The following is a 57,671-nucleotide window of genomic DNA, read 5'->3' as shown; positions in this document are numbered from 1 at the left end:
GGAGGCCGAGAAGGCGATCCTGCTGCTCGACGAGGCCGACAGCTTCCTGCAGGATCGCCGCGGCGCGCAGCGCACCTACGAGGTGACCGAAGTCAACGAGATGCTGCAGGGCATGGAGCGCTTCGACGGCATCTTCGTGTGCACCACCAACCTGCTCGACCGCATCGACCAGGCGGCGTTGCGGCGCTTCACCTTCAAGATCAAGTTCATGGCCCTGACTGGCGAGCAGCGCGAGCGCATGTTCGTCACCGAGGCGCTCGACGGCGACGCGATGCTGCTCACGAGCGAGATCAGGTATCGGTTGGCCAAGCTCCCGCAGCTCTGCCCGGGTGACTTCGCGGCCGTGAAACGGCAAACGGATATCCTTGCGGTTTCGTTCTCGGCCAGCGAGTTTCTCGACCAGCTGGACGCCGAGCATCGGATCAAGCCCGAGGTGCGCGAATCGCGCGGCATCGGCTTCGTCCAATAACACCGACATGACGGCAGCGCCGGATCCGGCGCGCGCAGGGGATTCACAGATGAGGGGTTTCCGGACCATGGGCCGGGCGCGCAGCGCGGCGGCCGTTGCCATGCTGGCGATCGTTGCCGTGCTCGCCGGATGCGGCGGAGGTGGAGGAGGCGGTGCCGCCGTGCCCTTGGGCGTGGCGCTGGTGGCGCCCGCGACGGCGAACGATGAGCCGGCCGTTGCGTCGTCCAGCGTTGCCGGCCAATGTGCCGCGCCGCGCTTCGGCGTCGATCCCGACACGGGTGCCGCCTTCCCCGACCAGCCCGGGTCGGTCGCCACCGAGAAGAGCTGGGTCCGCGCGTGGATCGATGAAACCTACCTGTGGTTCGACGAGGTGCCGTCCGTTCGGGCCGCCGACTTCGCGACGCCCATCGATTACTTCGGCGCACTGAAAACGCCCAAGCTCACGGCGAGCGGCAACGCCAAGGACCGCTTTCACTTCACTGCGGACACCGCGGACTACCGCGCGCTGTCGCGAAACGGCATTGAGGTTGGCTATGGGTTCGAGCTTGCCTTCCTGAGCGCCGCGCCGCCGCGCGACCTTCGCGTCGCGTACACCGAACCCGGTACGCCGGCGTCTCAGGCGGCGATCGGCCGTGGCGCGAAGGTGATTGCCGTCGACGGCATCGACGTCGCCGAAGGCGCGGATGTCGCCGGGCTCAACGCGGGACTCAGGCCGGCGCGCGAAGGCGAGGCGCACAGCTTCACGCTGCGTGCGCCGGACGGCATCGATCGCACCGTCACGCTCACCGCCACCCGCATCACACGCACGCCGGTCCAGAACGTGGAGACGATCCCGACGCCCAGCGGGCGCGTCGGCTACCTGCTTTTCAACGACCACATGGCCACCGCGGAAGTGCAGCTCATCGCAGCCGTCAACCAGCTCAAGGGCGACGGCATCGTCGACCTGGTGATCGACATGCGCTACAACGGTGGCGGCCTGCTCGACATCGCGAGCGAGCTGGCCTACATGGTGAGCTCCCCCGCTGCGACGACTGGCACGGTGTTCGAGCGACTGCAGTTCAACAGCAAGAACCCGTTCCGTCTCACGGCCGCGCAGATGATCGTGCCCTTCCGGTCGACTTCGCGCGGTTTCTCGACCCCGGCGGGGCAGCCCCTGCCGCAACTCGGGCTGTCGCGCGTCACGGTGCTGACGGGTCCGGACACCTGCTCCGCCAGCGAGTCGGTCGTCAACAGCCTGCGAGGCGTGGGCGTGGCGGTCAACCTGATCGGCGACACCACCTGCGGCAAACCGTACGGGTTCTACCCGGAAGACAACTGCGGCACCACCTACTTCGCGATCCAGTTCCAGGGCGTCAACCAACAGGGCTTCGGCGACTACGGCGACGGCTTCGCACCCACCTGCACCGTGGCCGACGACTTCGGCCACGCGCTGGGCGAACCCGCCGAAGGCCTTCTTGCTGCGGCGCTCGGCTTCCGCGCCACCGGCGCCTGCCCGGTGCAGGGGCCAAGCAAGGCCGACGTCGGCCGCAGCAAGGCCGAGACGGGCAACGTGCCCTATCTGATCCGGCCGCCGGCACGTGAGAACCGCATCGTCACACGCCCGTAGCGCCCAACCAAAGCGGGCCCCTTCCAGAAACACCGCGGATCCGGCTCTGCCGGGCCGCTGGTATTGCCCCCGGCAGGGGGTGGGCGTCTACACGAAGTGAGTAAGCCTGGGGGCGAGTCAAAAACTCGCGCAGACTCGCAGAACGTCCGCGCCGTAGGCCTCGAGCTTTTTGCCGCCGATGCCGCTGATGCCCTGCAGATCCTCGAGCGTGGCCGGCGCGCGCTCGGCGATGGCGGCGAGCGTCGCGTCATGGAAGATCACGTAGGCCGGCAGGTTGTGCTCGCGCGCCACCTCTCCACGCCAGGCCTTGAGGGCGGCGAACCGAGCCTGGCCCGAAGCATCGAGTGACGCCGCAGCGGGCGAGGGCGCGCCGCGCGACGTCTTTTCGCGCCGGGGCTTGCGCTCGGCCGGCGACGACACCGATTCGCGCAGCATTACCGGCGTCTCGCCCTTGAGCACCTCGCGCGAGCCTTCGGTCAGCTGCAGCGTATTGAAGGCCTGCGCATCGACCGACAGCGCGCCCGTCGCGATCAATTGGCGCAGCACGCCGCGCAACTGCGGCTCGCTGAACTCGCTGCCGATGCCGAAGGTGCTCACCCGTTCGTGCCCGAACTGCTTGACCTTCTCGGTCTCCTTGCCGCGCAGGATGTCCATGATGTGACCGGCACCGAAGCTGATGCCGCTTTGCTGCTGCACGCGGTAGATTGTCGAGAGCAGCTTGCGCGCCGCATCTGTCCCGTCCCACACCTGGGGCGGGTTCAGGCAGTTGTCGCAATTCCCGCAAGGGGTGCTCTTTTCGCCGAAGTAGCCGAGCAGCCGAACTCGCCGGCAATCGCTGGCTTCTGCAAGAGACAGCAATGCGTCGAGCTTGCCGCGCATCACCTGCTTGAATTCCTCGCCGGCGGGACTCTCGTCGATCATGCGGCGTTGGTTCACCACGTCCTGCAGGCCGTAGGCCATCCAGGCGTCGGCCGGTGCGCCGTCGCGGCCGGCGCGGCCTGTTTCCTGGTAATAGCCCTCGATGTTCTTCGGCATGTCCAGGTGCGCGACGAAGCGCACGTCGGGCTTGTCGATGCCCATGCCGAAGGCGATGGTTGCAACCATCACGATGCCCTCGTCGCGCAGGAAGCGGTCCTGGTGCTTCTGGCGCAGCGAGGCGTCCAGCCCCGCGTGATAAGGCAAGGCGTTGATACCCGCATCGCACAGCGTCTGCGCCACGTCCTCCACCCGCTTGCGCGACTGGCAATAGACGACGCCCGCGTCGCCTTCATGCTCGCGTTCGATGAAGCGCAGCAGTTGCGTCGTGGCTTCCTTCTTCTCGACGATCGAATACCGGATGTTGGGCCGATCGAAGCTGGAGACGAACTGGCGCGCTTCTTCGAGCTGGAGCCGCTCGACGATGTCCGCACGCGTCAGCGCGTCGGCCGTGGCGGTGAGCGCGATGCGCGGCACACCGGCATAGCGCTCGTGCAGCACCGTCAGCGCGCGGTACTCGGGCCGGAAATCGTGGCCCCACTGGCTCACGCAATGCGCTTCGTCGATGGCGAAGAGCGCGAGCTTGCCGCGCTCCTTGAGCGAGTCGAGCTGCGAGAGAAAGCGAGGCGTCGTCACGCGTTCGGGCGCGGCGTAAAGCAGCGTGATCTCGCCGCGCAGCATCCGGCGCTCGACGTCTTGCGTCTGCTCCCAGTCGAGCGTGGAGTTGAGGAAGGCCGCGCTCACGCCGGCTTCGTGCAGCGCGCCGACTTGGTCGTGCATCAGCGCGATCAGTGGCGACACCACCACCGTCACCCCCTGACCCGCGCGCTGGCGAGCGATGGCGGGGATCTGATAGCACAGCGACTTGCCGCCCCCCGTGGGCATCAGCACCAGCGCATCGCCGCCGGCGGTGACGTGGTCGACGATCGGCGCCTGCGGACCGCGGAAGGCCGCATAGCCGAATACCTCCTGGAGTATCTGCAGGGGCTCGGGCGAGGAAGCTGTGAGTGGCAAGGCGGACAAGATGCTATGGTTTTGATAGCTGCTCGCGCCCGCGCGGAGCGGGGATTGAAGCCCGGGTGGGCTCCGAACAGCACGCGACCTCCCGGACCGCGTGGCCCCGATTGTCTCAGCCTTGTCCGCAGCCTCGCCTGGCGCCGTGCCGGATCAGCGGATCGCCACTGGATTGATCATCGATTGCACCGCGCCCTGGTACTTGTTTTGGCCCAGCACGAACATGAACTCGTAGGCCTTGTCCTTGGCCAGCTCGGCGGTGTTGATGTTCTCCAGGATGTAGGTGCCGCTCATCGGCAGCAGGATCTGGTGAACGCCGAAGATGCCGCCCTCCTTGTCGCCGTCCTTCTCGAAAGGAATGACCTCCACCGCCCAATTGTCCGCGCCGACCGCGACGACGCCCTTGGACACGAGGTAGCGTGCGCCTTCGCGACCGAGGCCCGGTTCCACCGAGCCGAAGCGCTTGGGGTCCTTGTCGATCAGGCTGAGCCAGCCGGTGTGGAAGATCACCACGTCGCCCTGCCGGATATCGACACCCTGCTTCTTCGCGACGGCATCGATCTCCGCCTGATTGAACGCCGTGCCTTCCTTGACAACCTCGACGCCGTAGTGCGCCGCCATGTCGAGCATCACGCCGCGCGCGACCATGGGCGGGATTTTCTCGATACCGAGCTTCTTCAGGCCGCCGATGGTCGCGAACTCGCCCCACTTCGCGCCGTTGTAGTAGCGGTCGCCCACGCCGATGTGGCCCAGTCCGTCCAGCTGTGTGCCGATGCCGGTCCAGCAATTGAGGATGTCGTCGTTGTAGGTGGTGTGCGTGGGGCCGAGGCCGTCCGCCGTGCCGGTCTGGCCCGGCTGCACGATGTAGATGGAGCAGGTGCGCGGCGGAAAGGCCGGCGTCGTCGTGCTCACCGTGATGCCGAGCGAGTAGACCTTGCCCGTCTTGACCAGTTTCGCGGCCTGCAAGGCCGTGGCCGCCGTCATGTAGTTGGCCGCCCCGATCTCGTCGTTCGGCCCCCATTTGCTGGGATACCAACTCGTCTGCGCCGTGGCAGCAAGACCCAAGCCCAGCGCCGCCGCGCTGATCAATCCCATCCGTATCCGCTTCATGCTCTTCTCCTGGTAGGTGTGAAAACCACTCCCTGATCAAGCAAAGCCGTGAAATTCAGATCCTCGCGCGCAGCAAGCGCTTCAGCAGTTTGCCGTTGGGGTTGCGCGGCAGTGGCTCGGGGCTCCATGTGAAGCTCTCGGGCACCTTGTAGTCGGCCAACCGTTGCGCGCAGTGCTGCCGCAGCGCAGCCTCGTCGATGGTGATGCCGGGCGCATGGACGAATGCGTGAACCCGCTCGCCGAGCACCGGGCAGGGCTTGCCGATGACCGCGGCCTCGACCACGCCGGGCCAGGCCATGAGCACGTTTTCCACCTCGACCGAATAGACCTTGTAGCCGCCCCGATTGAGCATGTCCTTCTTGCGATCGAAGATGCGCACGAAGCCTTCCGCATCCACCGATCCGAGGTCGCCCGAATGCCAGAAGCCGGCGGTGAACGAATCGGCCGTGGCCTGCGGATTGGCCCAGTAGCCAGGCACCACCATCGGGCCGCCGATCCAGAGTTCGCCGGTTTCGCCGGGCGCGACTTCGTGGCCCTCTTCGTCCATCACGCGGATCTCCGCCGCTGGCAGCGCCACGCCCACCGAATCGATGTGCGCGCGGGTCAGGCCGGCCGGCATCATCGTCACCGGCGAGGTGGTTTCGGTGGCGCCGTAGGCATTGAGCAGCGTGAGGCCGGGCAAGCGCGCGGCGAGCGCGTCGATCGTCGCCACCGGCATCGGCGCGCCGCCGAACCCTCCGATGCGCCAGCTCGACAGATCCTCGCGGTCGAAGCCTTCGCTCAGCAGGCACAGCTTGTACATGGCCGGCACCATCAGCGTGTGGCTGACACGCTCGCGCGCCACCAGTTGCACGAAGGCATCGGCCTTGAACTCGGGCACGACGATCACCGCCCCGCCGACTTGCCACATCGACGCGATGATCGCGATCAGCCCCGTCACGTGGCTGGCCGGCACCGCCAGCGCCGAGCGGTCGTCGGGCCGCAGGTCCATGCACGACTGGAAATGCAGCGCGGAGTGCGCGATCGACAAGTGCGTGAGGAGGGCGCCCTTGGGATGGCCCGTGGTGCCTGAGGTGTAGAGGATTACCGCGACGTCGGTTTCGCGCGTTGCCGCCGCGGGTGGTGGCGTTGGCGCGGATGCGGCCAGCGCCGCCAGGCCCGATGCAGCAAGGCGCAAGGTCAGTGCCGGCGCCTCGACAGCATCGGGTAGCCGTTCGCCGAGTTCGTCATCGAAGGCAACGGCCTTTGCACCGCACTGCACGGCGATGTAGGCCAGGCCGGGCCGCTGTTCGCGAATACCCACCGGCACCGTGATGGCGCCCAGCCGCTGCAGGGCCAGCAGCACCAGCAGGAATTCCGGGCGGTTGCCCATGAGCATCAGCACCCGCTCGCCGGCTTCGATGCCTTGTGCCGCGAAGGCTGCCGCCAGGCGGTCGGCTGCGTCGCCTGTCTCGGCATAGCTCCATCGGCGGCCCTCGAAGACCATCGCGTCGTGCTGCGGTCGCATGGCGCGTGCGCGCTCGAACGTCGCATGCAGGCTGGTCGGCCGCTCCGCGAAGCAACGCACGATGCGGTCGCCGTACAACGCCTCATGCCGCATTGCCGGCACAGGAAAGTCGCGCCAGTGGTTCATGCGGTTGACTTCACCAGGTTGGCGCCGCGCTCGATGACGACTTCGCTGTCGACGATGCGCCGCGAGTGGTTGAGGTCGCTCTGGGCCATCAGCACGGAAATCTCGCTGCCCTTCAGCCCGGCGATCACTTCGCCCAGCCGCCTGGAAAGCACGGGCGCCACGCCCTCGAAAGGCTCGTCGAGCAACAGCAGGCGTGTGCCCACCGCGAGCGCGCGTGCCAGGGCCACCAGCTTCTGCTGGCCGCCGGACAGCAGCAGCGCGCGGCGCGTCCGCATTTCGAGCAATTCCGGCAACACGCGGTAGACGAGGGCCAGCCGCTCGGATTCAACCAGGGACTTGTTCACCCACACCGGCACCAGGATGTTTTCTTCCACCGTCAATTCCGGCACCAGGCCGCGGTCCTCCGGCATGTAGCCGATGCCGAGCGCGGCGCGCGCGTGAGGCGGGAGTTCCGTCAGGTCGCGGCCGTGAAAGAGGATGCGGCCGCGCGACGGCTTGAGATGGCCCATCACGGCGCGCATCAGCGTCGTCTTGCCCGCGCCGTTGCGCCCGACCAGCCCGACCATGCGGCCGCTGCCGACGGCAAGCGACAGTCCGCGCAAGGCCTCGACCGCCTGGATCGAGACATGCAGGGATTCGATCTGCAGCATCGCTTGCCTACTCCTGCAACAGTTCGCCGGTGACATAGCGGCGCACGTCGTCGGTGGCCAGCGCCGCCAGCGGCGTGTCGTCCGCAATGATGCGGCCGCTGTAGAAGGCCACCACGCGGCTCGCGTAGCGCTCGACGATGTCCATGTCGTGCTCGACGAAAAGCACCGTCATCGCTTCCTGGCCGAGCGCCGCCATGATGGTTTCCATCATCGGGAACTTCTCTTCGGCCGACACGCCGCTCGTGGGCTCGTCGAGCAGCAGCAGCTTCGGCGCAGCCGTCAGCGCCATCGCGATGTCCAGCAGCTTGCGCACGCCGCCCGGCAACTCCGCGACACGGCGCTGCCGGTGCTCCGTGAGCCGGAAGCGCTCCAGCAGCGCATCCGCGCGGTCGAGTGCTTCGCTGCGCCGTGCCGGCTGCCAGAAGCTCAGCCGCTGGTCGTGGCAGGCGTTGGCGACAAGCATGTTGTCCAGCGTCGTGAGATCGCCGTAGAGCTGCGGAATCTGAAAGGAGCGCGCCACGCCCAGCCGGGTGATCGCGCGCGGCGCCAGCGCCGTGACGTCCTGGCCGTCGAGCGTGATGCGTCCCTCGTCGGGCTTCAGGTAGCCGGTGATCATGTTGACGAAGGTGGTCTTGCCGGCCCCATTGCTGCCGATCAGGCTCACGCGCTCGCCCGCGGCGATCGCGATGCGGATGTCCGCCGCGGCCACCACGGCGCCGAAGCGCTTGCTGACGCCGTGTGCCTCCAGCATCGCGCTCATCGGCCGCCACCCTTCGTCCACAGCGAACCGAGGCCCCTCGGCAGGAAGCGGATCACGAACAGCAGGAACAGGCCCAGCGCGAGCTGCCAGGTGTTGGGGAAGTAGGCGCTGGAGAAGGAGCGCACCACTTCGAGCACCGTGCTCGCCAGGAACACTGCGGCCACGCTCTGCCAGCCGGCCAGGATGGCGACGAAGACGAATTCGCCCGAGGTGGTCCAGTAGCTGAAGTTCGGCTCGACGTGGCCCAGCGACATCACCGCTAGCGCACCGCCCAGCCCGCCGCAGAAGGCCGCGAGGATGAAGTTGATGGTCATCGCCTGGCGCACCGAGCCGCCCAGGTACTCGACGCGCAACTCGTTCTCGCGCACGGCGAGCGTCACCAGTCCGCGCGTGCTGTCGAAGAACACCCGCGCCAGCAGCGCCATCGCGGTGGCGATGCCGATGGTCACCACATAGAGGATGTAGCCCACGCGCGCATCGGGCAGCTTCCGGCCCAGCAGCGTAGGGCGGCCCATGTTGAAACCGTCGGAGCCGCCCAGCGCGTCGAGTTTCATCAGCAGGCCGTAGGTCACCATCGACAGGGCCAGCGTCAGCATCGCGAAGAAGATGCCGCGATAGCGCGACAGCAGCGGCGCGAAGGGCGCAGCGATGACCACTGCCGCGACCCCTCCGGCCAGCGCCAGACCGAGCGCATCGGTGAACCCGAGCTTGTTATAGGCCAGCGCCGCCGTGTAGCCGCCGGCCGCGAAGAGCATGCCTTGGCCGAAGGGCACCACGCCGCCGCGCATCAGGCAGACGATGCCCAGCGAGACCAGCCCGTTGGCGGCCGACATGGTGACGAGGAAGGTCAGCCAGCGCGGGCTGAACCATCCCGCGACGGCCAGCAGTGCGAAAGCGCCGAGGCCGAGCGCGGCGCCACGCCAGGCGCTTGCCGGGGCGCGGCGCATCGGGGCGGTGGCGGACGGTTTCAGGATCGCTGCCATCCGCTCAGATCCTGCGCGCTTGCGTGCGCTGGAACAAGCCTTCGGGCCGGAACATCAGCACCACGGCCATGACGATGTAGATGGAGAACAGCTCGGCCACCGGCACCACGTGCACCGCGAAGGACCGGGCCAGCCCGACGATCAGCGCGCCGATCGCTGCGCCCTCGATGCTGCCCAGGCCGCCGATGATGACCACCGCGAAGGACACGATGATCACTCCCACCGACACGCCCGGCTGCACCGAGATCATCGGCGCGGTGAAGGCGCCGCCGAGCGCCGCGAGGAAGATCCCGACCGTGAAGGCGAGCATGTACACGCGCGACACGTTCACGCCCATGCTCGATGCCACCTCGGCGCTGTGGATCACCGCCAGCATGATCTTGCCCTGCCGGGTGCGGTTCAGCCCCCACCACACCGCCACGCCCACCACGACCGCCAGCGCCACCAGCGCGAAGTCATAGCCGACCCAGCTCTGTACGCCCAGGTCGAGATTGCCGAACAGGCCGTAGGGCTCCGAGACGTAGTACGGATTCGCGCCCCAGATCAGCTTGGTCAGGTCCTCCATGATCAGGAACATCGCGTAGGTCACCAGCACCAGCAGCACCTCGTCGCGGCCGTAGAAGAAGCGCAGCAGCCCGCGCTCGGTGAGCGGCGCCAGCACCACGGCCACCGCCACTGCGGCCAGCAGCATCGCCACCAGCGACAGTGCTGGCGCCCACTTCAGGCTGGCACCCCAGCCGACGAAACTGGCCGCCGCATAGGCGCCCACCGCGTAGAAGCTCCCGTGCGCGATGTTGAGGATCTTGAGCACGCCGAACACCAGCGTGAGCCCGAGCGCGACGATGAACAGCCATGACGCGTAGGTCAGGCCGTCGATCAGGATCGTGGCGGCGGTGTGCACGTCAGGCGCCGCGTGTCAGGGGCAGCCCTTGGCGCCGGGGAAGCCGGCCTTGATCCATTCCTCCGCCTTCATGTTCGCCGGCGGATTCACGCACTCGGCCGGGAAGCGTTGGATGTCCTCGAGCACCACCATCTTCTTGGCCGCGTCGTAGCGTGTCTTGCCGATCGCGGTCTCCTGCACGGCCTGGTGCCCGTCGCCCAGCGCCATGCGGATGCGGCCCGCGGGCGAATCCCACTCCAGCCCCTTGAGCGCGGCGGCGAGTTGCTCGGGGGAGGGCTTCTTGCCGCCGTTCGCCGCGATCGCCTTCTCGGCCGCGAGCTTCAGGCCCAGCAGCGACTGCGCCATGCGGTACGGAGCCTGCACCGGGTAGGTGTTGTAGGCCTTGGAATACAGATCCCACCACCAGTCATTGAGCGCCGACTTCGGCGACATCAGGCCGTAGGCGCCGCGCGCGCCGAGGATGGTGCCGTCGGGCACCTTCTCGCCCAGGCCCGGCAGCACGTGGTCGGCCGCAGACAGCACCACCTGCGTGCGTTTGAAGAGGCCACGCGGACCGGCCTGCAGGATGAAGGCCTGCAGATCGCCGCCCCACAGGCTGGAGTGCGTGACGTCGGCCGGCTTGGCCATCAGCGCCGAGATCTCGGTGCCGTACTGGCCCGCGCCGAACTTCGGCAACTGGTCTTCACCCACCTTGGCGTTGGGGTAGAGCTTTTCCATCGACAAGGTGAAATCCTTCTTCGAGTCCTGGCCCCAGGCGTAGTCCTGGTTGATCAGGTTGAAGGAGTCGGCCTTCACGTTGCGCGCCTTCAGGTAGCGCGCCAGCGCGACGTTGTCCATGGCCCCGTGCGAGGCGGTGCGGAACACGTACTCGAACTTGTTGTCCTCGAAGATGCGCGGCGTGCCGCAGTCGTAGAGCACGAGGAACTTCTTCATCTCCTCCGCTGCCGGCGCCACTGCGAGGCAGTCGCCGGAGCCCACGTAGCCCACCACCGCATCGACCTTCTCGCGGTCATACAGATTGCGCAGTTCCTGCACCTGCTTGGTGGCGCCGCCGTTCTCGTCGACGTACACCGCCTCGATCTTCATGCCGCCGAAGCCGGTCTTGTTGTAGGGCGCCGGTGCCGCGCCCTTGTTGAAGGCATCCACCAGCACCTTCGCGCCATTGACCGCCGGAATGCCGAAACTCTCGGCCGCCTGGCCGGACAGGAAGCTGACGATGCCGATCTTGAAGGTCTCCTGTGCCTGCGCGCCCGAGGCACAAAGAATGCCGGCCATGCCCACTGCGGACAACGCCGCCGCACGATGCAGATACCGCTTCACTCGGATGGCCTGGGTCATGTCGTGTCTCCTGTTGAAGGAACGCGATCTTTGACCGGGCAGCGGGCCGACGAATCCTCGATAACCCGCAGGGCGAGGCGAGATCGCCTGGACGCTGCATGGCGCCCGCCACGGCGTCGTCTTCAATCTGGCACGTCGCTTGCAAACTTCCCTGCCATTCGCTGCTTTGAATCCTGTCTAGACAGCTTTTGGTGCATGAAACCGCTTCCACGCACTGAGCAAGTGCAGAGCGGCACTTGATTCCGGCAGCGGTTTCGGGTTAACCTGTATATACAGGTGCATCGCAGCGAATGAAACTCGGCGTCCCTGCTGGCATCCGCCCCTTTGCGGGCCCAGCGAGCCGAACTTTTTGAAACGCAACAGGAGAACCTTGATGGTCATGACGGTCGGAAAAATCGCCTCGCTGGTGGCGGCAGGTGCGTGCATCGCGGGCATGGCGGCGAGCGCCCATGCCGAGGAAACCAAGATCACCCTCGGCATGTCCGGCTGGACCGGCTTCGCGCCGCTCACGCTGGCCGACAAGGCCGGCATCTTCAAGAAGAACGGACTGGACGTCGAACTGCGCATGATCCCGCAGAAGGACCGTCACCTCGCGCTGGCATCGGGCGCCATCCAGTGCGCGGCTACCACCGTCGAGACGCACGTGGCCTGGAACGCCAACGGCGTGCCGATCGTGCAGATCTTCCAGATGGACAAGTCCTACGGCGCCGACGGCCTGGCCGTGCGCAACGACGTCAAGAGCTTCGCCGACCTCAAGGGCAAGGCGATCGGCGTGAGCGCACCGGGCACCGCGCCTTACTTCGGCCTCGCCTGGATGCTCAACAAGAACGGCATGACCATGAAAGACGTGAAGCTGGTCTCTCTCGAGCCGCAGCCCGCCGCCCAAGCCTTCGTCTCCGGCCAGAACGACGCCGCGATGACCTACGAGCCCTACCTCTCGACCGTGCGCGCCAACCCGGCCGCCGGCAAGATCCTCGCGACCACGCTCGACTACCCGATGGTGATGGACACGGTCGGTTGCGCGCCGACCTGGCTCAAGTCCAACGCCAAGGCCGCGCAGGCGCTGGCCAATTCGTACTTCGAAGCCATCGAGATGATCAAGGCCGACCCGGCCAAGTCCAACGAGATCATGGGCACGGCCGTCAAGCAGACCGGCGAGCAGTTCGCCAAGTCCTCGGCCTACCTGCGCTGGTCGGACAAGGCGGCCAACCAGAAGTTCTTCGCCACCGACATCGTGCCCTTCATGAAGGACGCGCAAGCCATCCTGCTGGAGGCCGGCGTGATCCGCAAGGTGCCTGACGACCTCGCGGCCACCTTCGATACCAGCTACATCAAGTAAGAGACCGCCATGGACGCGACGCCTGTCATGAACTCTCCCAAGCCGGTGATCTCCGCCGGGCCGGTCGCGTCGTCATCGGCGCCGCGCCGGCGCCGTGCGCTGGCCCCGCTCGAACCCGTCAGCGCGCGTGCGCGCTGGTTGCTCGGGCTGGGCTTCTTCGTGCTCTTCGTGGTCATCTGGGCCTTCTTCACGCTCGGCGGCTTCGTGTCGCCGACCTTCCTGGCCAGCCCGATCACGATGGTGAAGGAGGGCGTGCTCCTCTTCACCCAATACAACTTCATCCACGACATCGGCATGACGGTGTGGCGCGTGTTCGGCGGCTTCGTGCTGGCGACAGTGATCGCCGTGCCGCTGGGCATTGCGATGGGTACATGGAAGAGCGTCGAAGCCTTCTTCGAGCCCTTCGTCTCCTTCTGCCGCTACCTGCCGGCCTCGGCCTTCATTCCGCTGCTGATCCTGTGGGCCGGCATCGGCGAGGCGCAGAAGCTGCTGGTGATCTTCATCGGCTCGGTGTTCCAGATCACGTTGATGGTGGCCGTCACCGTCGGCAGCGCGCGCCGCGACCTGGTCGAGGCCGCCTACACGCTGGGCGCGAACAGCCGCGGCATCGTCATGCGGGTGCTGATTCCGGGCGCCGCCCCGGGCATCGCCGAGACGCTGCGCCTCGTGCTGGGCTGGGCGTGGACCTACGTCATCGTGGCCGAGCTGATCGGCTCGTCCTCCGGCATCGGCCACATGATCACGGACAGCCAGGCGCTGCTGAACACCGGGCAGATCATCTTCGGGATCATCGTCATCGGCGTGATCGGGCTCATCTCCGACTTCGCCTTCAAGGCGTTCAATCGCCGCCTGTTCGCCTGGAGCACCCTCTGATGAACCAGCTTTCCGTACGCGGCGTGTCCCGCACCTTCACCGGCACGCGCGGCCAGACCACGCAGGCGCTGCTGCCGATCGACTTCGAAGTGCGCGAGAACGACTTCGTCACCATCCTCGGCCCCTCGGGCTGCGGCAAGTCCACCTTGCTGCGCATCGTCGCCGGCCTCGACTATCCGACCGAAGGCCGCGTGCTGCTCGACGGCCAGACCATCGAAGGTCCCGGCGCCGACCGCGGCGTGGTGTTCCAGAGCTACACGCTCTTCCCCTGGCTGACGATTGCGCAGAACATCCGCTTCGGCCTGCGCGAGCGCGGCATGAGCGAGGTCGAGCAGAAGGAGCGCAGCGATTTCTTCATCGCCAAGGTGGGGCTGCGCGGCTTCGAGAACCACTTTCCCAAGCAGCTTTCGGGCGGCATGCAGCAGCGCACCGCGATCGCACGTGCGCTGGCCAACGACCCCAAGATCCTCCTGCTCGACGAGCCCTTCGGCGCGCTCGACAACCAGACCCGCGTGCTGATGCAGGAACTGCTGCTCGGCATCTGGGAGTCGGCCCGCAAGACGGTGCTCTTCGTCACGCACGACATCGACGAGGCGATCTTCATGGCGAACCGGGTCGCGGTGTTCAGCGCGCGGCCCGGCCGCATCAAGACGGAGATCGCGGTGGACTTCCCGCATCCGCGCCACTACACGATCAAGACCTCGCCCGAGTTCATGGAAATCAAGGCCCGCCTCACCGAAGAAATCCGCGCCGAATCCATGGCCGCGGCCGAACACTGAACCGCCTCGCCAGAAAGACCGCATGACCGCAGCCAGCCTTCGCAAAGCCAACGACGGACGCCAGCCCGCGCGCAAATCCGCAGGTGCGGAATCGCGCGAGGCGGCCAATTCGGCGTTGCCAGCGCTGGCGCTGTACGAGCAGGTCAAGGCTTTCATCACGCACAAGATCCAGGACGGCTCCTGGCAGGCCGGCCATCGCCTCCCGTCGGAGAGCGAGCTGGTCGCGCAGTTCGGCGTCGCGCGCATGACGGTCAACCGCGCGCTGCGCGAGCTGGTGGAGCAGGGTCGCATCGTGCGGGTTGCGGGCGTGGGCAGCTTCGTGGCCGAAGACAAGCCGCAATCGACGCTGCTGCAGATCGCCAACATCGCGAGCGAGATTCGCGCACGCGGCCACGACTACCGCTGCGAATTCCTCGTGGCCGAGCGCATCGCCGCGTCGCCCGACGTCGCGGTGTGGCTCGACCTGCGGCCCGGCGAGTCGGTGTTCCATACCGTGTGCCTGCATCTGGAGAACGACATCCCGGTGCAACTCGAAGACCGCCATGTCAATCCGCGCGTGGTGCCGAACTTCCTCGAACAGGATTTCTCGGTCATTCCGCCGAGCGAATACCTGGTCCGCAACGTGCCCTTCGACCAGATCGAGCACGTGGTCGATGCCGTGCTGCCGACGCCCGAACAAGCGGAGCGCCTCGACATGCCAGTGACGGACCCGTGCCTGCTGCTCACGCGCCGCACCTGGACGCGCACCACGCCGGTGACGATGGTGCGCTGCCTGCATCCCGCGTCGCGCTACCGGCTCGGCAGCCGGTTTCGCGCCGACGGCAATCCTTCCTTCGGCTGACCGGGGACGAACACACTTTCTTGGCCTCGTGCCGCAACCACTTGTATAGACAGGGAGCCCTTCATGAACAACAACGCATCTCGCACCGCGCCCGTGTCGATCGTCCTCACGCCCGGCGACGTCGACCTGGCCACGCTGCGCCGAGTGCATGCCGGTGGCGTGCAGCTCGCGCTCGACCCGTCCGCGCGTACGGGCCTGTTGGCCGCGCAAGCCACGGTGCGCAAGATCGTCGAGTCCGGTGACGTGGTCTACGGCATCAACACCGGCTTCGGAAAACTCGCGCAGACCATCATCCCGGCCGAGCGCCTCGCCGAACTGCAGCGCAACCTCGTGCTCTCGCACAGCGCCGGCACCGGCGAGCCGCTGGCGGCGGGCGTGGTTCGGTTGGTGCTTGCGACCAAGGCCGTGAGCCTCGCGCGCGGCCACTCCGGCGTGCGGCCCGAGATCGTCGACGCGCTGATCGGCCTGTGCAATGCGGGACTGCTGCCTCGCATCCCGTCCAAAGGATCGGTGGGCGCATCGGGCGACCTCGCCCCGCTCGCACACTTGGCTTGCGTGCTGATCGGCGAGGGTGAAGTCACGACGCCGCAAGGCGAGGTGATCGGCGGTGCCGAGGCCCTGCGCCTCATCGGCATGACGCCCTTTGTGCTCGGCCCCAAGGAAGGTCTCGCACTGCTCAACGGCACGCAGGTGTCGACGGCGCTCGCACTGGCCGGACTCTTCGGCGCCGAAGACGTGTTCGCAGCAGGCCTGATGGCCGGCGCGCTGTCGCTCGAAGCCATCCAGGGTTCGATCAAGCCCTTCGACGCCCGCATCCACGCCGCGCGCGGACAGCCGGGGCAGATCGCCGTGGCCGGCGCGGTGCGCGCGCTGCTCGACGGCAGCGAGATCGTGCCGTCGCATGCCGACTGCGGCCGCGTGCAGGACCCGTATTCGATCCGCTGCGTGCCCCAGGTGATGGGCGCCTGCCTCGACAACCTCGCCCATGCAGCGCGCGTGCTGCGCACCGAAGCCAATGCGGCATCGGACAATCCGCTGGTCTTCGACAACGGCGACGTGATCTCCGGCGGCAACTTCCACGCCGAGCCCGTGGCCTTCGCGGCCGACATCATCGCGCTGTCGATCAGCGAGATCGGTGCGATCTCCGAACGCCGCATGGCGCTGCTGCTCGACAGCGGCCTCTCGGGCCTGCCGCCTTTCCTGGTGCGCGACGGTGGCGTCAACTCCGGCTTCATGATCGCGCAGGTCACGGCCGCAGCGCTGGCATCGGAGAACAAGTCGCTCGCGCATCCGGCCAGCGTCGATAGCCTGCCGACTTCCGCCAATCAGGAAGACCACGTCTCGATGGCGACCTTCGCGGGTCGTCGTCTGGCCGACATGGTCGAGAACACGGCCGTCGTAGTGGGCATCGAAGCGATGGCCGCAGCGCAGGGCATCGAACTCAAGCGCGGCCCCAAGAGCTCGCCGCTCGTCGAAGCCGAATTCGCCGCCATCCGCGAGCGCGTTCCCTTCATCGACCAGGACATCTTCTTCGCCCCGACCATCGAAGCCATGCGCACATGGGCGCGCCAGGACAGCTGGCCCGAAGCCGTGCGCTCCATCCTCCCCAGCCACGCCTGAATCAACGATCACGTTCCGTCATCGAAAGGACACTCCGCCATGAACGCACCCGACAAATTTCTCGCCGCCAAGGCCGCCGATCCCCGCCATGACGCGAGCCGCGTGATCCGTTCGCCGCGCGGCAGCACGCTCACCTGCAAGAGCTGGCTGACCGAGGCGCCGTTCCGCATGCTGCAGAACAACCTCGACCCCGAGGTGGCGGAGCGTCCGCAGGATCTCGTGGTCTACGGCGGCATCGGCCGTGCGGCGCGCGACTGGGCCTGCTTCGACCAGATCCTCGCCTCGCTCAAGGAACTGAACGACGACGAGACGCTGCTCATCCAGTCGGGCAAGCCGGTGGGCGTGTTCAAGACGCACGAGAACGCACCGCGCGTCCTGCTCGCCAATTCGAACCTCGTGCCCAAGTGGGCGACCTGGGAACACTTCAGCGAACTGGACCGCAAGGGCCTGATGATGTACGGCCAAATGACTGCTGGCAGCTGGATCTACATCGGCAGCCAGGGCATCGTGCAGGGCACCTTCGAGACCTTCGTCGAAGCGGGGCGCCAGCACTACAACGACGACCTCTCGGGCAAGTGGATCCTGACTGCCGGCCTCGGCGGCATGGGCGGCGCGCAGCCGCTGGCCGCGACGCTTGCCGGCGCGGTGTCGCTCAACATCGAATGCCAGCAGGCCAGCATCGACTTCCGCCTGCGCACGCGCTACCTCGACAAGCAGGCGAAGGACATCGACGACGCGATCGCGCTCATCCAGCAGCACACGGCCGCGAAGGAAGCGGTGTCGATCGGCCTGCTCGGCAACGCGGCCGAGATCCTGCCGGAGCTGGTGAAGCGCGCGAAGGCCGGCGGCATCAAGCCCGATCTCGTGACCGACCAGACCTCCGCGCATGACCTCGCGAGCGGCTACCTGCCGATCGGTTGGACGCTCGCGCAATGGGAAGCCGCCAAGGCTGACACGACGCAGCACCCGACCCTGCGCAAGGCGGCCGCAAAGTCCTGTGCGGTGCACGTGCAGGCCATGCTGGACTTCCAGGCCATGGGCATTCCGACCGTCGACTACGGCAACAACATCCGCCAGGTCGCGTTCGACGAAGGCGTGACGAACGCCTTCGACTTCCCCGGCTTCGTGCCGGCCTACATCCGCCCGCTGTTCTGCGAAGGCAAGGGTCCGTTCCGCTGGGTGGCGCTCTCCGGCGATCCGGAAGACATCTACAAGACCGACGCCAAGATCAAGGAGCTGTTCCCAGAGAACAAGCACACGCATCGCTGGCTCGACATGGCGCGCGAGCGCATCGCCTTCCAGGGCCTGCCGGCGCGCATCTGCTGGCTGGGCTTGGGCGAGCGGCACAAGGCCGGACTCGCGTTCAACGAGATGGTGAAGAACGGCGAGCTGAAGGGCCCGATCGTGATCGGTCGCGACCACCTGGACACCGGCTCGGTCGCCAGCCCCAACCGCGAGACCGAATCGATGAAGGATGGCACCGACGCCGTCTCCGACTGGCCGTTGCTCAACGCGCTGCTCAATACGGCAGGTGGCGCGACCTGGGTCAGCCTGCACCACGGAGGCGGCGTGGGCATGGGCTACTCGCAGCACTCCGGCGTGGTGATCGTCTGCGACGGCACCGAGGCGGCGGCCAAGCGCGTCGAGCGCGTGCTGTGGAACGACCCGGCCACGGGCGTGATGCGCCACGCCGATGCCGGCTACGACATCGCGATCGCGACGGCGAAGAAGCAGGGCCTGAACCTGCCGATGGTCAAGTAGGCATCACGAGGCGCCGAAAAGAGTGGCTGTCCATCGCTTCGACATCGCCTCGCTGTCCGCGGCCCGGTGGAAGAACGGTGGCGGCGTGACGCGCGAGATCGTCTGCTCGCCGGCGGGCACGGGCATGGAGGGCTTCGACTGGCGCGTGAGTATCGCGACCATCGACAAGCCCGGGCCGTTCTCGGCTTTTGCCGGGGTGGATCGCGTGATCATGCTGCTGGACGGCGCGGGCGTTCGGCTTCGCTCGCAGGATGGCCGTGTCGACCATCGACTGGAAGTGCCCCATGCGTCCTTCGCCTTCGTTGGTGACGTGGCGCTGGATTGCGAACTCTTGGGCGGTGCGTCGACGGACTTCAACGTGATGTCGCGTCAAGGCCGCCTGAAAGCGGATGTCCGCGTGCTGCGCGAGAGCGGGGACGTGGAACCCGTCGAACGTGGTCTCCTGCTGGCGCTGGCCGGGCGGTGGCGATTCAACGATATCGATTGCGAGTCGGGCTCGGGCGTCTGGTGGGACGGCGAGATCCGGCAATGGCAAGCAACAACAAGCGACGCCGCCGCCGCCATGGTCGCGGTACGGCTCGAACCCACGGCAACACCATGACCCATTCCGAATTGCCTTCCGCCGACGGCGTCTGGGACCACATCCGGATCGCTCCCGGTGCGCTGGCAGAAGAGCAGGAGATCGATGCCGATGCGGCCATGGTCGTGCTCGGCGGAAAGATCGCCTGGATCGGCGCCAGCGCCGCCGTGCCTGGAGAGTTCGCCAAACTGCCGCGTTTCGACGGCCACGATGCGCTGGTGACACCCGGTCTCATCGATTGCCACACGCATCTGGTCTACGGCGGTCAACGCGCGAACGAGTTCGCGATGCGCCTGGCCGGGGCGACGTATGAAGAAGTCGCGAAGGCCGGCGGCGGCATCGTCTCCTCGGTGCGCGCGACGCGCGAAGCCGACGAGGACACGCTGTACGCGCAGGCGGCGAAGCGGCTGGAACAGTTGCTCGCCGATGGCGTGTGCGCCATCGAGATCAAGTCGGGCTATGGACTCGCGCTGGAACACGAGCGCAAGCAACTGCGCGTGGCGCGGCGGCTGGGTGAAGCCCATGGCGTCACCGTGCGAACGACCTTCCTCGGCGCGCACGCGCTGCCGCCCGAATACGCGGGCCGTAGCGGCGACTACATCGATCTCGTCTGCAACGAGATGTTGCCCGCGCTGGCCGCCGAAGGGCTGGTCGATGCGGTGGACGTGTTCTGCGAGCGCATCGCCTTTTCGCTGGCGGAGACGGAACGTGTGTTCCAGGCAGCCAAGGTATTGGGCCTGCCGGTCAAGCTGCACGCCGAGCAACTTTCCGACATGGGCGGCGCCGCGCTGGCGGCACGCTACGGCGCGCTCTCCTGTGACCACATCGAGCACCTCTCGGCCGAAGGCATCGCCGCGATGCGCGCGGCTGGCACAGTGGCTGTGCTGCTGCCCGGCGCCTACTACACGCTGCGCGACACGCACCTGCCGCCCATCGAGGCGCTGCGCGCAGCGGGCGTGCCGATGGCCGTTTCCACCGACCACAACCCCGGCACCTCGCCGGCGCTGAGCCTGCTGCTGATGGTCAACATGGCCTGCACCCTGTTCCGCCTGACCGTGCCCGAGGCGCTGGCCGGCGTGACGCGCCATGCCGCACGCGCGCTGGGCTTGCAGGACACGCACGGCGCGCTGGCCGTCGGCCGGCCTGCGAACTTCGTGCTCTGGCAGCTTCGCGAGAGTGCCGAACTGGCCTACTGGTTCGGCCAGCGGCCGGCGCGCACCATCGTGCGGCAAGGACGCGTCGCGTCCGTGCCTCAAGTGACCCAACGTTGAGCCGCGACCGCCATGCCCTTGCCTGAAGCCCATCGCTCCCTCTTCGCTGCCGATGCCTTGCTACCCACTGGCTGGGCCCGCAACGTGCTGCTCGAATGGAATGCGAGCGGCCAACTGTTGGCCGTCACACCCGACAGCACCCCGGCAGCAAACGCGTCGCGCGCGGCCGGGCCGGTGCTGCCCGGCATGCCCAACCTGCATTCGCACGCCTTCCAGCGCGCCTTCGGCGGACTGACGGAATTCCGTGGCGCGGCACAGGACAGCTTCTGGAGCTGGCGCACGCTGATGTACCGCTTCGCCGCGAAGATCTCTCCCGAGCAGGTCGAAGCGATTGCGACCTGGCTCTATGTCGAGATGCTCGAAGCGGGCTACACGTCGGTGTGCGAGTTCCACTACCTGCACCACGACGCCGACGGCAAGGCGTATGCAGATGACGCGGAACTCGCGTTGGCGCTGCTGCGCGCGGCACGTCGGGCGGGCATCGGGATGACGCTGCTGCCGGTGCTCTACCAGGCGAGCGGCTTCGGCGCGTTGCCGCCCAGTGAAGGCCAGCGGCGCTTCATTCGTTCGACCGATTCGATGCTCCGCCTGCTGGAGCGACTGCGTCCCTTGTGCGAGGCACAGGGCGCGCGGCTCGGCCTCGCGCCGCATTCGCTGCGCGCAGTGCCACCGGATGGGCTTCGCGATGCACTCGCGGGCCTGGACGCCATCGACGCGACCGCGCCGATCCACATCCACATCGCGGAGCAGACGGGCGAGGTCGAAGCGTGCCTCGCATGGAGCGGCCAGCGGCCGGTCGCATGGCTGCTCGACCACGCGGCGGTCGATGCGCGCTGGTGCCTTGTTCATGCCACCCACATGGATGCGGACGAATACCGGCGCGCAGCGGTCAGCGGGGCCATTGCCGGCCTGTGCCCGACGACCGAGGCCAACCTGGGCGACGGCATCTTCGATTTCAGCGCCTGGCGCGCGGCCGGCGGGCGCTGGGGCATCGGCTCCGACAGCCACGCCTGCGTCAATGCCGCAGAGGAACTGCTGATGCTGGAGTACGGCCAGCGTCTCGCCACGCGGCAGCGCAACGTGGGCGCCGACACCGCGCACCGCGAGGTCGCGACCGCGCTCACGCTGGGCGCCGCGGAAGGCGGTGCACAGGCCGCAGGTCGCGCCATCGCCGGTCTCGCCGCGGGCCAGCAGGCCGACTTCGTCGTGCTCGACTCCGCGCACGTCGCGCTGCAAGGCCTTGCAGCGCCGGAGATGCTCTCGTCGCACGTGTTCGCGAGCCACCGCACCTCCGCCATCGATGGCGTGTGGGTCGCGGGCCGGGCGCGAGTCTCCTGCACCCGCCACGATCTGCACGACGAGGCCGCAGCCGCCTTCGTTGCCGCGCGCAGCCAACTTCTATCCAAGGATTGAGCCCCATGCCTTTCACGACCACCGAGCCTCCTTTTCGTTTCCGTCGCGGTACGCGTCCGTTGCTGATCTCGATGCCGCACGTCGGCACCCACGTGCCGCCGCAGTTGGCAGCACGCCTGAGCGACGAGGCACGCCACGTGCCCGACACCGACTGGCATCTGGAACGCCTGTACGACTTCGCCGATGAACTCGGCGCCTCGGTGCTGGTGGCGACGCACTCGCGCTATGTTGTCGACCTCAACCGTCCGCCCGATGGCGCCAGCCTCTATCCGGGGCAGAGCGTCACCGGCCTGTGCCCGGTCGACACCTTCGACGACACGCCGCTCTATCCGGCCGGCGACGTGCCCGACGATGCCGAGATCGCCGAGCGCCGCGAGGCCATCTGGCAGCCCTACCACCAGCAACTCGCCGAAGAGCTCGCGCGCATCAAGGCGCAGCATGGCATTGCCGCGCTGTGGGACGCGCACTCGATCCGCTCGGTGCTGCCGCGCTTCTTCGAGGGCAGGCTGACCGACCTCAACCTGGGCACGGCCCAGGGCGCGAGTTGCGATCCGGCGCTCGCGCAGACCCTGCTGGGCATCGCCAAGGAAGCGACCGGCTTCACCAGCGTGCTCAACGGCCGCTTCACCGGCGGCTACATCACGCGCCACCATGGGCAGCCCGCGCAGGGCGTGCATGCCGTGCAGCTCGAAATGACGCAGTGCAGCTACATGCAGGAAGCGTTGCCCTTCGATTACCTGCCCGAGGTCGCTGCGCGCGTGCAGCCGCACGTGCGGCGCATGCTCACTTCGGTACTGGACTTCGTCGAATCCCGCCGCGGCTGAGCCGCATCAACACTGAACCGAAGGTCTTCGATCCATGAACGCAGCCGCCATTCGCGAACTCGTGCGCCCCGAGGTGCCAGGTCTGCCGCCCTACAACGCGGGCCTGTCATCGGACGCAGTCCGCTCGCGCTACGGTGTCGACCGGATCGCGCGCCTAGCGAGCAATGAGAACCCCTTCGGCGCGAGCCCGGCCGTTGCGCGCTCGCTGGCGGGCCTGGCCATGCGCGTCGGGACATACCCCGATGCGAACTGCACCGCGCTGCGGGCCGCCATTGCCGAACGCACCGGCGCCAGCGCCGAGCAGGTCGTGATCGGCAACGGCTCCGAGTCCATCCTCCAGATGCTGTGCCAGGCCTTTCTGTCGCCCGGCGACCGCGTGCTGACGCAACGTCCCGCTTTCGGTCTGCACGAGATCTATCCGCGCATGATGGGCGCCCGGGTCGAACTGCTGGCGCTGACGCCCGCGCTGGAATTCGATGTCGATGCGTGGTGCGAAGCTCTGGCGCGCGGGCCGAAGATCGCAATGCTCGCCAATCCGTCCAACCCGGTCGGTTGCATGTTCGATGCGCAAGCCTTCGGGCGACTGCTCGACGCTACGCCGGCCGGAACGCTGCTGGTGATCGACGAGGCCTACTACGAGTACGCGCAGCGCGCGCGCGGCTTCCCCGATGCGCTGGCAGCGTTGCGTGCGCAACGGCGTCCCTGGATCGTGCTGCGCACCTTCTCGAAGGCCTGGGGACTGGCGGGACTGCGCGTCGGCTACGGCATTGCGTCGGATGCCTCGCTGATCCAGTGGCTGGACCGGGTGCGTACGCCGTTCAATGTCAACGAGGCCGCGCAGGCCGCTGCGCTGGCCGCGTGGGGTGACGAGGTCTTCATGACACAGACGGTCGCAGAGACCGTGAAGCTGCGCGACGCGCTCGCGCGGCAGTTGCGCGCCATGGCGCTGCCGGGCCTGCGCATCGCGCCATCGGCAGCCAACTTCCTGTTCATCGACCTGGGCCGGCCGAACGGCCCGGTCAGCGAGGCGCTGCTGGCGCGCGGCATCATCGTCAAGCCGTGGAAGGAGCCGGGCTTCGAGAACTTCATCCGCGTGTCGATCGGCACGGCCGAAGACAACGCGCGCTTCCTGCGCGCGCTGGGCGAGATCGTCGGCCAGGCAGGGCAGGGGTAAGGGCGCCGACAAGACCCGCCATCGCGGCGGGACGGGAGGCGCTTTCTACAATCGGCGCCATGAAGCCCATCGCCTATACCCGCGCGCAGCAGCTGCCCGCCATCCTCGCCCAACGCATCGCCATCCTCGACGGCGCGATGGGCACGATGATCCAGCGCTTCAAGCTCACCGAAGCGCAGTACCGAGGCGAGCGGTTCAAGGACTTCCCGCGCGACGTCAAGGGCAACAACGAACTGCTCTCGCTGACCCGGCCCGACGTGATTCGCGACATCCATGAAGGCTATCTCGCCGCCGGCGCCGACCTGATCGAGACCAACACCTTCGGCGCGACCCGCATCGCGCAGGAGGACTACAAGATGGCCGATCTCGCGCGCGAGATGAACCTCGAATCCGCCAAGCTCGCCCGCGCGGCCTGCGACAAGTTCAGCACGCCGGACAAGCCTCGCTTCGTCGCAGGCGCCCTCGGCCCGACGCCCAAGACCGCGAGCATCAGCCCGGACGTGAACGATCCCGGCGCGCGCAACGTGAACTTCGAGGAACTGCGCGCTTCCTATTACGAGCAGGTCGAGGCGCTGGTCGAAGGCGGGGCCGACGTGATCCTGGTCGAGACCATCTTCGACACGCTGAACGCGAAGGCCGCGCTGTTCGCGGTCGACGAATACTTCGAAGCCAGCGGCGAGCGCCTGCCGCTGATCATCAGCGGCACCGTGACCGACGCTTCGGGCCGTATCCTCAGCGGCCAGACCGTCACGGCCTTCTGGCACAGCGTGCGGCATGCACAACCGCTGGCCATCGGCCTCAACTGCGCGCTCGGCGCCGCACTGATGCGGCCCTACATCCAGGAACTGGCGCGCGTGGCGGACGACACCTTCATCAGCTGCTACCCCAACGCCGGCCTGCCCAACCCCATGAGCGAGACCGGCTTCGACGAAACGCCCGACGTCACCTCGCGGCTGCTGCACGAATTCGCGGCCGAGGGGCTGGTCAACATCGTGGGCGGCTGCTGCGGCACCACGCCGGAGCACATCGCGGCCATCGGCCAGGCGGTCGCGCCGATCGCGGGCCGCAGCGTGCATCGCGCCGCCTTCTACAGCGAAGCGGCCTGAGCGCCGAGCATCCCCGGGCGCGCACGTGAAGCCGGGGTGAAGAAGCTCTCCAAACGTTGGACCGGTCCTCGCGGCGGTGCGCTTTGCCGTTATCAGGGAAGGCCGTGGCTGATTGACAACGGCTCAGCAGCCCTCCTACCCTGATCCGCAAAGGAATCCCACATGCACACAATGACTCGGCGATGGATCGGCATCGGCACCATCGCCCTGGCGCTTCCGTTGGCTGCAATGGCCCAGCAGGCTTTCACCCGGGGGGGCGTCAACCTGCGCGCCGGCCCCGGCGACAACTATCCGCTGGTCGCCTCGCTGCCACCCGGACAGCCGCTGCAGGTGATGGGCTGCACTTCGGGCTACGGCTGGTGCGACGTGGTGCTGCCGGACGGTCTTCGCGGCTGGTCCTACGCGTCGAGCCTCGACTACGCCTACCAGGATCAGCGGGTGCCGCTGGCGACCTACGGGGCGGTGATCGGCGTGCCCCTCGTGACCTTCGCGATCGGCAGCTATTGGGGCAACTATTACCGCGACCGCCCCTGGTACAACCAGCCGCGCTGGTGGGGCGGACGTCCGCCGCCGCCCCCGGGGCCCGGTTGGCGCCCGCCGCCACCGCCGGTCCCGGGCTGGCGTCCCAATCCGTGGCCGGGCTATTCGCCGCATCCGCCTGGGTTCAGGCCGCCGCCCGCGCCGGGGTTCCGCCCGCCCCCGAACAATGGCATCCGCCCGCCGCCGCCTTCAGGTGTTCGTCCTCCGCACGGCGGCGGTCCCCGGCCTCCCGGTCCACCGCCAGGTGTGCGGCCGCCGGGGCAGGGCTTCCAGACCGACGGAAGGCCGCCGGGGCAGGGGGGCGGTGGTGGAGGACGCGGCGGTGGGCACGGTGGGGGACACGGCGGCGGCCAGGGCGGTGGGAACCACGGAGGGGGTCATGGCGGGGGGCATGGAGGTGGCCATGGGGGTGGTCAGGGCGGTGGCCGCGGGGGCTAGTCAGTCCTTCTTGCGGGCGATCAGCGCGACGAAGCGCTGCGCGCCCAGGCCCAGCGGCCGTTCGCGCGACCACACCACGTCGACCCACAGGTCCAGCCCGTTCGAGAGGTTCTCGAACGGGATCTCGACCAGCGCGCCCGCCGCCACGTGCGGCCGCGCGAAGTTGCGCGGCAGCCAGCCCCAGCCGAGACCGGCGGTGATCAGGCTCAGCGCGGCGAGCGCGTTGTCGGTGCGCCAGACGTGCCGCGCGAAGACGAAACGCGGATCGCTGGTCGCGAGATCGCGCCCCGCGACCACGATCTGCCGCGTGGTCGTGAGGTGCTCTTCGCGCAGGCGGCCGCCTGCCGCGGCCAGCACGGGATGGTCGGGCGCCATCACGGCCACCATGGTGTCGCTCGCTACTTCCTGAAAGCCTTCGCGTCCGTCGAGGCTGGGCCGTTCGAACACCAGCGCCAGTTGGGCCCGCCCGCTGTGCAGCAGCGTCAGCGCATCGGCCTGCGGCGCGGCGAGTACTTCCACCTCCAACAACGGGTATTCCTGCGCCAGCGCGGCCAGCGGACCGCTCCAGGGCGCTGCGAGAAGCTCGGGCGCAATGGCGAGGGTGAGCCGGTTTTCCAGTCCTTGGGTGAGCGCGAGCGCCTGCACCTGAAGCTGCTTGAGCTGCGCCGCTAGTAAGCGCGCCTGCGGTTCCAGCGAGCGCGCAGCGGCTGTCGGCTGTGGCTCGCGACCGCTGCGGTCGAAGAGTTGCAAGGCGAGTTCGGCCTCGAGGTTGGCGATCGCCATGCTCACGGCCGAGGGCACCCGGCCCAAGGCGCGTGCGGCCGCTGAAAAAGAGCCATGGTCGATCACGGCAAGCAAAACCTCCACGTTGTCGCTGGAAAGGCTCATGGCGGCACCAACCTGTCAATTGAATTGATAGAAGATGACTTTATATATCAGCATGACAAACATAAAGTACGGCCCTCAGCAACCTCTCCGGGATTGATTTCATGCAAGGGCTCAAGCGCCGCGTCGTCTACATCACGCTCTACGAAGGCATCGCCATCGTCGCGGCAAGCGCAGGCCTGGCGGTGATGTCGGGCCAAGGGCTCGGTCACTCGGGTGTGCTGGCCGTCATCGCATCTGTCATCGCGGTGCTCTGGAACCTGAGCTTCAACGCCCTGTTCGAGCGCTGGGAATCCCGTCAGCCGGTGCGTGGCCGCAGCGTGAAGCGCCGGATCGCCCATGCCATCGGCTTCGAGGGCGGCCTCGTCGCCTTCCTCGTGCCGGTCTTCGCCTGGTGGCTGGACGTGAGCCTGTGGGAAGCGCTCGTGATGGATCTGGGGCTGGTCGTGTTCTTCCTGATCTACACCTTCGTCTTCAACTGGGCTTTCGACATGCTGTTCGGCCTGCCTCCATCGGCCACGGGCGCGGCGCAGCCGGCGTAAAATCCGCGGCTCCCAAGGAGCGTTGCAGCGCCGCCGTTCTCACCCGAGACGGCCGCGTCAGGCTTGGGCTTCCAGCCATTGGATTGCAACGACGCTCGCCTGATCCGACATTCCGCAGGTGAGCCCATGTCCTCCGATTCCTCTCCAGTCCTCGTTCCCCCGATGAAGCTGTCCGGCCTCGAGCCGGTGCGGATCGGCGAGGGCGCCCTGTTCGTCAACATCGGCGAGCGCACCAACGTCACCGGCTCCAAGGCCTTCGCGCGGATGATCCTCAACGGGCAGTTCGAGGAAGCGCTCGCGGTCGCGCGCCAGCAGGTCGAGAACGGCGCGCAGGTCATCGACATCAACATGGACGAGGCCATGCTCGACAGCAAGGCCGCGATGGTGCGCTTCCTGAACCTGATAGCGAGCGAGCCCGACATCGCGCGCGTGCCGATCATGGTCGACAGCTCCAAGTGGGAAGTGATCGAGGCCGGCCTGCGCTGCATCCAGGGCAAGGGCATCGTCAACTCGATCAGCATGAAGGAAGGCGAGGACCAGTTCCGCCACCATGCCCGGCTGCTGCGCCGCTACGGCGCGGCGGCGGTCGTCATGGCCTTCGACGAAAAGGGCCAGGCCGACACCTACGAACGCAAGATCGAGATCTGCGAACGGGCCTATCGCATCCTGGTCGACGAGATCGACTTTCCGCCCGAGGACATCATCTTCGATCCGAACATCTTCGCGATCGCCACCGGCATCGAGGAGCACAACAACTACGCGGTCGACTTCATCAACGCCACGCGCTGGATCAAGGAGAACCTGCCGGGCGCGAAGGTGTCGGGTGGCGTCTCGAACGTGAGCTTCAGCTTCCGCGGCAACGACCCGGTGCGCGAGGCGATCCACACCGTGTTCCTATACCACGCGATCAAGGCCGGCATGGACATGGGCATCGTCAACGCCGGGATGGTGGGCGTCTACGACGACCTCGAACCCGAGCTGCGCGAACGCGTCGAAGACGTGGTGCTGAACCGTCGCCCCGATGCCGGCGAGCGCTTGGTCGAAGTGGCAGAGACCGCGAAGAGCGGCGCCAAGGACGAGAGCAAGAAGCTCGAATGGCGCGGCACGCCGGAGCAGCCGGTGACGGTCGAGCAGCGGCTGTCGCACGCCATGGTGCACGGCATCACCGACTTCATCGTCGATGACACCGAGGAGGCCTACCAGGCCATCTTGGCCAAGGGCGGCCGGCCGTTGCACGTGATCGAGGGCCCGCTGATGGACGGCATGAACATCGTGGGTGACCTGTTCGGCCAGGGCAAGATGTTCCTGCCGCAGGTGGTGAAGTCGGCGCGCGTGATGAAGTCGGCCGTGGCCCACCTCATCCCCTACATCGAGGAAGAAAAGCGCCAGGACGAGGCCGCGGGCCGCGACGTGCGGACCAAGGGCAAGATCGTCATCGCCACCGTCAAGGGCGACGTGCACGACATCGGCAAGAACATCGTCACCGTCGTGCTCCAGTGCAACAACTTCGAAGTCGTGAACATGGGCGTGATGGTCCCGTGCCACGAGATCCTGGCGCGTGCCAAGGTCGAAGGGGCTGACATCGTGGGGCTCTCTGGCCTGATCACGCCGAGCCTGGAAGAGATGCAGTACGTCGCTGGCGAGATGCAGAAGGACGAGCACTTCCGCATCAAGAAGATTCCGTTGCTGATCGGCGGCGCCACCACCAGCCGCGTGCACACGGCCGTCAAGATTGCACCGCACTACGAAGGCCCGGTGGTCTACGTGCCCGATGCCTCGCGCAGCGTGAGCGTGGCGCAGTCGCTGCTGTCGGAGCAGGCGACCAACTACATCAACGAGATCAACGCCGACTACGACAAGGTGCGCCACCAGCACGCCAACAAGAAGCAGGTGCCGCTGTGGCCGCTCGCCAAGGCACGCGCCAACAAGACCCCGGTCGACTGGTCGAACTACCTGCCGCCGGTGCCGAAGTTCATCGGCCGCCGCGTGTTCCGCAACTTCGACCTGACCGAACTCGCGAAGTACATCGACTGGGGCCCGTTCTTCCAGACCTGGGACCTGGCGGGGCCGTTCCCTGCGATCCTGAAGGACGAGGTCGTGGGCACCGAGGCCGTGCGCGTGTATGCCGATGGCCAGCGCATGCTCAAGCGGCTGATCGAAGGCCGCTGGCTCTCGGCCAGCGGCGTCATCGGCTTCTGGCCGGCCAATACGGTGAACGACGACGACATCGTGCTGTACACCGACGAGTCGCGCACCCAAGCCGCGCTCACCTGGTTCGGCATGCGCCAGCAGACCGAGAAGCAGATGATCGAAGGCGTGATGCGGCCCAGCCGCTGCCTCGCCGACTTCGTCGCGCCGCGCGAGACGGGGCTGAAGGACTACGTCGGCATGTTCGCCGTCACCGCGGGACTCGGCGTCGAGAAGAAGGAGAAGTACTTCATCGACGACCTCGACGACTACTCGGCCATCATGCTCAAGGCGCTGGCCGACCGGCTGGCCGAGGCCTTCGCCGAGGCGTTGCACCACCGAGTGCGCACCGACCTCTGGGGCTACGCGCATGAGGAGACGCTGAGCAACGAAGACATGATCGGCGAGAAGTACCGCGGCATCCGTCCGGCGCCCGGCTACCCGGCCTGCCCGGACCACAGCGTCAAGCGGCCGATGTTCGACCTCTTGAATTGCACGGACATTGGCATGACCCTGACGGAAAGCCTCGCTATGATGCCCGCCGCCAGTGTGAGTGGCTTCTATCTGAGCCATCCCGACTCGACCTACTTCAACGTCGGCAAGATCGGGCACGACCAGTTGCAGGATCAGGCCGCGCGCCGCCATGAGAGAGAAGCGGATCTCGAGCGGCTGCTGGCGCCGAATCTTTGACACGACCGGCCGGCGCAACCATGACCGGCGCAGGGGACCTTTTATTCAGAAATTGATGTTTGCTGCCGCGCACTACGCGGCGCTGGCGGTGTTTGTCGTCAGCTGTTGGGGCATCGGACGGATGCTGCTGACGCGCATCGGCGTGCCGATGCGACGCGATGTCTGGCTCGAGACGGCCATGGCCATCGCGACCGGCATCGGGCTCGTCATTTGCGTCTTCCAGGCCTTCGCGATCGCCGGCAGGTTCGCCGTGGTCGTCGTGTGGGCGGTGTTCGCCATCGGCATCGCAGCGGCGCTGCTGCAAGCGCCTGCGTGGTTGCGGGAGGTGCGCATGCGCGAAGTGCCGGCGGCACTCTCCTGGCTCGAGAAGCTGGGGATGGTCGTGCTCGCGGTGCTCGCCGTGCCGACGCTGGTGGCGCCGATGGGTCCGCCCGTCGCGTTCGACGAGCTGATGTATCACCTGCCCTATGCGCGCGAGGTGGCGCTCACCGGCTCGCTCGGCATCTACGACTGGCTTCGCTACCCCTGGTTCCCGTACAACTACAACCTGCTCTACGCCGCGGCGCTGATGGTTGGCGACGACGTGCTGCCGCACTTCGCGAATGCTCTCGCAGGATGGCTGTCCGTCTGGATCGTCTATCGCCTGGGCGTGGTGCATGTGAACCGCGTGGTGGCCTGCATCGGGGCCGCGATCTGGCTCGGGCTGGGCGACTACTCCGGCGCGCTGATCGATACCAGCGTCGCACTGTTCGTGCTCGCCGCATGCACGGCCTTGCGGTGGTGGCGCGAATCGCCGCGAACCGGCGTGCGCTGGCTGGCGCTCGCGGCCTTCTTTCTCGGCGTCGCGGTCGGCTCGAAGTACCAGGCCCTGACCGTCACGCCGCTGGTGGCCGTCTTCGTGCTCCTGCACGAGCGCCGTCCGCGCGTGCTGGGCGTGGCGCTGGCCTGCTTCCTGGTCCCGTGCGTGTACTGGTACGCACGCAACGCCATCATGACCGGCGACCCGTTCAATCCGATCGGCGCGCGGGTATTCGGCTTCACCAACTGGAACATGCAGGACTACCGCATGCAGTTCCAGGATGTGCAGGACCACGCGGGCCTGCCGAACCCGCTCATCTGGGCCGTGCTGGCCGTGCCCTTCAGCGCCTACTGGAAGCGTTCCAGCGCGTTGCGCGCCGCCTTCGTGTTCTGCGTCTATTCGCTGTTCGTCTGGAGCCTCACCTCGCGCTATCCGCGCTACCTGACGGCGTCCCTTCCGATCCTGGCGCTGACCGCCGCCGTGGGATGGCAGACCATCTTCGGCGCCATCGCACTCAGGCTGCGCAGGGCGATGCCGGAACGCGATCTCATCGGCGCGCTCGACCGGGCAGGGCGCTGGCTCGGCGTGGCGCTGCTGGTGGTCGTGGCGACTTTCTCCGTCCACCAGGCGCGAAGGAAGGTGGCGCTGTTCGCCACCACTCCTGTGGAACGCGAAGCCGTCTTGCGCAAGCGCGTGCCCGGCTACGCGGTCATGGACTACCTGCGCCAGCACGCGACCGGCCGCGTCTACCAGATCGCACTGATCGAGGCGACTTACTACGGACCCAATCCGGTCTGGGGCGACGCGCTCGGGCCCTGGCGGTACTCGGACTTCATCGTCCTGCCGCCCCTCGAATTCGCGCGCAAACTCGCCGGACTGGGATTCGAGGCGATCGCCGTCGACGTGGCCAATGCGCCATTGCTCGAGGCGCAACCCGGCTTCCTTGACCAATTCGCCTTGATGTACGAAAAAGACGGCGCCAAGGCCTATCGCAACCTCCAATATAAGAATGACCGGAAGCCCTGACCCACGCGCCCTGCGCGTAGCCGCCGTGATTCCGTGCTTCAACGAGGCACTGTCGATTGCCCAGGTGGTGGACGAATTCCGCGCGGCGCTGCCCGAGGCGGAGATCCACGTTTTCGACAACAACTCGACCGACGGCACCGCCGAGGTCGCCAGGGCGACCGGCGCCACAGTCACGCACGTGGCATTGCGCGGCAAGGGCAACGTGGCGCGCCGCATGTTTGCGGACGTCGAGGCCGACGTCTACGTGATGGTCGACGGCGATGCCACCTACGACGTGCGCGACATCCGCCAGCACATCGACCTGCTGGTGCTGGACAACCTCGACATGATCGTCGGCTCGCGCATCGACGATGGCGCGGATGCGCAGACCTACCGGCGCGGGCATCGCTTCGGCAATCGGCTGCTCACCGGCGCGGTGGCGAGCCTCTTCGGCGGACGGCTGACCGATATGCTGTCGGGCTATCGCGTGTTCTCCAGGCGCTATGCGAAGTCCTTTCCGGCCGTGTCGGAGGGTTTCGAGATCGAGACCGAGCTGACGGTCCATGCGCTGGAGTTGCGCATGCCCTTCGCCGAAGTGCCGGTGCTCTACCGTTCGCGGCCCGAAGGCTCGGAGAGCAAGCTGTCGACCTACCGCGACGGCTGGCGCATCCTGAAGACCATCTGCAAGCTCTTCGTCAGTGAGCGGCCCTTGCTGTTCTTCAGCAGCGTCGCCGGCGTGCTGGCACTGCTGTCGGTGATCCTGGCCGAGCCGCTGCTCACCACCTACCTGCGCACCGGACTGGTTCCCCGACTGCCGACCGCCGTGTTCGTGACCGGCACCATGCTGGTCGCGATGCTGGCTTTCGTCTGCGGCGTGGTGCTGCACACGGTGACGATCGGCCGGCAGGAAGCCAAGCGGCTGCGCTACCTGGCCATTCCGGGCGTGCGGCATCGCGGCTCGCCATGAAGGCGGGGCGAGAGTTCCTGTACTTCGCGGCCGTCGGGGTGGTCGGCTTCGGGGTCGATCTCGGCGTGCTCTACCTCGTCGCACCGTTTCTGGGGTGGTACGGCGCGCGCGTGGTGTCCTTCATCGCGGCGGCCACCGCGACCTGGGCGCTGAACCGGCGCTACACCTTCACCGCCCGGCGCTCGGACTCGTCCCTTGTGCGCGAGTACGCGCACTACCTGCTGACCATGCTGGCCGGCGCGATGGTGAACTACACGGTCTACGTGCTGACGCTGCATTGGGTCGGCGGCCCGCTGGCGCCAGCGCTCGGCGTGGCGCTCGGAAGCTGCGCGGGGCTGGCGGTCAACTTCCTGTCGGCGCGGCACCTGGTCTTCAAGTCCGCGCGCAAGAGATGAGATCTCTCCCCCAGGCTTGCCCACTTCGTGTGGCCGCCTCCCCCTTCCGGGGGCAACCCCTGCGGGCCGGCAAAGCCGGTTCCGCGGGGTTCTTGGTCTCGGCCGCGCCGGTTTCATGAGTCACGTGTCACGCGACAGCGTGGTGAAACGCTGATGTGCGCGGCATGACTCCCTCTCCGAGAGGGAGGGGGCTGTCAGTGGGCGCCTGAAACAACCACGGGGATCTCGGTCGCCGGCGGCGTATTGCGGCTGCGGCCGCAGCGCACGATGCCGTCGATCATCACCATCCCGACGCCGGGAATGTCGCCGAGCTGCACGCTCTCGAGCAGGGTCTTGCCAGCGGTGTGCTGTGCACGGTCCATGAACACGAAGTCCGCCGCGCGGCCGATCTCGATCAACCCGCAGTTGAGCTTGCGGATGCGCGCCGTGTTGCCCGTCGCGAAGCAGAACACCAGCTCGGCCGGAATGCCCGCGATCGACGACAGCATCGCCACCATGCGCAGGATGCCCAGCGGCTGCACGCCCGAGCCGGCCGGCCCGTCGGTGCCCAGGATCACGCGGTGCGGGCATTTGAGATCGAGCGCCGCCTTCGCCGCCGCGATCGCGACGCGCTCGTTGCCGTTGTGCACGATCTCGATCGCGCGCGAGGACTTCTCGCACAGCTCGCACACATGCGCCTCGGGCAGCGAGGTATGGCCGCCGTTGATGTGGCCGATGATGTCGGCGTCGGCTTCGAGCACCACGTCCTTGTCGATCAGGCCCGAGCCCGGGATCGAGGGGCCGCCCGTGTGGATCGTGCTCTGGATGCCGTACTTGCGCGCCCAGGCCACCATCTCCTTGGCCTCGTAGCCGGCCTTGACCGAGCCCAGGCCCACTTCGCCGAGCAGGCCCACGCCGGCTTCGGCCAGTTCCTTGAAGTCGCTCTCGACCATGCCCTTCTCGATGACCGGCGCACCGGCCAGCACCTTCACGCCACCGGGGCGGAAGTTGTCGAAGGCGCGTTGCGCGGTGATGGCCAGCGCCTTCAGGCCCACGATGTCCTTGGGGCGGCCGGGCAGGTGCACCTCGCCGGCGGAGATCATGGTGGTCACGCCCCCGTTCATCGTCGAGTCGATCCAGCCGATCTGGCCCTGGCGCGGAGTCCAGTCGCCGAAGACGGGGTGCACGTGGCTGTCGATCAGGCCGGGCGCGACGCAGGTCTTCTTGCAGTCGATGACGGTCTGCGCGCCTTCGAGGTCGCAGTCCTTTTCCTTGGCGACCGCGACGATGAGTCCATCATTCACCACGATGGTGTCGGCGTCGAGGATGGGCTTGTCGATGTCGCCCGAGAGCAGCAGACCTATGTTCCGGATGACGACCTTGCCCGACTTTGCGCCGGTTGCGACTTCTGCCATGTCTTAGCCTCTTCGTGGAGTGGAGTTGTTGCCTCGTCGGAAGCCCCCGCGTCGACCGTGCGCAGCACCGTCTCGATCACGAAGTCTTCCCAGTGCGCGACGGCCTCCGGCGTTTCCAGCGGCTCGCCGAGGAATGCGGTCAGCGTGTGGCGGTTCGACGTGTAGAAATAGCCGGTCGACGCGATCAGCAGGTACAGGTCGCGCGCCGCCACGTCGTTGCGGAACAGGCCTTGCGCGACGCCGCTCGCCACGATCTCCCGGATGATCGAGATCGCCCGCGACGAATACTCGCGCGCCCGCAGCGACTTCGCGATGTGCCGGCCCTTGTGCAGGTTCTCGGTGTTGAGCAGCGTGACGAACTCGGGGTTCTTGCGGTAGTAGCCGAGCACGAAGCGGATCAACGCCGTGAGCGATTCGACCGGGCGCGTCGCGTCGAGATCGATCGCGGCTTCCGCGTCGTCCATGCGCCGGTAGATGCCTTCGAGCACCGCGATGAAGAGGCCTTCCTTGCTGCCGAAGTAGTAATAGATCATGCGGTCGTACGACTTCGCGGCCTTCGAGATCTTCTCGACGCTGCCGCCGTCGTAGCCGTACTTCGCGAACACCTTGGTCGCCGCGCGCAGGATGCTCTCGCGCGTGGCTTGCGCGGCAGCTTCACGCACGCCGGTGCGGCGCGTCGCGGCCTTGGGTGCGCCCATGCGGGCGGCTGCCTTCGCTTCGGCCATCGCAGACTTCGCTTCTACTTTTCCGCGAAGGCGCGTTCGACGACAAAGTCGCCAGGGGTGGAAGTGTTGCCTTCCTTGAACCCGCGCGCTTCGAGGATGTGCTTGAGGTCGACCAGCAGACCGGGGCTGCCGCACAGCATCACGCGGTCTTCGGCGGCGTTGAGCGGCGGGAGGCCGAGGTCGTCGGTGAGCTTGTTGGCTTCGATCAGCTCGGTGATGCGGCCCATGTTGCGGAACTCCTCGCGCGTCACGGTCGGGTAGTAGAGCAGTTGCTTCTCGATCATCTCGCCCAGGATTTCGTGCTTGGGCAGGTGATCGGTCACGAGGTCGTGATAGGCCAGCTCGTCGATCTGGCGCACGCCGTGCACCAGGATGACCTGCTCGAACTTCTCATAGGTGTCGGGGTCGCGGATGATGCTCATGAACGGTGCCAGGCCGGTGCCGGTGCCGAACAGATAGAGCCGCTTGCCTGGGAGCGTGTAGTCGATCAGCAGCGTGCCCGTGGGCTTGCGGCCCACGATGATGGTGTCGCCCACCTGGATGTGCTGGAGCTTCGAGGTCAGGGGGCCTTCTTCCACCTTGATGCTCAGGAACTCCAGGTGTTCCTCGTAATTGGGGCTGACGATGCTGTAGGCACGCAGGAGCGGCTTGTTGTTGACCTTCAGGCCGATCATCGTGAAGTGGCCGTTCGAGAAACGAAGGGCCGGATCGCGCGTGGTGGTAAAGGTGAACAGGCGGTCGGTCCAGTGGTGGACGCTCAACACACGTTCTTCGCTGAATGCACTCATAAGGGTCAGGAATGGTTATGAACGAAAAAGGGAACCCCCGATTGTCGGCGACTCGGTTGTGCCCGCGAAAACACCATTGCAAGCATCGGACCTGTTTGCTACATTGATCTTCAATGTAGTGATTGCCACATGAAAGTGTAGGGAATGCTACACAAACGTCACTTCCAGCACAAGCGCCAGCGCAAGAGGGTCTTCGGCACAGATGTTGCACGGCCCGCTGCCTGATTCCCACGAGACGCCCGCGATGACCGAACACACGAAGACAGACGGATTGCCCGGCATGGACATGCCGGTAATGCCCGAGGCCACAGGCCGCGCGCCGTTGCGCAACGAGAAAATGAGCGCCAGCAAGGTGGAATGCAACGCCTGCCCGGTGCTGTGCCAGATCTCCGACGGGCGCACCGGCGCCTGCGACCGCTATGCCAACCGCGACGGCGTGCTGGTGCGCGTCGATCCGGTGGTGCTGCTGCGTCGCGAACTGTCGAGCGAATCGCCTGCCCTCGTGCCCTTCGCCCGGGTGAACGCCGAGCTCGATGAGGTCGAACGCACCGTCGAGCCGGTCGCCGACCCCGACTGGAACGGCGATCTCCTTCGTGCCGACGAGGTTTTTGTGACGGGCGTGGGCTCGTCCACCACCTACCCCGACTACAAGCCCGCGCCCTTCATCGTGGCCTCGAAAGCGCAGGGCGTCGACATGGTGACGGTGGTGACCGAAGGCATCTTCAGCTACTGCAGCTTCAAGGTGAAGATCGACACCGACCGCTTCCTGGGCGCCGAGCAGGCCAATGTGCGCTACCGCGGTGAGGTGGTGGGCCACGTCACCACCGCCGAATACGGCTCTCAGATGCTGTCGCTCGGCGGTGTGCACCACCTCACCGGCGGCAGCAAGAAGGAAGGGCGCATGACGGTCGAACTGATGCAGCTGCTCGGCAACAAGAAGCCGGTCGAATGCGTGATCGATGGCGGCGCCAGCATGGTGATCCAGGCAGGCAAGGCGCCGATCGTCAATGGCGTGGAGGAGCATCGCATGCGCGTGGGCTGCGGCTCCGCAGCCGTAGGCATCTTCGCGCGCCAGCTGTTCGGCCATGCCGACGAGGTGGTGGTGGTCGACGACCACATCACCGGCGTGTTGACCGAGCACCAGGCGGGGCGCTGCCTCGACATGCCGGCCTCGGGCATCCAGATGCGCGGCCGCAAGTCGACGCCGGGGCGGTACTTCCAGGTCGCGAACCCGGGCAACGGCTGGGGCGGCACGGACATCGACGATCCGCTTTCCATCATCGAGGGATGGGAAGAGGGTGTGGCCCGTCCCGGATTGCGCCTGCTGATGACTTCGACCACCGGCGAGCATGCGCAGTGGTACGTACTCGACGATCAATTGCGCCCCGTCGAGCAGGAGATGCCTGCCGAGGTGCGCCGCATCGTGGAGCGCATCGGCGAGAACTGCGAACCCTCGCTGTGCACGGTGCTGTTCCTCGGTGGTGCGGGTGGCAGCCTGCGCGCCGGGGTGACGGAGAACCCGGTGCTGCTCACCCGCGCAATCAAGCGCGCGCTGGTCAACGTGACCTGCGGTGGCGCACCGGCCTACGTGTGGCCCGGTGGCGGGATCACGGTGATGGCCGATGTGCTGCGCATGCCGGACAACAGCTTCGGCACGGTGCCCACCCCGGCGATCGTTGCGCCCATCGAATTCAGCATGCGGCGCGAGGACTACGCCGCACTGGGCGGCCACATGGAGCATGTGTTCTCGCTCGAACAGGCGCTTGCTCGGGGCGCCTGGCAGGACGACGGTGCGCCGCTGGCACGCCAATGGCTGCGCATGGATGCAGCCAACCCCTGGCCCTTGGGCCAGCCGCCGATGCTCGGCTGACCGGACAGCATTGCCATGACTGCTCAACGCACAGCGCTCGGTGACGGCCGCTGGCATCTCAACCACGGGCCCATCGACATCGTTGCCGAAGCGCATGGCGAGGCGGTGGAGGTCGCGGTGGCGCATGAGCACGTGTGGCGACGCTTCAGTACCTTGCTCGACGAGCTGGTGGCGGAGCTGCCTTTGCTGCGTCGGCCGGTGGGCGATGACTGCGTCTTGCGCGGCCCCATCGCGCAGCGCATGTGGAACGCGTGCGTGCCGTTCCGTGCGGGCTTCATCACGCCAATGGCCGCCGTCGCCGGTGCCGTGGCGCAGGAACTCATCGCCTGCTACCACCGGCCCGGCATCGAGCGCGCGTGGATCAACAACGGCGGCGACATCGCGCTGCACCTCGCGCCCGGCCACTCCGCGCGGGTCGGGCTCTTCGCGGATCTCGCCCGCTTCGATCTGCGCGACACGGGACCACTCGCGACCGATGGCCAATTCGAGGTTACCGCGGACCTTCCGGTACGAGGCGTCGCCACCAGCGGCTGGCGCGGCCGCAGTTTTTCGCTCGGTATTGCGGACAGTGTCACCGTGCTCGCGGCGACAGCGGCCGAAGCGGATGCCGCAGCCACCGTGATCGCCAATGCAGTCGACGTCGATGACCCCGGAATTCATCGCCTTCCCGCGAGCGAGTGCAAGGACGACAGCGACCTCGGCGACATCCCCGTGACGAGGAGCGTCGAGCAACTCGCGCCTGCACAGGTGCGTCGCGCACTGGATGCGGGCGTCGCGCGCGCCGAAGAACTCCAGCCTATGGGACTCGTATGGTCGGCGGTGCTCGTTTGCCAGGGGCAATGGCGGGTGGTTCAACCCTTAAGCTTGCAGGCCTCGACGGCATCGCAGCAGATCGCTGGCAGTGGCGTTCCGAGTGCAGTTGGTTCAGTATTTGCTTAACGAAAAGCAGGACTTCTTTTCATGATCGATATACGCCGTGTCTTCACCCAGGTCGAGCACATTCACCACGAGTTCGGACCGCGCGCCGCAACGCCGCTGGTGCGCGGCGCCATCGGCGCGGTGCTGACCAATCCCTTCGCGGGCCGCTACGAGCCCGACATCCTGCCGATGATGAAGCTGCTCGATCCTGTCGGCGTCGACATGGCGCACCGGCTGCGCGCCGCGATGGATGTGCCCGTCGAGCGCATCGCCACCTACGGCAAGGGCGCCATCGTCGGCGCAGCTGGCGAACTGGAGCATGGCGCGCTGTGGCACGTGCCCGGCGGCTACGCGATGCGCGAGCTGCTGGGATGGAAGGGCGACCGCGACGCCTACCGGCAAGGCAAGGCCGAGGAGAAGACGGGCCAGCCCGGCAATGCGTTGTCGATCGTGCCGTCGACCAAGAAAGTCGGGCCACCCGGCGCGACGCTCGACGTGCCGCTCACCAACATCAATGCGAGCTATGTGCGCGGCCAGTTCGACGCGATCGAGGTTCGAGTGCCCGGTGCGCCGGCGGCCGACGAGATCGTTTTCATCCTCGCAATGACCACGGGCTATCGAATCCACGATCGCGTCGGCGGCCTGCGTGCCGAAGACATCAGCAAATGGGATGGCTTGAGATGACTACCCCCCAGTCTTCGCGCACTTCGTGTCGCTTCGCCAACCCCCCTGCAGGGGGGCAACACCAGCGGCACGGCCAAGCCGGTTCCGCGGTGTTTCCCGAAAGACGGCCGGACCTCGCCAACACAAAGGACAAGCAATGACAGCAAATATCCGCAAGCTCGTGATCCAGGTCGACGAAACCCGCAAGGAAATGGGAAAGACCATCGAGCCGCCCACGCGCCGTGCCGTTGCCATCGCCGTCATCGAGAACCCCTACGCGGGCCGCTACAGCGAATCGCTCGATGACCTGATCGCCATCGGCGAAGAACTCGGCGCGCTGCTCGGGCAGAAGGCCGTGGCTGCTCTCGGCATCGAGCCGGGGCAGGCTCAGAGCTACGGCAAGGCCGCGATCGTCGGCGAGGCCGGCGAGCTCGAACACGCTGCTGCCATCCTGCATCCCAAGCTCGGCGCGCCGCTGCGTGTGGCGGTCGAGAAGGGCGCGGCACTGGTGCCCTCCGCCAAGAAGCGCGGCACGCTCGGCACTGCCATCGACGTGCCGCTCGGCCACAAGGATGCCGCCTTCGTGCGCAGCCACTTCGACGCCGTCGAGGCCCGCGTGTCGGACGCGCCCCGTGCGAACGAGATCGTCGTCGCCGTCGCCGTGACCGACAGTGGCCGCCCGCTGCCGCGCATCGGCGGCCTGAAGGTCTCCGAAATCAAGGGCGAAGACGGCCTTCGCTGAGCCACGCCGCATCATTTTTGTGTTCGAACCCAAGGAGCTCTCGATGAATCCCCTGCGTCTTGCTTTCAGCGCGGCCGCCGTCGCCACGCTGGTCACTGCACTCGTCCCCGCGCACGCCCAAGGCGTGATCAAGATCGGCGAGATCAACAGCTACAAGGCGCAGCCCGCCTTCCTCGAGCCCTACAAGAAGGGCATGGAACTCGCTGTCGATGAGATCAACGCCGCCGGCGGCGTCAACGGCAAGAAGATCGAACTCATCAGCCGCGACGACAACGCCAACCCCGGCGACGCCGTGCGCGTGGCCGAGGAACTGGTCTCGCGCGAAAAGGTCGACATGCTCGCGGGCACCTTCCTGTCCAACACCGGCCTCGCCGTCACCGATTTCGCCAAGCAGAAGAAGTTTTTCTTCCTTGCCGGCGAACCGCTGACCGACAAGATCACCTGGCAGGGCGGCAACCAGTACACCTTCCGCCTGCGCCCAGGCACCTACATGCAAGCCGCCATGCTGGTGCCCGAAGCGGCCAAGCTCAAGAAGAAGCGTTGGGCGGTGGTCTACCCCAACTACGAATACGGCCAGTCGGCGGTCGCTGCGTTCAAGCAGTTGCTGAAGGCGGCGCAGCCCGACGTGGAGTTCGTCGCCGAGCAGGCCACGCCGCTGGGCAAGGTCGACGCCGGCAGCGTGGTGCAGGCCCTGGCCGATGCCAAGCCCGATGCGATCTTCAACGTGCTCTTCGGCGCGGACCTCTCGAAGTTCGTGCGTGAAGGCAACACGCGCGGCCTGTTCAAGGACCGCGAAGTGGTGAGCGTGCTGACCGGCGAGCCCGAGTACATGGACCCATTGAAGGACGAAGCACCCACCGGCTGGATCGTGACCGGCTATCCGTGGTACGGCATCACCACGCCCGAGCACAAGAAGTTCGAACAGGCCTACCAGGCCAAGTTCAAGGACTACCCGCGTCTCGGATCGGTGGTGGGCTACAGCATGATCAAGTCGGCCGCGGCTGGCATCGCCAAGGCGAAGAGCACCGATCCCGAGAAACTGGTCGCCGCCTTCAAGGGGCTGCAGGTCGACACCCCCTTCGGCAAGATCACCTACCGCCCCGAGGACAACCAGTCCACCATGGGCGCCTTCGTGGGCCGCACCAAGAACGACGGCGGCAAGGGCGTGATGGTCGACTACGTGTACCTCGACGGCGCCGATTCGAAGTACCAGCCTTCGGCTGCCGAAGTGAAGAAGTCGCGCGCTGCTGATTGAGTGGAGTCGAACGGGCCATGAGCTTCTCCGGTTTCATCGTCCAGCTCCTCAACGGGCTGGCGAGCGCGTCGTCGCTGTTTCTCGTGGCGGCAGGTCTGTCGCTGATCTTCGGCGTCACGCGGATCGTGAATTTCGCGCATGGCTCGTTCTTCATGGTGGGCATCTACGTTGCCTACACCCTGGTCGAACGACTGGGCACCGGCATGGGCTTCTGGCCCGCGCTGGTGATGGCGGCACTGGCGGTGGGCGTGCTCGGCGCGCTGATCGAGGTCGTGCTGCTGCGGCGCATTTACAAGGCGCCCGAACTCTTCCAGCTCCTCGCGACCTTCGCGTTGGTGCTGGTCATCAAGGATGCGGTGCTGTGGCTGTGGGGGCCCGACGAATTGCTGGGACCGCGCGCGCCGGGGCTCTCTGGTTCGGTCACCATCCTCGGACGACAGTTTCCTTCGTATGACCTTTTCCTGATCGTCGTCGGCCCCCTGGTGCTCGGCCTGGTCTGGATGCTGCTCACCCGCACGCGCTTCGGCACGCTGGTGCGCGCAGCCACGCAGGACCGCGAGATGGTGAGCGCGCTCGGCGTCAACCAGGCGTGGCTCTTCACGGCGGTGTTCGCGCTCGGTGCGCTGCTGGCGGGGCTGGGCGGCGCATTGCAGTTGCCGCGTGAGCCCGCGACGCTGGAGATGGACCTCAACACGATTGGCGCCGCCTTCGTGGTCGTGGTGGTGGGCGGCATGGGCTCGATTCCCGGTGCCTACGCCGCTGCATTGCTGATCGCCGAGATCAAGGCCATCTGCATCTGGCTCGGCGTGGTCGACATCTTCGGCATCAGCGTCTCGTTTTCCAAGCTCACGCTGGTGGTCGACTTCCTGGTGATGGCCGTCGTGCTCGTGTGGCGGCCGTGGGGCCTGTTCGGCCGGCCGCAGGCGCCGAGCCGCTATGTGGGGATGCAGGAAGAGCCGTTGCGCCGTCCCAGCAAGGTCTACCTGATTGCGGCGGCGGTGTTCGGCCTGGTGCTGGCGGCCATGCCATTCCTCACCGCCGGCTCGCCCTATACGACGGTGCTGATGATCGACCTCATGATCGCCGCGCTGTTCGCGACCAGCCTGCACTTCATCATGGGGCCGGCGGGGATGCACTCCTTCGGCCATGCCGCTTACTTCGGGCTCGGGGCCTACGGCGCCGCACTGCTGGTGCGTGCGAGCGGCATGCCGATGGAACTTGCATTGATCGTCGCGCCGCTGGTCGCCGCGGCCGGTGCCTTCGTGTACGGATGGTTCGCGGTGCGGCTGTCGGGCGTGTACCTCGCGATGCTCACACTGGCCTTCGCTCAGATCACCTGGGCCATCACTTATCAGTGGGACAGCTTCACCGGCGGCAGCAACGGTCTCACCGGCGTCTGGCCTTCCGCATGGCTGTCCGACAAGCGCGCCTATTACTGGCTCACGCTCGTGCTCGTTGCCTTCGGCGTGCTGTGGCTGCGCCGCGTGCTGTTCTCGCCCTTCGGCTATGCGCTGCGCGCGGGCCGCGATTCGGCGCTGCGCGCGGACGCCATCGGGATCGACGTCAAGCGCATGCAATGGGCTGCCTTCGTGATCGCGGGCACCGCGGCGGGTCTGGCCGGTGCGCTCTATGCGTTCTCGAAGGGCAGCATCTCGCCGGAATCGCTGAGCGTCGGCAAGTCGGTCGACGGGCTGGTGATGGTGCTGCTCGGCGGCATCCAGACGCTCGCCGGGCCGGTGGTCGGTGCCGTCACTTTCACCTGGCTCCACGACACAGTGGCGCGCAATACCGACTACTGGAGAGCCATGCTCGGCGGAATCATCCTGTTGCTCGTGCTGCTGTTTCCGCAGGGGATTGCTGGCTTCGCCAAGCAGCTCTTCGATCGCAGGCGGCATGCCGCCGGAGCCAATGCGGACCTTCAGGAGGCGAAGGCATGAGCCTTCTCAAAGTCAACGAACTCGGCAAATCGTTCGGCGGCGTGAAGGCCGTCGACGGCATCAGCTTCGAGCTGGCGCCAGGCGAACTGCTGGCGCTGATCGGCCCCAACGGTGCCGGCAAGTCCACCACCTTCAACATGGTGAACGGCCAGTTGAAGGCCGACCGCGGTTCGATCCTGCTCGACGGCGAGGAACTCGTCGGCCGCAAGCCGCGCGAGATCTGGCGCATGGGCGTCGGCCGGACCTTCCAGATCGCCGAGACCTTCGCATCGCTCACGGTGGTCGAGAACGTGCAGATGGCTCTGCTGTCGCACGACCACAAGCTGTTCTCGACGTGGCGGCGCGCGGCGGACCACAAGCGCGACGAGGCGCTGACCCTTCTGGACCAGGTCGGCATGAAGGCTCAGGCCGACCGCCCCTGCAGCGTGCTGGCCTATGGCGACGTGAAGCGTGTGGAACTCGCGATCGCGATGGCCAATAGTCCCAAGCTGTTGCTGATGGACGAGCCCACCGCCGGCATGGCGCCGAAGGAACGCAATTCGCTCATGGCATTGACCAAGCAGCTCGTCATCGAGCGCGGCATGGCGGTGCTCTTCACCGAGCACAGCATGGACGTGGTGTTCGCCTATGCAGACCGCATGATCGTGCTCGCCCGCGGGCGGCTGATCGCGCAGGGCAAGCCGCTGGAGATTCGCGACCATCCCAAAGTGCAGGAGGTCTATTTCGGCAGTGGCAAGACCTTCGAGAAGATCGCGGAGAAAGCAGCCGCTGTGAATGCGGCGGTGGGAGAGCATGCATGAGTTCACACGAAGTGTTGCTCGAAGCCAAGGCCCTGTGCGCCTGGTACGGCGCCGCGCAGATCCTCTATGACGTCGATCTCGACGTGCGTCGCGGCGAGGTCGTCGCGCTCATGGGGCGCAACGGCGCTGGCAAGTCGACCACGCTCAAGGCGCTGATCGGCATGCTCGGCAAGCGCCGCGGCGCGGTGCGTTTTCTGGGCCACGACATCTCGAAGAGCGAGCCGCATCACGCCGCGCGCATGGGCCTGGGGTTCGTCCCCGAGGACCGCCGCGTCTTCACTGATCTCAGCGTGATGGAGAACCTCGAAGTCGGCAAGCAGCCCGCACGCCGCTGGAGCGACGGCACCGATGCGCCGCTGTGGACGCCCGAGCGCCTGTTCAAGCTGTTTCCCAATCTCGGCGAGATGCCGAACCGGCCCGGTGGCCGCATGAGCGGCGGCGAGCAGCAGATGCTGACCGTGGCGCGCACGCTGATGGGCAATCCGTACCTGGTGCTGCTGGACGAGCCCTCCGAAGGCGTCGCGCCGGTGATCGTCGAGCAGATGGCGAACATGATCCTGGAACTCAAGGCGCAGGGCGTGAGCATCCTGCTGTCGGAGCAGAACATGCACTTTGCAGAGCTGGTGTCCGACCGCGCGTACGTGCTCGAGAAGGGCCAGATCCGCTATCAGGCGTCGATGGCTGAACTGGCCGCGAACGACGAGGTGCGCCGCGCGTACTTGAGTGTGTGAGCCGTAAAACAGTTTCCTAAACCGAGGAGTGACCACCATGCACGACACGCAACGCAGATCCCTCTTGAAAGCGGCCGCAGCCTTCGGGCTCGTCGGCGGGCTCGGCGCCACGGCGCCGCTCTTCGCTGCCTCGAAGATCAAACCGGCCGCCAACTCGGCGCTCATCGTGGTCGACGTGCAGAACTGCTTCATCGATGGGGGCACGCTGCCGGTGAAGGGCGGTGCGGAGGTGGTGCCCGTCATCAACAAGCTTGCGGGCGCGTTCGAGAACATCGTCGTCACGCAGGACTGGCACACGGCCGGCCACGCGTCGTTCGCGAGCACGCATTCCGGCAAGAAGCCCTTCGAGAGCACCAAGCTGAGCTACGGCACGCAGGTGCTGTGGCCCGATCACTGCGTGCAGGGCACGGAGGACGCGGCGCTCAACAAGGACCTGAAGCTGCCAACGGCGCAGCTCATCATCCGCAAGGGCCACCACAAGGACATGGACAGCTACTCCGCATTCGAGGAGGCCGATCACAAGACGGTGACCGGGCTGGGCGGCTACCTGAAGGCGCGGGGCATCAAGACGGTGTTCGTCACCGGCCTCGCCACCGACTTCTGCGTGGCATGGACCGCGATGGACGCGCGCAAGGCCGGCTTCGAGGTCTACGTGATCGAGGACGCGACGCGCGCCATCGATCTCAACGGATCGCTCGCGGCGGCGTGGAAGCAGATGGCTGGCAAGGGCGTCAAGCGTATCCAGTCTTCCGACATCGTGTGATGCGCCCCGCTGGGTTCGAACTGAAGGTCAACGGACGCAGTGTCGAACTCGCAGCGTCGCACGAAGCGACGCTGCTTCACGTCTTGCGCAACGACCTGGGCCTGAACGGGCCCAAGTTCGGCTGCGGACTGGGGCAGTGCGGCGCCTGCACGGTGTGGGTCGATGGCGCGGCGGCGCGAGCGTGCGTGATTCCGGCGCACGGAGTGGCAGGCCGTGAGATCACGACGCTCGAAGGCTTGCCGGATGTGGCCCCCAGGCTCGGCACTCTCGTGTCCTCGCCGCCCCCCGAGGGGGCTGCCGCACCTTGGGGCGGCCCGGCGGTGCGGCGCGCAAGCTGGCATCCGGTGCAACAGGGCTTCGAAGACGCACAGGCCGCGCAATGCGGCTACTGCCTCAACGGCATGGTGATGCAGGCGGCGGCCTTGCTCGCGCGCGAGCCGAATCCAAGCGAAGCCCGCATCCGCAGCGAACTCTCCGGCAATCTCTGTCGTTGCGGCACGCACGTGGAGATCGTGGCGGCCGTGCAGCGCGCCGCGATGCGGATGGCGAAGGGCGCCGACACGTGACACGGCGCGCCGACCTGCCTCGCACGCGCAGCGAATTCCTCCATGCCGACGGTGTGCTCGTCATCGTGCGCGAGACGCCGCCCGCGCCGCCGCCGGCCAAGGGGCAGCCAGCGCTGGTGGCGGGCAATCCGGCGGAAGGGCCGGAGGTGCTGCTCGCGATCTGGGACGACGGCAGCGCAACGGCGCTGAACGGCCACGTCGATCTCGGCACGGGCATCCAGACGGCGCTGTCGCAGATCGTGGCGGAAGAGCTGGACCTGCCGATGGCGCAAGTCCGCATGATGCTGGGCGACACGGCGCGTGTGCCGAACCAGGGCGCGACGATCGCGAGTGCGTCGATCCAGATTCACGCCGGTCCGTTGCGCCATGCCGCCGCACAGGCGCGGGCCTGGCTGGTGGCTCAAGCCTCCGAGCACTTCGGCGTGCAGGCCGAGCTGCTCCAGGTGCGCGATGGGCGCATCCATGCCGGCGAAGATCCCGCCTTCAGTGTCGGATTCGGCGAACTGGTAGCGGGTGGGCGCACGGTGCTGCAGCTCGACACGGTCTCGCGCGTGAAGAATCCGTCGGACTACCGCATCGTCGGCAGCTCGATGCCGCGCGTCGACATCCCGGCCAAGCTCTCGGGCGAGCTGGTCTTCGTGCACGACATGCGCGTGCCCGGCATGCTGCATGGCCGCATGGTGCGGCCGCCATACGCAGGCGCGGACCACGGCGACTACATCGGCAACACGCTGGAGTCGGTCGACGAATCCTCCGTTGCGCACATTCCCGGCATTCGCGCCGTGGTCGTGATCCGTGATTTCGTCGGCGTCGTGGCGGAACGCGAGGAGCATGCCGAGCAGGCGTTGCGCGAACTGCGCGTGAGGTGGAAAGCGTGGCCCGGCCTGGCGTCGCTCGACGACCTCGAGGGTGCATTGCGCGCCAATCCCGCCACGCAGCGGCTGCTGGTGGATGAAGGCGATGTGGACGGCGCGCTTGCGGCGGCTGCCGAGCCGATGCCGCGCACCTATGTGTGGCCATACCAGATGCATGCGTCCATCGGGCCTTCGTGCGCGCTCGCGCATTGGGAGCCCGGTGGCGACGATGGATTCAGGTTGCGCGTGTGGGCCGGATCGCAGAACCCGCATGTACTGCGCGCCGATCTTGCGAAGCTGATGAGCCTCGACGACCTGGAGGTCGATGTCGTGCGGATGGAAGCGGCCGGCTGCTACGGGCGCAACGGCGCGGATGACGTCGCGGCCGATGCGGCGCTGCTCGCACGCGCAGTCGGCGCGCCGGTGCGCGTGCAGCTCACGCGCGAGCAGGAGCATGCGTGGGAGCCCAAGGGCGCCGCCCAGCTCATGCAGATCCGCGGCGGACTCGACGCGGACGGCAGCGTCGCGGCCTACGACTTCGAGACCTCGTATCCGTCGAACGGCGCGCCCACGCTCGCGTTGCTGCTCACGCGCACCATCGAACCCGTGGCGCAGGCTTTCGAGATGGGTGACCGCACGGCGCGGCCGCCCTATGCCTACGGGAACCTGCGCGTGAAGGTCAACGACATGGCGCCGATCGTCCGCGCCTCGTGGCTGCGCGGCGTGTCGGCGCTGCCGAGTTCGTTCGCCCACGAGTCCTATGTCGATGAACTCGCGACGGCGGCGGGTGTCGATCCGGTGGCGTTCCGGCTGCGGCATCTCCACGATCCGCGCGCGGCCGAGCTGGTGCGCGAGACGGCGCAGAAGGCCGGCTGGCGCAAGCGCGCCGGGCCGCAGGAAAACTCGGAGGGTGGCCTCGGGCCGGGTGGCGACATCCTGTTCGGCCAGGGCTTTGCCTATGCGCGCTACGTGCACAGCAAGTGGCCGGGCTTCGGCGCCGCGTGGTCGGCGTGGGTGGCGGATGTCGAGGTCCATCGCAAGACGGGCGAGGTGCACGTTCGCCGCGTGGTCGTGGGGCACGATGCGGGCCTGATGGTCAACCCGACAGGGGTCGAGCATCAGATCCACGGCAACGTGATCCAGACGACCAGTCGCGCTCTGAAGGAGCGCGTGCAGTTCGCGCCGCAGTCGGTGTCAGGCGACGAGTTGCTTCCGGGCGTGCGGCCGTCCGGGGTTGTCGCGAGCCGCGAGTGGGGCAGCTATCCGATCATCAACTTCCGCGAAGTGCCGGTGATCGAGGTGATGCACATGCAGCGGCCCGGCGAGCCGCCGCTCGGCGCGGGGGAGTCGTCGTCGGTGCCGGGGACGGCGGCGATTGCGAATGCGATCTTCGATGCGACGGGGGTGCGCTTCCGGGCGCCGCCGTTCACGCCCGAAGTCGTCCGTGCGGCGTTGAATCCTCTCCCTGCCGCCGTCCCGCCCCCATCCCAGCCTTCCCCCAGAGAGGGAAGGAGCGAGCCGCCCGCCTCCGCACCCTGGCCGCGTCGCAAGGCGCTTTGGGTCAGCGCAGGCGCACTGGTCGTCGGCGCCGTAGGCGTGATCGCAGGCCTGCTCGGCTGGCGCTCCACGATCGCGCCTGTCTCCCTCAGCGCCCCCGTCTACAGCGAAGCCACCATCGAACGCGGCCGCACGCTCGCGGCTCTCGGCGACTGCGCCGTCTGCCACACCGCATCCGGCGGTACGTCCAACGCCGGCGGCCGTCCGATGGAAACTCCCTTCGGCACCATCTACACGACCAACCTCACGCCCGATGCCGACACCGGCCTCGGCCGCTGGTCCTTCAGCGCCTTCCAGCGCGCGATGCGTGAGGGCATCTCGCGCGACGGCCATCACCTCTACCCCGCCTTCCCCTACACCGCCTTCGCGAAGACCAGCGACGACGACCTGCAGGCGCTCTACGCGTACTTCATGTCGCTGCCGGCCGTGAGCGCCGAAACGCCGAAGGCGCAACTGAAGTTCCCTTTCGGCCTGCGTCCGCTCATGGCGGGATGGAACGCTCTCTTCCATGACCCGTCGCCGCTTCAACCCGTGGCCGCGCAGAGCGCCGAATGGAACCGCGGCGCCTATCTGGTCAACGGTCTCGGCCATTGCGGCGCCTGCCACACGCCGCGCAACGCGCTGGGCGCGGAGCAGAGCGGCAAGGCCTTCCTGTCGGGCGCGATGGTCGATGGCTGGGAGGCGCCGGCGCTGACTTCGCTGTCGACGGCGGCGGTGCCCTGGAACGCGGAGGCACTCTACGGCTACCTGCGCAACGGCCATGCCCAGGACCACGGCGTCGCCGGTGGCCCGATGGCGGAGGTGGTGCGCGAACTCGCCGCCGTGCCGGACGCGGACATCCGCGCCATGGCGACCTACCTGGCTTCCTTCCAGCCGAACGTCGCCGAAGAAGCGGCGGCCGCAGAGGCCCGGCGCGTCGTCGCCACCGCGGCCGGCAACGCGGGCCAACTGCTGGGCCCCGCCCAGCGCATGTTCGACGGCGCCTGCGCAGCCTGCCATCACGACGGCGACGGCCCCACGCTGCTCGGCGTGAACACGCCGCTCGCACTCAACAGCAACCTGACGAGCGCACTGCCGGACAACCTGCTGCGCACGATCCTCGATGGCGTGCGCGAGCCGGCTTCGCGCGACATCGGCTTCATGCCCGCTTTCCGTGAGGCGCTGGACGATGCGCAGATCGCCGAGCTCGCCGGCTACATGCGTGCGCGTTTCGCGCCTCATGAACCGCCGTGGGCCGATCTGCCGCAAAGCGTCGCCCGCGTACGCGCGACCGCCGCCGCTGCGCGTTGACAAGTACGATCCGCGATGCAGAGGCCGAATCAGCGGCCCGTTCACCTGGAGACCCTCGCATGACATCGATGCTTTCGCCCGCCCAGTCCCTGCCTCGCGATGCAGATCGCGCCACCCTGATCGGCCGGCTCTGGCTGCCGGATGTCGGTCCGGTGCTGGTCGCGGTGCACGAGGGCGGCCTGCACGATCTCTCGCACATCGCCGCGACGGCCAGCCAGCTGCTCGAACTCGATGACCCCGTGGGCGCGGTTCGGCAGGGCCTGCGCGACGACAGGACCGCGCGCGTCGCCTCGCTCGAAGCGGCGCTCGCCAACAGCGACGAATCCCGCCGCGACGCGCAGCACCCGTGGCTGCTCGCGCCCTGCGATCTCCAGGCCGTCAAGGCCAGTGGCGTGACCTTCATCTCCAGCCTGCTCGAAAGAGTGATCGAGGAGCAGGCTCGCGGCGACGCCTCCAAGGCCGAATCCATCCGTGCCGCGCTCGGCGGCGTGCTGGGCGACAACCTGGCCGGCATCGTGCCCGGTTCGCCGCAGGCCCAGAAGGTGAAGGAAGTGCTGATCGCGCAGGGTGCGTGGTCGCAGTACCTGGAGGTGGGCATCGGCCCCGACGCCGAGATCTTCACCAAGGCGCCCGTGCTGTCCGCGGTCGGTGCCGGCGCCGACGTGGGCATCCATTCAGGGTCGGTCTGGAACAACCCCGAGCCCGAGGTCGTGCTCGCCATCAACAGCCGCGGCCAGACGCTCGGCGCGGCGCTGGGAAATGACGTCAATCTGCGCGACTTCGAAGGCCGCAGTGCGCTGCTGCTCGGCAAGGCGAAAGACAACAACGCGTCCTGTGCGATCGGGCCTTTCATCCGCCTCTTCGACGAGCATTTCGGCATCGACGACGTGCGCCGCATCACCGTGGCGCTGCGCGTGGTCGGGCCGGAAGGCTTCACGCTCGAAGGATCGAGCTCGCTGTCGAAGATCAGCCGCGACCCGCTCGATATCGTGTCTCAGGCGATCGGTCCGCACCACGCCTATCCCGACGGCCTGATGCTGTTCCTCGGCACCATGTTCGCTCCCACGCAGGACCGTCACGGCCCGGGCCAGGGCTTCACGCACGTGGTGGGCGACAGGGTGACCATCTCGGCGCCCGAACTCGGCGCGCTCGAAAACAGGGTCGTGCACTCCGACCAGGCGGCACGGTGGTCCTTCGGCATCGGCGCGCTGATGCGCAATCTCGCCGGACGCGGAGTCATTTGATCTCCCCCAGGCTCGCGCACTTCGTGTCGCTCTCCACCCCCCTCTCCGGGGGCAAACCCGGTGGCCCGGCGGAGCCGGTTCCACGGGTTTTCTCGCATCAGGTCTGGGCCAGCCGCGCGTGCTGGGCACCGAGCAGGGCGAAGACGGCCACGACGCTCGCCGCCAGCAGGATCCACAGCCCGGTCGTGTAGCCACCCGTTGGCGTCCACAGCAGGCCGAGCAGCAGCGGGGCGACGGCGCGCGCGATGGCGCTCGGCAGGCCGAGCGCGCCATTGAGCGTGGCGACGTGCTCGCGATCGACGTACTGCGCGATGGCCGTGCCCTTGACGATGGTCAGCATCCCGTTGCCCATGCCGTAGAACAGTACGAACCACAGGGCAGCCACCGGGTGGCCGGCGCCCGCCAGCAGCATGACGAGGCCGAGCGGAATCAGGCAGGGGATCAGCCGGTTCGCCAGGTGCAGGTCGAAGTGGTGTTCGAAGAAGTAGAGCAGGGCGCGCCCGAACACCTGCATGATGCCGATGCTCGCTGGCACCGCGATGGCCCAGGCTTCCGGCAACCCCGCGCCGCGCAGCAGGCTGACCATGTGGGGTGGCAGGGCGGCGGTCACCGCCATGAGCAGTACGGTGAACACGCCGATCAACAGGAAGGGCGCGCTGCGCAGGTGGTGCGCGACGGAAGGACGATCGGACGGGCGTCCGCCTGCCGCCAACTCGGTGCGACGCCCCGGCGCGTTTCGCAGGATGCGGAAGTGCAGCGGCACGCACACGCAAAGGTGGACGGCCGCGAGCACCCACAGCGCATGCCGCCAGCCGAGCTGCGCGATCAACCATGCATCCAGCGGAATGAAGACGGTGCTCGCCAGGCCGCCCAGAAAAGTCAAGGTAATGATCGCGCGCCGGAAGTCATTCGGAAAGCGGCGCGTGACGATCGAGAAGGCCGGGCTGTAGAGCGTCGCCGACAACCCGGCGCCGAGCAGGAGCCACACGGCATAGAAGCCTGCCGCACCGTTCACGAAGCTGTGGAGCAGCAGACCGGCCGCAATGACGAGCGAGCCGCCCGTCATCACCGCGCGCTCGTGACCGCGATCGATCCAGCGGCCCACGGACCACGCCATCGCGCCTTCGGCCAGCAGGGCGAGGCTGAAGGCGAGCGACGACTGCGCGCGGCTCAGGCCGAGTTCGCGTTCCACCGGCTCCATCAGCAAGGCGAAGGTGTAGAAGACGCTGCCCCAGGTGATGAGCTGGCCGACGGAGAGCCAGGCGACGAGGCGGCGGTCGTAGGGCGAAGAGGGGGACAGTGGCGTGTGCGACGTTGCGGTAGAGCCCATGGCCTCGAACTCTACCGGCCGCCCGTCAACCAGCCGCGCGCAGCGCCCGCCGGTACTGCACGGCCTCCGCGACATGCGCCACCTCCACCGCGGCCGCGCCGGCCAGATCGGCGATCGTCCGGGCCACTTTCAACGCCCGGTGCGTGCTGCGTGCCGACCAGCCCAGCTTGGCAGCCGCCGTGTGCATGAACTTCAGGGCATCCGGTGCCAGTGACGCGTGCCGGTCGATCTCGGCGCCTTGCAACCCCTGATTGGTCTTTCCCTGCCGCGCCAACGCCCGCTCGCGCGCCTCGCCCGCGCGGTCGCGGATCGCGTCGGTCGCTTCACCGGCCGGTGCGTCCAGCAATTGCTCGGCCGACACCGCGGGCACCTCGATGTGGATATCGATGCGGTCCAGCAGCGGGCCGCTGATCTTGCCCTGGTAGCGCGACACCTGATCGGGCGTGCACCGGCAGGCTTTGAGCGTCGACCCGAGATAACCGCACGGGCACGGATTCATCGCCGCAATCATTTGGAAGCGCGCGGGGAATTCCGCACGCCGCGCAGCACGGGCGATCGTGATGGTCCCCGTCTCCAGCGGCTCGCGCAGCGCCTCCAGCGAGGCCCGTGCGAACTCGGGGAATTCATCCAGAAAGAGCACGCCGTGATGCGCCAGGGAAATCTCGCCCCGGCTGAGCATCGTCACAATTGCGCGCCACACGCATCGCAGTTACGCCTAACTATGACGATCGAAAATGCAACCCCTTGATCTATATAGAAATTCTGTTTACGCGGCTTTCCTTTCAACTGGAATGCGGCCTATCGCTGTGCCGCTGGTAATAGCTATGCCCGCAAAGCTAGAGTGCAGTTCGCTGCCGTAGACGACCTGTCTGCCGGCGCAAAGCTGCAGTTCTTCCTCAATCTCAGGGGATCGCTTGGCGAGCAAACGCCTCTGAAGGCACTTGAGCATGGCCAGTCGGCGGCGTGAAGGCAGCCGCCGAAGGCTTTGTGCAGGGCTGAGGAGCACTGGGACATGCCATTCAGTCTGGTCGGGTGACCTGGGCGTCCTCTACGCAGTGATGCAGCATCGGAGAGTACGTCCGCCAAACGCAGCGAGCTGAAGAAACAAAAGCCAGATCATGATGCCACCCGCGGAAGGGCTGATCCGGGTCGATTCGGCTGCTTGAGACTGGTTGCGGTCAGTCGAAGCGAGCGATCTGAACGGCTGCTCGCGGACCAATTCTGTTGAAAAACTCGATTGAGCGACAAGGCTTGCCGAAGCCCAAACGTCAGGCGCAGAGCGCGAACCTTGCATCGATGTTCATGAGAGCCGCGTAGAGACGCTCAGGCGAGTTTTGCGGCGTGATTGATCGCGCGGTACGTCGAGCGCACCTTGGACGCCTCCTACGCAGGAATCGGCTGCGTGGCAACGCCGAAACCGAGTTTTTCAACAGAATTGGACCGATAGCTGACTCCCGTGTCCCAGGGCACCGGTCAACGAATCCTCGTCTGCACGGGCACTGGCGAAGCTCGCTTCAGCGTCCGCCACACCCGCGAGATAGCGGTCTCTCAGGGCATCAACGATTTCGGAAGGAAGGATGTCCCCGCATGGGGCCTTTGACTATGAGCTCGGCTTTAACTCGCCGCGCAACACCAACGGCTCGAAGTCGAAGAACTTCTGCATCTCCTTGCCAGTGTAGCGATCGACTTGCGGCGTACCCAGCGCATCGGTAACGACGGCGAGTTCCCACAGCGGATCAGACTCGGACCTCTTGAGCTCGTTCCGGGTAAGGAAGAAGCCGGGCGCGCTGGCCGCAGTTCCTTTCACTTCAACGTGGTAGACGCTGACGCCCGACGCGTTCTGAACATCTAAGTCATAGCCGCGGTTCTCGCTGCTGACGTCTTCAGGGTTCAGCCCCTGCTCGATGAAGACGGCCGCGATCTTCTCCATGGACTTGGACTCAACGAGGTCACGATGCGCTTGGTCGGGAAACACCAAGCGGGGCGCCGCGGGGTTGTCCTCTTCGGATGGCTCGACAGGATCAGGCGTGCCGTCCGGATGATGAATGCGGCCATGGCGCAGAAACTGATCAACCTCCGAATCCGTCGGCGCCCAGTCGTTTTCACCCCTAACAAGGATTGCCCGCTGTCTCGCCGTGTCCCAGCGCGCCACGCGCCAGGGCGAATCCTTGACGCGATCGTCTGGCTTGGAGGTGACGTTGCGCATCAACTCCCCGTTGGACCGTTCATTCGTCTGCAGCACGGCAATGAATGGCTGCCCGTCGCGGACCTTTTCCATCAGGCGCCGGCGGTCGTTGGTTCGCTGGAGCTGCCCGGCGTCCATAGCCGCGCCCCCACGTCGCGTCGTGCGGGTAGCCGTATCCTCAACGGAGAACATGTACCCGAACACCGGATGCACGCCGACTTCCTCAGCCCAGATCGTGAAAATGGGAGCCCCAGTCGGCACCTCCCACACGTAGTCATAGATCTTTACCTTCACGTCCCGGACACCCAACCGCTCGAGCACCTCGTAGATATTTTGCTTGCCCTTGTCGCGCAGGTATCCGTCGATGACGGCCAGGACTTTCTCAGGCACTTCGTGTCGCATGTTGATTCTAGGAATGAACGTCGAGCCAGCTTAGCAGCAGCGGCTTGTCAATCAGCGGGCGAGCCACTCCGTGGTTCCCCTGAAGTCTGTCCTTCAAACTTCAAGGATCCGCTAGACACTTTTGAGCGTCAAACGGAGGCTTAGCAGGGGCTCAAGAAGCAGCCCTCTCCGAGGGGTGCTTTTTCTTGGCGGCTCCTGCTTGTAATTCGGGGCTGTCGCCCTCATATCATCAGCGGGTAGAGGGGGCACGACGGCTCCGATAAGAACAATGGCAGTAACCAACGAACTCAAGCTTCCCCCGACCGAAGACCTCTTCGAGGAGATGTGCCTCCACCTCTATGGCGCAGAGTGGAAGGACCCTGGAATCAACCGGCTCGGAAGCACTGGCCAGACTCAGAAGGGCTTGGACCTGATGGGTACCGCCCATGGGAAGGAAATTGGGGTCCAGTGCAAGCACTACGTTCGTTCTGACTTCACGATGGCCACGGTTCGGAAGGACTTGGCCAAGTTTGACCAGTCTGGTCTGGTCGTGAACCTTGTGATTTTCGCAACCACGGCCCCGAACAAGGCCGCGCTGGTTTTTGAAGTTCGAACGCTGAGTGCTGAGCGGGTGGCCGTTGGAAAGTGCGCAGTTTCTGTCCATTTTTGGTCGGAGCTCTCGGCGCTACTGCGCAAGCACCCGGAGGTCGCTCGGCAGTACATCCCGGATTTCCCAGGCAGCACGCTGCAGCAAACCAGAGATTTGGCCGAGACCACGCTGCTGGCGGTGCAGCGGGAAAGCTCCGAAAACGCAACGATGCGTCAGCAAATTGGCGAGATGCACGTGCAATTTTCGCCCGGCGTGTTTCGCTCCCTGGTTACGGAAGCACTGCCGGCTGTGGCGTCCTCGGAAAACCCGATGGTTGCTCGCCAGCTGGACTTGGCGCACGAGAAGCTGAAGCTTGGTCGACCAGATGATGTTCATGAGGCCCTCCAACTGCTGGGAGACCCCGAGCAACTCAAGGAGCTGCATTCTCGATTTCGCTGGCATTCGCTCAATGCCGCTCGGTTGTTGCTGACCGGGCAGCAAGCGCAGGCGGGCCGCGAGTATCTCAAGGCCGCGGCGCTTCAGCCGGAGGCGGAAAAGGCACTAAGAAACAAGGCTTTGGGATACCTCTTGCTAGAGAATCCAGAGGAGGCTGCGGCGGTCTTGAACGACGCCCTCAAGACGCACCCCGAAAGCACCTTGCTCTGGGGCCTGCATATTGCTGTTGGCCGTGTACGGGGCGTGACGGACCCGTCCGCCGGTGTCCCCGCCCACCTGGTAAATACGGTTGACGTGCTCTTCGCGCTGGGCGGTGTAAAGAGCAGGCAAGGCCATCATGAGGAGGCGGTAGACCTCATGGACCGCTGCTTGGCCCTGGAGACCCCGACTCTCGAAGTTCGACGAGCGTACCTGGCGACTGCGTTGGGTTGGGCGTTGTCAGACCCCGCTGGGGCGGAGATGGGCCAGCTCACGCCGAAGCAACGCGAGACCTTGCGAGTCGGAACCAGTTTGTTTGAGCCGATTGAAACCCAGGTTCTGCTGCTCCAAAGTAAGGATGTATCTCGCGAGGTATCGAGCAATTTGGCGTTCGCGTACCACCTTCTGGAGGAACTGCAAAAAGCAAGGCACTTGACGCGGGCAGTCCTCCCTCGACATCCTCATACCGAAACGCTCCTTCGAGTCCGCATCGATGAGCTAAGCCTTGAGGGGAATGTCACGGGCCTGAAGGCTATGTTGGCCGACGGCGCCGCTGTCTTGCCAAGCTTGGCCCTTGCAGAATTGGCTGAGGCCGCATCTGTACTTGGAGACGCGAACCTCTTTGAAGAGGCGGCTCGAGAGCTGCGGTCTCGAGATTTGGACGAGCGTCAGCTTCAACCCGTTTCTTTGTTGGGCTCCCGGCTTCAGTGGAAGCTCGGCAATCGAGACACGGCACTCGAGCTGGCCAAAGCGCATGTTGTCGAATATCCGAATCATGTGCTAGGTCGTGCTGCGCTCATTCGGATGTTGTCTTGGTCCGGGCGGGATGTCGAAGCTGCGCTTGAAATGCCCAGGGTTGATCTTGCCCCCGTATCTCAGGACACGGCCTATACGCAATGTAGCGCCGGTTGTTCAAGTTGAGCGCGGCGTGTCTGCTCAACCCGTTGCCGCCTGAACTCGCGCGGCG

The 57,671-nt window shown here is 66.7% G+C and carries 47 protein-coding genes, 1 pseudogene and 1 riboswitch (1 of these 49 running past the window's edge); of the genes and pseudogenes, 33 read left to right on the top strand and 15 right to left on the bottom strand.

What is annotated here, in order from left to right:
- Together QTI04_RS29235 and QTI04_RS29230 are read left to right on the top strand one after the other, a co-directional pair.
- Positions 1–469, top strand: partial view of an ATP-binding protein gene (locus QTI04_RS29235; RefSeq protein ID WP_286604775.1) — the 3' portion only. It extends 1,853 nt beyond the left edge of the window; only the last 469 of its 2,322 coding nucleotides appear in the window; its start codon lies off the left edge, out of view; it ends in the stop codon at positions 467–469.
- 49 nt (positions 470–518) lie between these two features.
- The gene (locus QTI04_RS29230) at positions 519–2,075 is read left to right on the top strand and encodes a S41 family peptidase (protein ID WP_286618727.1); all 1,557 of its coding nucleotides are present in this window, start codon (positions 519–521) and stop codon (positions 2,073–2,075) included.
- A gap of 117 nt (positions 2,076–2,192) precedes the next feature.
- Here QTI04_RS29230 and recQ read toward each other — a convergent pair whose 3' ends face one another.
- The 8 genes from recQ to QTI04_RS29190 form a co-directional block, all read right to left on the bottom strand.
- Positions 2,193–4,064 (bottom strand): DNA helicase RecQ, encoded by a 1,872-nt coding sequence (gene recQ, locus QTI04_RS29225; RefSeq protein WP_286618726.1) that lies wholly within the window; start codon positions 4,062–4,064, stop codon positions 2,193–2,195.
- A gap of 153 nt (positions 4,065–4,217) precedes the next feature.
- On the bottom strand, positions 4,218–5,174 hold the full coding sequence (locus tag QTI04_RS29220) for a cyclase family protein (RefSeq protein ID WP_286604779.1): 957 nt from the start codon (positions 5,172–5,174) through the stop codon (positions 4,218–4,220).
- 55 nt (positions 5,175–5,229) lie between these two features.
- Positions 5,230–6,807, bottom strand: a complete 1,578-nt coding sequence (locus tag QTI04_RS29215; protein WP_286618725.1) for a class I adenylate-forming enzyme family protein — start codon at positions 6,805–6,807, stop codon at positions 5,230–5,232.
- Positions 6,804–7,457: an ABC transporter ATP-binding protein gene (locus QTI04_RS29210; RefSeq protein WP_286618724.1), complete on the bottom strand. Its 654-nt coding sequence runs from the start codon at positions 7,455–7,457 to the stop codon at positions 6,804–6,806. The genes QTI04_RS29215 and QTI04_RS29210 overlap by 4 nt, the downstream gene beginning before the upstream one ends.
- A gap of 7 nt (positions 7,458–7,464) precedes the next feature.
- A complete protein-coding gene (locus tag QTI04_RS29205) occupies positions 7,465–8,217 on the bottom strand; it encodes an ABC transporter ATP-binding protein (protein WP_286604785.1) in 753 nt (250 codons plus the stop codon).
- Positions 8,214–9,200, bottom strand: a complete 987-nt coding sequence (locus tag QTI04_RS29200; RefSeq protein ID WP_286618722.1) for a branched-chain amino acid ABC transporter permease — start codon at positions 9,198–9,200, stop codon at positions 8,214–8,216. The genes QTI04_RS29205 and QTI04_RS29200 overlap by 4 nt, the downstream gene beginning before the upstream one ends.
- Before the next feature lie 4 nt (positions 9,201–9,204).
- Positions 9,205–10,101 carry a branched-chain amino acid ABC transporter permease gene (locus tag QTI04_RS29195; RefSeq protein ID WP_286618720.1) on the bottom strand — a complete coding sequence of 299 codons (897 nt, stop codon included), beginning with the start codon at positions 10,099–10,101 and terminating at the stop codon, positions 9,205–9,207.
- Between the two features lie 15 nt (positions 10,102–10,116).
- Positions 10,117–11,439: an ABC transporter substrate-binding protein gene (locus QTI04_RS29190; protein WP_286618719.1), complete on the bottom strand. Its 1,323-nt coding sequence runs from the start codon at positions 11,437–11,439 to the stop codon at positions 10,117–10,119.
- Positions 11,440–11,812: 373 nt separating this feature from the next.
- Here QTI04_RS29190 and QTI04_RS29185 point away from each other — a divergent pair, with 373 nt between their 5' ends.
- The 13 genes from QTI04_RS29185 to QTI04_RS29125 all read left to right on the top strand — a co-directional run bounded on the left by QTI04_RS29185 (position 11,813) and on the right by QTI04_RS29125 (position 25,998).
- Complete coding sequence (locus QTI04_RS29185) at positions 11,813–12,778, top strand: ABC transporter substrate-binding protein (protein ID WP_286604793.1); 966 nt, start codon at positions 11,813–11,815, stop codon at positions 12,776–12,778.
- A gap of 27 nt (positions 12,779–12,805) precedes the next feature.
- On the top strand, positions 12,806–13,651 hold the full coding sequence (locus tag QTI04_RS29180; RefSeq protein WP_286618775.1) for an ABC transporter permease: 846 nt from the start codon (positions 12,806–12,808) through the stop codon (positions 13,649–13,651).
- Positions 13,651–14,430, top strand: a complete 780-nt coding sequence (locus QTI04_RS29175; RefSeq protein WP_286604794.1) for an ABC transporter ATP-binding protein — start codon at positions 13,651–13,653, stop codon at positions 14,428–14,430. Before QTI04_RS29180 ends, QTI04_RS29175 begins: the two co-directional genes overlap by 1 nt.
- Before the next feature lie 22 nt (positions 14,431–14,452).
- A complete protein-coding gene (hutC, locus tag QTI04_RS29170; RefSeq protein WP_286618717.1) occupies positions 14,453–15,271 on the top strand; it encodes a histidine utilization repressor in 819 nt (272 codons plus the stop codon).
- A gap of 63 nt (positions 15,272–15,334) precedes the next feature.
- Positions 15,335–16,891: a histidine ammonia-lyase gene (gene hutH / locus QTI04_RS29165; RefSeq protein ID WP_286618715.1), complete on the top strand. Its 1,557-nt coding sequence runs from the start codon at positions 15,335–15,337 to the stop codon at positions 16,889–16,891.
- Between the two features lie 39 nt (positions 16,892–16,930).
- Positions 16,931–18,652, top strand: coding sequence for a urocanate hydratase (gene hutU / locus QTI04_RS29160; protein ID WP_286618714.1), 1,722 nt, complete (start codon positions 16,931–16,933; stop codon positions 18,650–18,652).
- A 22-nt stretch (positions 18,653–18,674) separates the two neighbouring features.
- Positions 18,675–19,253, top strand: a complete 579-nt coding sequence (locus tag QTI04_RS29155) for a HutD family protein (protein WP_286618713.1) — start codon at positions 18,675–18,677, stop codon at positions 19,251–19,253.
- Positions 19,250–20,503, top strand: a complete 1,254-nt coding sequence (gene hutI, locus QTI04_RS29150; RefSeq protein ID WP_286618712.1) for an imidazolonepropionase — start codon at positions 19,250–19,252, stop codon at positions 20,501–20,503. The genes QTI04_RS29155 and hutI overlap by 4 nt, the downstream gene beginning before the upstream one ends.
- 12 nt (positions 20,504–20,515) lie before the next feature.
- The gene (locus QTI04_RS29145; RefSeq protein ID WP_286618711.1) at positions 20,516–21,916 is read left to right on the top strand and encodes a formimidoylglutamate deiminase; all 1,401 of its coding nucleotides are present in this window, start codon (positions 20,516–20,518) and stop codon (positions 21,914–21,916) included.
- Positions 21,917–21,921: 5 nt separating this feature from the next.
- Positions 21,922–22,740, top strand: a complete 819-nt coding sequence (gene hutG, locus QTI04_RS29140; RefSeq protein ID WP_286618710.1) for an N-formylglutamate deformylase — start codon at positions 21,922–21,924, stop codon at positions 22,738–22,740.
- A gap of 34 nt (positions 22,741–22,774) precedes the next feature.
- Entirely contained in the window at positions 22,775–23,914 is a 1,140-nt protein-coding gene (locus QTI04_RS29135) for a histidinol-phosphate transaminase (protein ID WP_286618709.1), read from the top strand.
- 59 nt (positions 23,915–23,973) lie between these two features.
- Positions 23,974–25,020, top strand: a complete 1,047-nt coding sequence (locus QTI04_RS29130) for a homocysteine S-methyltransferase family protein (RefSeq protein ID WP_286618708.1) — start codon at positions 23,974–23,976, stop codon at positions 25,018–25,020.
- A 162-nt stretch (positions 25,021–25,182) separates the two neighbouring features.
- Complete coding sequence (locus QTI04_RS29125) at positions 25,183–25,998, top strand: SH3 domain-containing protein (RefSeq protein WP_286618707.1); 816 nt, start codon at positions 25,183–25,185, stop codon at positions 25,996–25,998.
- Here QTI04_RS29125 and QTI04_RS29120 read toward each other — a convergent pair whose 3' ends face one another.
- Entirely contained in the window at positions 25,999–26,886 is an 888-nt protein-coding gene (locus QTI04_RS29120; RefSeq protein WP_286604808.1) for a LysR family transcriptional regulator, read from the bottom strand.
- Between the two features lie 101 nt (positions 26,887–26,987).
- Here QTI04_RS29120 and QTI04_RS29115 point away from each other — a divergent pair, with 101 nt between their 5' ends.
- The 5 genes from QTI04_RS29115 (at position 26,988) to QTI04_RS29095 (ending at position 33,468) form a co-directional block, all read left to right on the top strand.
- Complete coding sequence (locus QTI04_RS29115) at positions 26,988–27,425, top strand: PACE efflux transporter (RefSeq protein ID WP_286618705.1); 438 nt, start codon at positions 26,988–26,990, stop codon at positions 27,423–27,425.
- Between the two features lie 8 nt (positions 27,426–27,433).
- Positions 27,434–27,529, top strand: a riboswitch (S-adenosyl-L-homocysteine riboswitch).
- 22 nt (positions 27,530–27,551) lie between these two features.
- Positions 27,552–30,302 (top strand): methionine synthase, encoded by a 2,751-nt coding sequence (gene metH / locus QTI04_RS29110; RefSeq protein WP_286618704.1) that lies wholly within the window; start codon positions 27,552–27,554, stop codon positions 30,300–30,302.
- Positions 30,303–30,357: 55 nt separating this feature from the next.
- Positions 30,358–32,127 carry a glycosyltransferase family 39 protein gene (locus tag QTI04_RS29105; protein ID WP_286618702.1) on the top strand — a complete coding sequence of 590 codons (1,770 nt, stop codon included), beginning with the start codon at positions 30,358–30,360 and terminating at the stop codon, positions 32,125–32,127.
- Positions 32,111–33,073: a glycosyltransferase family 2 protein gene (locus QTI04_RS29100; RefSeq protein WP_286618701.1), complete on the top strand. Its 963-nt coding sequence runs from the start codon at positions 32,111–32,113 to the stop codon at positions 33,071–33,073. Before QTI04_RS29105 ends, QTI04_RS29100 begins: the two co-directional genes overlap by 17 nt.
- Complete coding sequence (locus tag QTI04_RS29095) at positions 33,070–33,468, top strand: GtrA family protein (RefSeq protein WP_286604814.1); 399 nt, start codon at positions 33,070–33,072, stop codon at positions 33,466–33,468. Before QTI04_RS29100 ends, QTI04_RS29095 begins: the two co-directional genes overlap by 4 nt.
- Positions 33,469–33,662: 194 nt before the next feature.
- Here the strand turns inward: QTI04_RS29095 and QTI04_RS29090 are convergent, their stop codons facing one another.
- Genes QTI04_RS29090 through QTI04_RS29080 form a run of 3 tightly spaced genes read right to left on the bottom strand, consistent with a single transcriptional unit; the run spans position 33,663 to position 36,375 of the window.
- Positions 33,663–34,862 carry an amidohydrolase family protein gene (locus tag QTI04_RS29090; RefSeq protein ID WP_286618699.1) on the bottom strand — a complete coding sequence of 400 codons (1,200 nt, stop codon included), beginning with the start codon at positions 34,860–34,862 and terminating at the stop codon, positions 33,663–33,665.
- Positions 34,808–35,587 (bottom strand): TetR family transcriptional regulator, encoded by a 780-nt coding sequence (locus QTI04_RS29085; RefSeq protein ID WP_286604817.1) that lies wholly within the window; start codon positions 35,585–35,587, stop codon positions 34,808–34,810. Before QTI04_RS29085 ends, QTI04_RS29090 begins: the two co-directional genes overlap by 55 nt.
- A 14-nt stretch (positions 35,588–35,601) precedes the next feature.
- Positions 35,602–36,375: a ferredoxin--NADP reductase gene (locus tag QTI04_RS29080; protein ID WP_286618697.1), complete on the bottom strand. Its 774-nt coding sequence runs from the start codon at positions 36,373–36,375 to the stop codon at positions 35,602–35,604.
- 244 nt (positions 36,376–36,619) lie between these two features.
- On the opposite strand from QTI04_RS29080, the gene QTI04_RS29075 reads away from it, so the two are divergent.
- The 12 genes from QTI04_RS29075 (at position 36,620) to QTI04_RS29020 (ending at position 51,565) form a co-directional block, all read left to right on the top strand.
- Positions 36,620–38,245 carry a 6-hydroxynicotinate reductase gene (locus QTI04_RS29075; protein WP_286618695.1) on the top strand — a complete coding sequence of 542 codons (1,626 nt, stop codon included), beginning with the start codon at positions 36,620–36,622 and terminating at the stop codon, positions 38,243–38,245.
- A 15-nt stretch (positions 38,246–38,260) separates the two neighbouring features.
- Positions 38,261–39,184 (top strand): UPF0280 family protein, encoded by a 924-nt coding sequence (locus QTI04_RS29070; RefSeq protein WP_286618694.1) that lies wholly within the window; start codon positions 38,261–38,263, stop codon positions 39,182–39,184.
- 21 nt (positions 39,185–39,205) lie between these two features.
- On the top strand, positions 39,206–39,847 hold the full coding sequence (locus QTI04_RS29065; RefSeq protein WP_286604823.1) for an amino acid synthesis family protein: 642 nt from the start codon (positions 39,206–39,208) through the stop codon (positions 39,845–39,847).
- A gap of 136 nt (positions 39,848–39,983) precedes the next feature.
- Complete coding sequence (locus QTI04_RS29060) at positions 39,984–40,568, top strand: amino acid synthesis family protein (RefSeq protein ID WP_286604824.1); 585 nt, start codon at positions 39,984–39,986, stop codon at positions 40,566–40,568.
- A 43-nt stretch (positions 40,569–40,611) separates the two neighbouring features.
- Complete coding sequence (locus QTI04_RS29055; protein WP_286618692.1) at positions 40,612–41,823, top strand: ABC transporter substrate-binding protein; 1,212 nt, start codon at positions 40,612–40,614, stop codon at positions 41,821–41,823.
- A gap of 17 nt (positions 41,824–41,840) precedes the next feature.
- Entirely contained in the window at positions 41,841–43,760 is a 1,920-nt protein-coding gene (locus QTI04_RS29050; RefSeq protein ID WP_286618690.1) for an ABC transporter permease, read from the top strand.
- Complete coding sequence (locus QTI04_RS29045; protein ID WP_286604828.1) at positions 43,757–44,560, top strand: ABC transporter ATP-binding protein; 804 nt, start codon at positions 43,757–43,759, stop codon at positions 44,558–44,560. Before QTI04_RS29050 ends, QTI04_RS29045 begins: the two co-directional genes overlap by 4 nt.
- Positions 44,557–45,291 carry an ABC transporter ATP-binding protein gene (locus QTI04_RS29040; protein WP_286604830.1) on the top strand — a complete coding sequence of 245 codons (735 nt, stop codon included), beginning with the start codon at positions 44,557–44,559 and terminating at the stop codon, positions 45,289–45,291. Before QTI04_RS29045 ends, QTI04_RS29040 begins: the two co-directional genes overlap by 4 nt.
- A 37-nt stretch (positions 45,292–45,328) precedes the next feature.
- On the top strand, positions 45,329–46,054 hold the full coding sequence (pncA, locus tag QTI04_RS29035) for a bifunctional nicotinamidase/pyrazinamidase (protein ID WP_286604832.1): 726 nt from the start codon (positions 45,329–45,331) through the stop codon (positions 46,052–46,054).
- Positions 46,054–46,620 carry a (2Fe-2S)-binding protein gene (locus QTI04_RS29030; RefSeq protein ID WP_286618689.1) on the top strand — a complete coding sequence of 189 codons (567 nt, stop codon included), beginning with the start codon at positions 46,054–46,056 and terminating at the stop codon, positions 46,618–46,620. The genes pncA and QTI04_RS29030 overlap by 1 nt, the downstream gene beginning before the upstream one ends.
- The gene (locus tag QTI04_RS29025; RefSeq protein WP_286618687.1) at positions 46,617–50,321 is read left to right on the top strand and encodes a molybdopterin cofactor-binding domain-containing protein; all 3,705 of its coding nucleotides are present in this window, start codon (positions 46,617–46,619) and stop codon (positions 50,319–50,321) included. The genes QTI04_RS29030 and QTI04_RS29025 overlap by 4 nt, the downstream gene beginning before the upstream one ends.
- Before the next feature lie 59 nt (positions 50,322–50,380).
- Positions 50,381–51,565, top strand: coding sequence for a fumarylacetoacetate hydrolase family protein (locus QTI04_RS29020; RefSeq protein ID WP_286618685.1), 1,185 nt, complete (start codon positions 50,381–50,383; stop codon positions 51,563–51,565).
- Positions 51,566–51,662: 97 nt separating this feature from the next.
- On the opposite strand, the gene QTI04_RS29015 is transcribed toward QTI04_RS29020, so the two are convergent.
- From QTI04_RS29015 to QTI04_RS29005, 3 genes and pseudogenes are all read right to left on the bottom strand, one after another.
- Positions 51,663–52,895: an MFS transporter gene (locus QTI04_RS29015; RefSeq protein ID WP_286604838.1), complete on the bottom strand. Its 1,233-nt coding sequence runs from the start codon at positions 52,893–52,895 to the stop codon at positions 51,663–51,665.
- 25 nt (positions 52,896–52,920) lie between these two features.
- A pseudogene (locus QTI04_RS29010) lies at positions 52,921–53,562 on the bottom strand (ATP-binding protein); the annotation flags it as partial.
- Positions 53,563–54,495: 933 nt separating this feature from the next.
- The gene (locus QTI04_RS29005; RefSeq protein ID WP_286618684.1) at positions 54,496–55,482 is read right to left on the bottom strand and encodes a DUF3883 domain-containing protein; all 987 of its coding nucleotides are present in this window, start codon (positions 55,480–55,482) and stop codon (positions 54,496–54,498) included.
- Between the two features lie 268 nt (positions 55,483–55,750).
- On the opposite strand from QTI04_RS29005, the gene QTI04_RS29000 reads away from it, so the two are divergent.
- Positions 55,751–57,625: a tetratricopeptide repeat protein gene (locus tag QTI04_RS29000; protein WP_286618683.1), complete on the top strand. Its 1,875-nt coding sequence runs from the start codon at positions 55,751–55,753 to the stop codon at positions 57,623–57,625.
- Positions 57,626–57,671: the final 46 nt, after the last annotated feature.

Origin of the sequence: Variovorax sp. J22R115 (genome assembly GCF_030317005.1) — a bacterium.
GTDB lineage: Bacteria > Pseudomonadota > Gammaproteobacteria > Burkholderiales > Burkholderiaceae_C > Variovorax.
This window is presented reverse-complemented; position numbering and strand designations above follow the sequence as displayed.

What these genes read in the sequence shown, in the direction of transcription:
- QTI04_RS29230 (WP_286618727.1), top strand. Translation starts at nt 519, where the DNA reads ATGAGGGGTTTCCGGACCATGGGCCGGGCGCGCAGCGCGGCGGCCGTT.
- QTI04_RS29220 (WP_286604779.1), bottom strand. Translation starts at nt 5,174, where the DNA reads ATGAAGCGGATACGGATGGGATTGATCAGCGCGGCGGCGCTGGGCTTG.
- QTI04_RS29215 (WP_286618725.1), bottom strand. Translation starts at nt 6,807, where the DNA reads ATGAACCACTGGCGCGACTTTCCTGTGCCGGCAATGCGGCATGAGGCG.
- QTI04_RS29210 (WP_286618724.1), bottom strand. Translation starts at nt 7,457, where the DNA reads ATGCTGCAGATCGAATCCCTGCATGTCTCGATCCAGGCGGTCGAGGCC.
- QTI04_RS29205 (WP_286604785.1), bottom strand. Translation starts at nt 8,217, where the DNA reads ATGAGCGCGATGCTGGAGGCACACGGCGTCAGCAAGCGCTTCGGCGCC.
- QTI04_RS29200 (WP_286618722.1), bottom strand. Translation starts at nt 9,200, where the DNA reads ATGGCAGCGATCCTGAAACCGTCCGCCACCGCCCCGATGCGCCGCGCC.
- QTI04_RS29190 (WP_286618719.1), bottom strand. Translation starts at nt 11,439, where the DNA reads ATGACCCAGGCCATCCGAGTGAAGCGGTATCTGCATCGTGCGGCGGCG.
- QTI04_RS29185 (WP_286604793.1), top strand. Translation starts at nt 11,813, where the DNA reads ATGGTCATGACGGTCGGAAAAATCGCCTCGCTGGTGGCGGCAGGTGCG.
- QTI04_RS29180 (WP_286618775.1), top strand. Translation starts at nt 12,806, where the DNA reads ATGAACTCTCCCAAGCCGGTGATCTCCGCCGGGCCGGTCGCGTCGTCA.
- QTI04_RS29175 (WP_286604794.1), top strand. Translation starts at nt 13,651, where the DNA reads ATGAACCAGCTTTCCGTACGCGGCGTGTCCCGCACCTTCACCGGCACG.
- hutC (WP_286618717.1), top strand. Translation starts at nt 14,453, where the DNA reads ATGACCGCAGCCAGCCTTCGCAAAGCCAACGACGGACGCCAGCCCGCG.
- hutH (WP_286618715.1), top strand. Translation starts at nt 15,335, where the DNA reads ATGAACAACAACGCATCTCGCACCGCGCCCGTGTCGATCGTCCTCACG.
- hutU (WP_286618714.1), top strand. Translation starts at nt 16,931, where the DNA reads ATGAACGCACCCGACAAATTTCTCGCCGCCAAGGCCGCCGATCCCCGC.
- hutI (WP_286618712.1), top strand. Translation starts at nt 19,250, where the DNA reads ATGACCCATTCCGAATTGCCTTCCGCCGACGGCGTCTGGGACCACATC.
- QTI04_RS29145 (WP_286618711.1), top strand. Translation starts at nt 20,516, where the DNA reads ATGCCCTTGCCTGAAGCCCATCGCTCCCTCTTCGCTGCCGATGCCTTG.
- hutG (WP_286618710.1), top strand. Translation starts at nt 21,922, where the DNA reads ATGCCTTTCACGACCACCGAGCCTCCTTTTCGTTTCCGTCGCGGTACG.
- QTI04_RS29135 (WP_286618709.1), top strand. Translation starts at nt 22,775, where the DNA reads ATGAACGCAGCCGCCATTCGCGAACTCGTGCGCCCCGAGGTGCCAGGT.
- QTI04_RS29130 (WP_286618708.1), top strand. Translation starts at nt 23,974, where the DNA reads ATGAAGCCCATCGCCTATACCCGCGCGCAGCAGCTGCCCGCCATCCTC.
- QTI04_RS29125 (WP_286618707.1), top strand. Translation starts at nt 25,183, where the DNA reads ATGCACACAATGACTCGGCGATGGATCGGCATCGGCACCATCGCCCTG.
- QTI04_RS29120 (WP_286604808.1), bottom strand. Translation starts at nt 26,886, where the DNA reads ATGAGCCTTTCCAGCGACAACGTGGAGGTTTTGCTTGCCGTGATCGAC.
- QTI04_RS29115 (WP_286618705.1), top strand. Translation starts at nt 26,988, where the DNA reads ATGCAAGGGCTCAAGCGCCGCGTCGTCTACATCACGCTCTACGAAGGC.
- metH (WP_286618704.1), top strand. Translation starts at nt 27,552, where the DNA reads ATGTCCTCCGATTCCTCTCCAGTCCTCGTTCCCCCGATGAAGCTGTCC.
- QTI04_RS29105 (WP_286618702.1), top strand. Translation starts at nt 30,358, where the DNA reads ATGTTTGCTGCCGCGCACTACGCGGCGCTGGCGGTGTTTGTCGTCAGC.
- QTI04_RS29100 (WP_286618701.1), top strand. Translation starts at nt 32,111, where the DNA reads ATGACCGGAAGCCCTGACCCACGCGCCCTGCGCGTAGCCGCCGTGATT.
- QTI04_RS29095 (WP_286604814.1), top strand. Translation starts at nt 33,070, where the DNA reads ATGAAGGCGGGGCGAGAGTTCCTGTACTTCGCGGCCGTCGGGGTGGTC.
- QTI04_RS29090 (WP_286618699.1), bottom strand. Translation starts at nt 34,862, where the DNA reads ATGGCAGAAGTCGCAACCGGCGCAAAGTCGGGCAAGGTCGTCATCCGG.
- QTI04_RS29085 (WP_286604817.1), bottom strand. Translation starts at nt 35,587, where the DNA reads ATGGCCGAAGCGAAGGCAGCCGCCCGCATGGGCGCACCCAAGGCCGCG.
- QTI04_RS29080 (WP_286618697.1), bottom strand. Translation starts at nt 36,375, where the DNA reads ATGAGTGCATTCAGCGAAGAACGTGTGTTGAGCGTCCACCACTGGACC.
- QTI04_RS29075 (WP_286618695.1), top strand. Translation starts at nt 36,620, where the DNA reads ATGACCGAACACACGAAGACAGACGGATTGCCCGGCATGGACATGCCG.
- QTI04_RS29070 (WP_286618694.1), top strand. Translation starts at nt 38,261, where the DNA reads ATGACTGCTCAACGCACAGCGCTCGGTGACGGCCGCTGGCATCTCAAC.
- QTI04_RS29065 (WP_286604823.1), top strand. Translation starts at nt 39,206, where the DNA reads ATGATCGATATACGCCGTGTCTTCACCCAGGTCGAGCACATTCACCAC.
- QTI04_RS29060 (WP_286604824.1), top strand. Translation starts at nt 39,984, where the DNA reads ATGACAGCAAATATCCGCAAGCTCGTGATCCAGGTCGACGAAACCCGC.
- QTI04_RS29055 (WP_286618692.1), top strand. Translation starts at nt 40,612, where the DNA reads ATGAATCCCCTGCGTCTTGCTTTCAGCGCGGCCGCCGTCGCCACGCTG.
- QTI04_RS29050 (WP_286618690.1), top strand. Translation starts at nt 41,841, where the DNA reads ATGAGCTTCTCCGGTTTCATCGTCCAGCTCCTCAACGGGCTGGCGAGC.
- QTI04_RS29045 (WP_286604828.1), top strand. Translation starts at nt 43,757, where the DNA reads ATGAGCCTTCTCAAAGTCAACGAACTCGGCAAATCGTTCGGCGGCGTG.
- QTI04_RS29040 (WP_286604830.1), top strand. Translation starts at nt 44,557, where the DNA reads ATGAGTTCACACGAAGTGTTGCTCGAAGCCAAGGCCCTGTGCGCCTGG.
- pncA (WP_286604832.1), top strand. Translation starts at nt 45,329, where the DNA reads ATGCACGACACGCAACGCAGATCCCTCTTGAAAGCGGCCGCAGCCTTC.
- QTI04_RS29030 (WP_286618689.1), top strand. Translation starts at nt 46,054, where the DNA reads ATGCGCCCCGCTGGGTTCGAACTGAAGGTCAACGGACGCAGTGTCGAA.
- QTI04_RS29020 (WP_286618685.1), top strand. Translation starts at nt 50,381, where the DNA reads ATGACATCGATGCTTTCGCCCGCCCAGTCCCTGCCTCGCGATGCAGAT.
- QTI04_RS29015 (WP_286604838.1), bottom strand. Translation starts at nt 52,895, where the DNA reads ATGGGCTCTACCGCAACGTCGCACACGCCACTGTCCCCCTCTTCGCCC.
- QTI04_RS29005 (WP_286618684.1), bottom strand. Translation starts at nt 55,482, where the DNA reads ATGCGACACGAAGTGCCTGAGAAAGTCCTGGCCGTCATCGACGGATAC.
- QTI04_RS29000 (WP_286618683.1), top strand. Translation starts at nt 55,751, where the DNA reads ATGGCAGTAACCAACGAACTCAAGCTTCCCCCGACCGAAGACCTCTTC.